Annotated in this window: 50 protein-coding genes and 3 pseudogenes (1 of these 53 running past the window's edge); 30 read left to right on the top strand and 23 right to left on the bottom strand. The window is 72.5% G+C overall.

All coding sequences use genetic code 11. From position 1 onward, the window contains the following. Window positions 1–1,067: the 3' portion of an ROK family protein gene (locus AB0L75_RS33525; RefSeq protein WP_365188706.1), read on the top strand. The gene continues 223 nt to the left of window position 1, outside the view; the window shows 1,067 of its 1,290 coding nt (coding positions 224–1,290); its start codon lies beyond the left edge, outside the window; its stop codon occupies window positions 1,065–1,067. 127 nt (window positions 1,068–1,194) lie between these two features. Here the strand turns inward: AB0L75_RS33525 and AB0L75_RS33520 are convergent, their stop codons facing one another. Continuing rightward, window positions 1,195–1,440, bottom strand: coding sequence for a hypothetical protein (locus tag AB0L75_RS33520; RefSeq protein ID WP_365188703.1), 246 nt, complete (start codon window positions 1,438–1,440; stop codon window positions 1,195–1,197). Between the two features lie 189 nt (window positions 1,441–1,629). Here AB0L75_RS33520 and AB0L75_RS33515 point away from each other — a divergent pair, with 189 nt between their 5' ends. Then, window positions 1,630–2,508, top strand: a complete 879-nt coding sequence (locus AB0L75_RS33515) for an alpha/beta hydrolase (RefSeq protein ID WP_365188700.1) — start codon at window positions 1,630–1,632, stop codon at window positions 2,506–2,508. A gap of 43 nt (window positions 2,509–2,551) precedes the next feature. Here the strand turns inward: AB0L75_RS33515 and AB0L75_RS33510 are convergent, their stop codons facing one another. Next, the gene (locus AB0L75_RS33510) at window positions 2,552–3,592 is read right to left on the bottom strand and encodes a PHP domain-containing protein (protein WP_365188698.1); all 1,041 of its coding nucleotides are present in this window, start codon (window positions 3,590–3,592) and stop codon (window positions 2,552–2,554) included. Between the two features lie 91 nt (window positions 3,593–3,683). On the opposite strand from AB0L75_RS33510, the gene AB0L75_RS33505 reads away from it, so the two are divergent. Continuing rightward, on the top strand, window positions 3,684–3,935 hold the full coding sequence (locus AB0L75_RS33505) for a hypothetical protein (RefSeq protein ID WP_365188695.1): 252 nt from the start codon (window positions 3,684–3,686) through the stop codon (window positions 3,933–3,935). A 20-nt stretch (window positions 3,936–3,955) separates the two neighbouring features. On the opposite strand, the pseudogene AB0L75_RS33500 reads toward AB0L75_RS33505, so the two are convergent. Continuing rightward, window positions 3,956–5,226, bottom strand: a pseudogene (locus AB0L75_RS33500) (RICIN domain-containing protein). A gap of 266 nt (window positions 5,227–5,492) precedes the next feature. Between AB0L75_RS33500 and AB0L75_RS33495 the strand changes: the two are divergent. From AB0L75_RS33495 to AB0L75_RS33465, 7 genes are all read left to right on the top strand, one after another. After that, window positions 5,493–5,687, top strand: a complete 195-nt coding sequence (locus tag AB0L75_RS33495) for a hypothetical protein (RefSeq protein ID WP_365188693.1) — start codon at window positions 5,493–5,495, stop codon at window positions 5,685–5,687. Then, window positions 5,684–6,136: a monovalent cation/H+ antiporter complex subunit F gene (locus tag AB0L75_RS33490; RefSeq protein WP_365188690.1), complete on the top strand. Its 453-nt coding sequence runs from the start codon at window positions 5,684–5,686 to the stop codon at window positions 6,134–6,136. The genes AB0L75_RS33495 and AB0L75_RS33490 overlap by 4 nt, the downstream gene beginning before the upstream one ends. A 33-nt stretch (window positions 6,137–6,169) precedes the next feature. Further along, window positions 6,170–6,430, top strand: coding sequence for a hydrogenase subunit MbhD domain-containing protein (locus AB0L75_RS33485; protein ID WP_365188687.1), 261 nt, complete (start codon window positions 6,170–6,172; stop codon window positions 6,428–6,430). Next, window positions 6,427–7,164, top strand: coding sequence for an MnhB domain-containing protein (locus AB0L75_RS33480; protein ID WP_365188685.1), 738 nt, complete (start codon window positions 6,427–6,429; stop codon window positions 7,162–7,164). The genes AB0L75_RS33485 and AB0L75_RS33480 overlap by 4 nt, the downstream gene beginning before the upstream one ends. A gap of 7 nt (window positions 7,165–7,171) precedes the next feature. Next, complete coding sequence (locus tag AB0L75_RS33475) at window positions 7,172–7,522, top strand: NADH-quinone oxidoreductase subunit K (RefSeq protein WP_365188682.1); 351 nt, start codon at window positions 7,172–7,174, stop codon at window positions 7,520–7,522. Beyond that, window positions 7,522–9,294, top strand: a complete 1,773-nt coding sequence (locus AB0L75_RS33470) for a complex I subunit 5 family protein (protein WP_365188680.1) — start codon at window positions 7,522–7,524, stop codon at window positions 9,292–9,294. Before AB0L75_RS33475 ends, AB0L75_RS33470 begins: the two co-directional genes overlap by 1 nt. Before the next feature lie 149 nt (window positions 9,295–9,443). Continuing rightward, on the top strand, window positions 9,444–10,391 hold the full coding sequence (locus AB0L75_RS33465) for a ribose-phosphate diphosphokinase (protein ID WP_365188677.1): 948 nt from the start codon (window positions 9,444–9,446) through the stop codon (window positions 10,389–10,391). Window positions 10,392–10,409: 18 nt separating this feature from the next. On the opposite strand, the gene AB0L75_RS33460 is transcribed toward AB0L75_RS33465, so the two are convergent. Together AB0L75_RS33460 and AB0L75_RS33455 are read right to left on the bottom strand one after the other, a co-directional pair. Then, window positions 10,410–10,790, bottom strand: coding sequence for an anti-sigma factor antagonist (locus AB0L75_RS33460; protein ID WP_365188675.1), 381 nt, complete (start codon window positions 10,788–10,790; stop codon window positions 10,410–10,412). Between the two features lie 143 nt (window positions 10,791–10,933). Then, window positions 10,934–11,884, bottom strand: a complete 951-nt coding sequence (locus tag AB0L75_RS33455; RefSeq protein WP_365188672.1) for an NADP-dependent oxidoreductase — start codon at window positions 11,882–11,884, stop codon at window positions 10,934–10,936. Window positions 11,885–11,955: 71 nt separating this feature from the next. Here AB0L75_RS33455 and AB0L75_RS33450 point away from each other — a divergent pair, with 71 nt between their 5' ends. After that, window positions 11,956–12,924, top strand: coding sequence for a helix-turn-helix domain-containing protein (locus tag AB0L75_RS33450; RefSeq protein WP_365188669.1), 969 nt, complete (start codon window positions 11,956–11,958; stop codon window positions 12,922–12,924). 10 nt (window positions 12,925–12,934) lie between these two features. On the opposite strand, the gene AB0L75_RS33445 is transcribed toward AB0L75_RS33450, so the two are convergent. Further along, window positions 12,935–14,569 (bottom strand): amidohydrolase, encoded by a 1,635-nt coding sequence (locus AB0L75_RS33445; protein WP_365188666.1) that lies wholly within the window; start codon window positions 14,567–14,569, stop codon window positions 12,935–12,937. 18 nt (window positions 14,570–14,587) lie between these two features. After that, the gene (locus tag AB0L75_RS33440; protein ID WP_365188663.1) at window positions 14,588–16,090 is read right to left on the bottom strand and encodes an APC family permease; all 1,503 of its coding nucleotides are present in this window, start codon (window positions 16,088–16,090) and stop codon (window positions 14,588–14,590) included. Window positions 16,091–16,211: 121 nt separating this feature from the next. On the opposite strand from AB0L75_RS33440, the gene AB0L75_RS33435 reads away from it, so the two are divergent. The 3 genes from AB0L75_RS33435 (at window position 16,212) to AB0L75_RS33425 (ending at window position 18,645) form a co-directional block, all read left to right on the top strand. Beyond that, on the top strand, window positions 16,212–16,931 hold the full coding sequence (locus tag AB0L75_RS33435; RefSeq protein ID WP_365188661.1) for a helix-turn-helix domain-containing protein: 720 nt from the start codon (window positions 16,212–16,214) through the stop codon (window positions 16,929–16,931). Between the two features lie 44 nt (window positions 16,932–16,975). Further along, entirely contained in the window at window positions 16,976–17,440 is a 465-nt protein-coding gene (locus AB0L75_RS33430) for a pyridoxamine 5'-phosphate oxidase family protein (protein ID WP_365188659.1), read from the top strand. A gap of 203 nt (window positions 17,441–17,643) precedes the next feature. Further along, window positions 17,644–18,645: a cation diffusion facilitator family transporter gene (locus tag AB0L75_RS33425; protein WP_365188656.1), complete on the top strand. Its 1,002-nt coding sequence runs from the start codon at window positions 17,644–17,646 to the stop codon at window positions 18,643–18,645. Window positions 18,646–18,724: 79 nt separating this feature from the next. Here AB0L75_RS33425 and AB0L75_RS33420 read toward each other — a convergent pair whose 3' ends face one another. Then, complete coding sequence (locus AB0L75_RS33420) at window positions 18,725–19,174, bottom strand: nitroreductase family deazaflavin-dependent oxidoreductase (protein WP_365188653.1); 450 nt, start codon at window positions 19,172–19,174, stop codon at window positions 18,725–18,727. 276 nt (window positions 19,175–19,450) lie between these two features. Between AB0L75_RS33420 and AB0L75_RS33415 the strand changes: the two genes are divergently transcribed. The 3 genes from AB0L75_RS33415 to AB0L75_RS33405 all read left to right on the top strand — a co-directional run bounded on the left by AB0L75_RS33415 (window position 19,451) and on the right by AB0L75_RS33405 (window position 21,679). Beyond that, window positions 19,451–20,680 (top strand): cytochrome P450, encoded by a 1,230-nt coding sequence (locus AB0L75_RS33415; RefSeq protein WP_365188651.1) that lies wholly within the window; start codon window positions 19,451–19,453, stop codon window positions 20,678–20,680. A gap of 12 nt (window positions 20,681–20,692) precedes the next feature. Further along, window positions 20,693–20,893 (top strand): ferredoxin, encoded by a 201-nt coding sequence (locus tag AB0L75_RS33410; protein WP_365188648.1) that lies wholly within the window; start codon window positions 20,693–20,695, stop codon window positions 20,891–20,893. A gap of 261 nt (window positions 20,894–21,154) precedes the next feature. Next, window positions 21,155–21,679 carry a flavoprotein gene (locus tag AB0L75_RS33405; RefSeq protein ID WP_365188646.1) on the top strand — a complete coding sequence of 175 codons (525 nt, stop codon included), beginning with the start codon at window positions 21,155–21,157 and terminating at the stop codon, window positions 21,677–21,679. Here the strand turns inward: AB0L75_RS33405 and AB0L75_RS33400 are convergent. Together AB0L75_RS33400 and AB0L75_RS33395 are read right to left on the bottom strand one after the other, a co-directional pair. Further along, entirely contained in the window at window positions 21,676–22,527 is an 852-nt protein-coding gene (locus AB0L75_RS33400; RefSeq protein ID WP_365188644.1) for a hypothetical protein, read from the bottom strand. The genes AB0L75_RS33405 and AB0L75_RS33400 overlap by 4 nt on opposite strands. A 163-nt stretch (window positions 22,528–22,690) precedes the next feature. Beyond that, window positions 22,691–23,572, bottom strand: a complete 882-nt coding sequence (locus tag AB0L75_RS33395) for an endo alpha-1,4 polygalactosaminidase (protein ID WP_365188641.1) — start codon at window positions 23,570–23,572, stop codon at window positions 22,691–22,693. 137 nt (window positions 23,573–23,709) lie between these two features. Here AB0L75_RS33395 and AB0L75_RS33390 point away from each other — a divergent pair, with 137 nt between their 5' ends. Beyond that, window positions 23,710–24,678: an aldo/keto reductase gene (locus tag AB0L75_RS33390; protein ID WP_365188639.1), complete on the top strand. Its 969-nt coding sequence runs from the start codon at window positions 23,710–23,712 to the stop codon at window positions 24,676–24,678. Between the two features lie 11 nt (window positions 24,679–24,689). Here the strand turns inward: AB0L75_RS33390 and AB0L75_RS33385 are convergent, their stop codons facing one another. After that, on the bottom strand, window positions 24,690–25,499 hold the full coding sequence (locus tag AB0L75_RS33385; RefSeq protein ID WP_365188636.1) for a phytanoyl-CoA dioxygenase family protein: 810 nt from the start codon (window positions 25,497–25,499) through the stop codon (window positions 24,690–24,692). 83 nt (window positions 25,500–25,582) lie between these two features. Between AB0L75_RS33385 and AB0L75_RS33380 the strand changes: the two genes are divergently transcribed. Next, window positions 25,583–26,506: a helix-turn-helix domain-containing protein gene (locus tag AB0L75_RS33380; RefSeq protein WP_365188635.1), complete on the top strand. Its 924-nt coding sequence runs from the start codon at window positions 25,583–25,585 to the stop codon at window positions 26,504–26,506. Between the two features lie 282 nt (window positions 26,507–26,788). Beyond that, window positions 26,789–28,591, top strand: coding sequence for an RICIN domain-containing protein (locus AB0L75_RS33375; protein WP_365188633.1), 1,803 nt, complete (start codon window positions 26,789–26,791; stop codon window positions 28,589–28,591). A 53-nt stretch (window positions 28,592–28,644) separates the two neighbouring features. Here AB0L75_RS33375 and AB0L75_RS33370 read toward each other — a convergent pair whose 3' ends face one another. The 3 genes from AB0L75_RS33370 to AB0L75_RS33360 all read right to left on the bottom strand — a co-directional run bounded on the left by AB0L75_RS33370 (window position 28,645) and on the right by AB0L75_RS33360 (window position 32,334). Next, a complete protein-coding gene (locus AB0L75_RS33370; protein WP_365188631.1) occupies window positions 28,645–29,886 on the bottom strand; it encodes a hypothetical protein in 1,242 nt (413 codons plus the stop codon). Between the two features lie 209 nt (window positions 29,887–30,095). Further along, window positions 30,096–30,791 (bottom strand): DUF4232 domain-containing protein, encoded by a 696-nt coding sequence (locus tag AB0L75_RS33365; RefSeq protein WP_365188628.1) that lies wholly within the window; start codon window positions 30,789–30,791, stop codon window positions 30,096–30,098. Between the two features lie 151 nt (window positions 30,792–30,942). Then, window positions 30,943–32,334, bottom strand: a complete 1,392-nt coding sequence (locus AB0L75_RS33360) for a serine/threonine-protein kinase (protein ID WP_365188626.1) — start codon at window positions 32,332–32,334, stop codon at window positions 30,943–30,945. 48 nt (window positions 32,335–32,382) lie between these two features. Here AB0L75_RS33360 and AB0L75_RS33355 point away from each other — a divergent pair, with 48 nt between their 5' ends. Beyond that, the gene (locus AB0L75_RS33355) at window positions 32,383–32,931 is read left to right on the top strand and encodes an RNA polymerase sigma factor (RefSeq protein ID WP_365188623.1); all 549 of its coding nucleotides are present in this window, start codon (window positions 32,383–32,385) and stop codon (window positions 32,929–32,931) included. Window positions 32,932–32,934: 3 nt separating this feature from the next. Here AB0L75_RS33355 and AB0L75_RS33350 read toward each other — a convergent pair whose 3' ends face one another. Next, window positions 32,935–35,334 (bottom strand): SpoIIE family protein phosphatase, encoded by a 2,400-nt coding sequence (locus tag AB0L75_RS33350; RefSeq protein ID WP_365188621.1) that lies wholly within the window; start codon window positions 35,332–35,334, stop codon window positions 32,935–32,937. Window positions 35,335–35,599: 265 nt separating this feature from the next. On the opposite strand from AB0L75_RS33350, the gene AB0L75_RS33345 reads away from it, so the two are divergent. Further along, on the top strand, window positions 35,600–38,707 hold the full coding sequence (locus tag AB0L75_RS33345; protein ID WP_365188618.1) for a glycoside hydrolase family 2 TIM barrel-domain containing protein: 3,108 nt from the start codon (window positions 35,600–35,602) through the stop codon (window positions 38,705–38,707). Window positions 38,708–38,757: 50 nt separating this feature from the next. Here AB0L75_RS33345 and AB0L75_RS33340 read toward each other — a convergent pair whose 3' ends face one another. Continuing rightward, window positions 38,758–39,267 (bottom strand): methylated-DNA--[protein]-cysteine S-methyltransferase, encoded by a 510-nt coding sequence (locus AB0L75_RS33340; protein ID WP_365188616.1) that lies wholly within the window; start codon window positions 39,265–39,267, stop codon window positions 38,758–38,760. A gap of 176 nt (window positions 39,268–39,443) precedes the next feature. On the opposite strand from AB0L75_RS33340, the gene AB0L75_RS33335 reads away from it, so the two are divergent. The 3 genes from AB0L75_RS33335 to AB0L75_RS33325 all read left to right on the top strand — a co-directional run bounded on the left by AB0L75_RS33335 (window position 39,444) and on the right by AB0L75_RS33325 (window position 42,098). Next, window positions 39,444–39,683: a hypothetical protein gene (locus AB0L75_RS33335; RefSeq protein WP_365188613.1), complete on the top strand. Its 240-nt coding sequence runs from the start codon at window positions 39,444–39,446 to the stop codon at window positions 39,681–39,683. Between the two features lie 3 nt (window positions 39,684–39,686). Next, on the top strand, window positions 39,687–40,064 hold the full coding sequence (locus tag AB0L75_RS33330; RefSeq protein ID WP_365188611.1) for a toxin Doc: 378 nt from the start codon (window positions 39,687–39,689) through the stop codon (window positions 40,062–40,064). Between the two features lie 318 nt (window positions 40,065–40,382). Beyond that, window positions 40,383–42,098, top strand: coding sequence for an RICIN domain-containing protein (locus tag AB0L75_RS33325; RefSeq protein ID WP_365188608.1), 1,716 nt, complete (start codon window positions 40,383–40,385; stop codon window positions 42,096–42,098). A 37-nt stretch (window positions 42,099–42,135) separates the two neighbouring features. Here the strand turns inward: AB0L75_RS33325 and AB0L75_RS33320 are convergent. Then, a pseudogene (locus tag AB0L75_RS33320) lies at window positions 42,136–42,585 on the bottom strand (alpha/beta hydrolase); the annotation flags it as partial. Between the two features lie 384 nt (window positions 42,586–42,969). Between AB0L75_RS33320 and AB0L75_RS33315 the strand changes: the two are divergent. Then, entirely contained in the window at window positions 42,970–43,404 is a 435-nt protein-coding gene (locus tag AB0L75_RS33315; protein ID WP_365188606.1) for a subtilase-type protease inhibitor, read from the top strand. A 437-nt stretch (window positions 43,405–43,841) separates the two neighbouring features. Here AB0L75_RS33315 and AB0L75_RS33310 read toward each other — a convergent pair. After that, window positions 43,842–45,386: pseudogene (locus AB0L75_RS33310) on the bottom strand (MFS transporter). Between the two features lie 63 nt (window positions 45,387–45,449). On the opposite strand from AB0L75_RS33310, the gene AB0L75_RS33305 reads away from it, so the two are divergent. From AB0L75_RS33305 to AB0L75_RS33295, 3 genes are all read left to right on the top strand, one after another. Continuing rightward, a complete protein-coding gene (locus AB0L75_RS33305; protein ID WP_365188604.1) occupies window positions 45,450–45,794 on the top strand; it encodes a metalloregulator ArsR/SmtB family transcription factor in 345 nt (114 codons plus the stop codon). A gap of 6 nt (window positions 45,795–45,800) precedes the next feature. After that, window positions 45,801–46,328 carry an SRPBCC family protein gene (locus tag AB0L75_RS33300; RefSeq protein WP_365188601.1) on the top strand — a complete coding sequence of 176 codons (528 nt, stop codon included), beginning with the start codon at window positions 45,801–45,803 and terminating at the stop codon, window positions 46,326–46,328. Between the two features lie 209 nt (window positions 46,329–46,537). Further along, a complete protein-coding gene (locus tag AB0L75_RS33295; protein ID WP_365188812.1) occupies window positions 46,538–47,368 on the top strand; it encodes a ribonuclease BN in 831 nt (276 codons plus the stop codon). 16 nt (window positions 47,369–47,384) lie between these two features. Here AB0L75_RS33295 and AB0L75_RS33290 read toward each other — a convergent pair whose 3' ends face one another. From AB0L75_RS33290 to AB0L75_RS33270, 5 genes are all read right to left on the bottom strand, one after another. Then, on the bottom strand, window positions 47,385–50,201 hold the full coding sequence (locus AB0L75_RS33290; RefSeq protein ID WP_365188598.1) for an NHLP bacteriocin export ABC transporter permease/ATPase subunit: 2,817 nt from the start codon (window positions 50,199–50,201) through the stop codon (window positions 47,385–47,387). A 1-nt stretch (window position 50,202) separates the two neighbouring features. Then, complete coding sequence (locus AB0L75_RS33285; RefSeq protein WP_365188595.1) at window positions 50,203–52,422, bottom strand: NHLP family bacteriocin export ABC transporter peptidase/permease/ATPase subunit; 2,220 nt, start codon at window positions 52,420–52,422, stop codon at window positions 50,203–50,205. Further along, window positions 52,419–53,225 (bottom strand): HlyD family efflux transporter periplasmic adaptor subunit, encoded by an 807-nt coding sequence (locus AB0L75_RS33280; protein WP_365188592.1) that lies wholly within the window; start codon window positions 53,223–53,225, stop codon window positions 52,419–52,421. Before AB0L75_RS33280 ends, AB0L75_RS33285 begins: the two co-directional genes overlap by 4 nt. Window positions 53,226–53,324: 99 nt before the next feature. Next, the gene (locus AB0L75_RS33275) at window positions 53,325–53,540 is read right to left on the bottom strand and encodes a type A2 lantipeptide (protein WP_365188590.1); all 216 of its coding nucleotides are present in this window, start codon (window positions 53,538–53,540) and stop codon (window positions 53,325–53,327) included. Between the two features lie 454 nt (window positions 53,541–53,994). Beyond that, a complete protein-coding gene (locus tag AB0L75_RS33270; RefSeq protein ID WP_365188588.1) occupies window positions 53,995–54,408 on the bottom strand; it encodes a PaaI family thioesterase in 414 nt (137 codons plus the stop codon). A gap of 200 nt (window positions 54,409–54,608) precedes the next feature. On the opposite strand from AB0L75_RS33270, the gene AB0L75_RS33265 reads away from it, so the two are divergent. Next, window positions 54,609–55,745, top strand: a 1,137-nt coding sequence (locus AB0L75_RS33265) for a S1 family peptidase (protein ID WP_365188809.1), incomplete at its 3' end; no start/stop codon positions are given.

Below are 55,745 nucleotides of genomic sequence, written 5' to 3'. Positions count from 1 at the left end.
TGCTGCGTGTCGCCCCCGACAGCGGACAGCTGATCGGCGTCGACGTCGGCGAGACCCGGGTCCGCGTCGAGCTGTTCGATCTGGCCCTGACCGAACTGGCCCGCACCGAACGCCGGCTGACCCCGCAGGGCTACGACGTCGAGGTGATCGCCGGTCACATCCGCGACGGCATCGCGGAGGTCCTCGGCGCGGAGCAGGCCGTGCCCGAGCGGCTGCTCGGCGTCGGCGTCGGGGTCCCCGGAATCGTCGAGCACGCCCCGGACCAGGGCGCCGTCGTGCACGGGCAGACCATCGGCTGGGACGCCGTACCGCTGGAGCGGCTGCTGCGCTCGGCCTCCCAACTGGCCGACGAGATCCCGTACTTCATCGACAACGGCGCCAAGACCCTGGGCCAGGCCGAGATGTGGTTCGGCGCGGGCCGTGGCGCCCGCAACGCCGTGGTCGTGCTCTTCGGCTCGGGCGTCGGCGCCTGTGTGGTCACCCCGGAGGTGGAGCACGGCCGGGCCGTCGAATGGGGCCATCTGACGGTACGGGTGCGCGGGCGCCGCTGCCGCTGCGGCGCGCCCGGCTGCCTGGAAGCCTACGCGGGCGCCGAGTCGCTGCTGGCCCGCTGGCGCGAGGCGGGCGGACGGCCGCCCGAGGACACCGACGAGGAGACCGCGCTCACCGCGATGCTCGCCGCCGCCTACCCGCCCGAGGGCGCCGGGGCCGACCCGGTCGCGCTGGCCGTCCTGGAGGAGACCGCCGAGTACCTCGGCGCCGGCCTGTCCGACCTGATCAACCTCTTCCAGCCCGAGCGGATCCTCATCGGCGGCTGGGCCGGGCTCCAGCTCGGCACCCGCTTCCTGCCCGCCGTACGCCGCCACGCGACGACGTACGCGCTGCGCCATCCGGCCGACAGGGTGACCATCGACCTCGGCCGGCTCGGTCCGGACGCGGTCACGGTCGGCGCCGCGATCCTGCCGCTGGCCGACTTTTTCGCCAGCGGCGGCCGCCGCCCGGAACCGGTCACCGAGGACCGTCTGCCGGCATGGCGAGCGGCGTTGCGTCAGCGCGCGACACGGTGAGCGGCCTGCTGCCGCTGCCCTGGGTCGAACAGCGCGCTGCCGGTGTCCGGAACAGTTGCGCAGCCGAAGGTTGCCCGGGCCGCGCGGCCGCACCGGGCGCCGTCACCGAGGCGCGGCTGTCCCTCGCTCACGCCGAAGGCTCATCCGGTGCCGGGTGTTCGGGGTGGACCGTTCCCGGGTGCGGTCTGCCGCGCGGGCCCGTGCCGGCCTCGTCCGTGTCGGGCACGTCGTCGGCCGGGGCCGTGTCGTTCCCGCGCGGCCGTGCCTGCGCGGCCTCCCACGGATCCTCGCCGGCGCCCGCCTGCTGATCGGGCATGTCCCTCGGGACCGGGCCCGCCTCCCGGCCCGGCTCGCCCTTCCGCTGTGCGGCCATGTCTTCGCTCCTCGGCTCGGTGTCCACCGCGTGCCTCGGCGGACGGCCGGGTACCCGGGCCCGGCTCCGCGCACACCCGGCCATGACATGGCAGGTAATCGACCCCTGCGCGGGATCCGGGGAGCATCGAGGACGTCAGCGCGACGAACCCGCGTCGCACCTGGTCCGGACAGCCCGAGGAGGCACCCCATGCCGTACTGCGAGAGCCCCGTCGACGGCACCCGTCTGCACTACGTCGACCACGGCCCCGCGACCGGGCCCGTCGCCGTCTTCGTCTCCAGCGCCTACATGGGCCACGAGATGTGGGAGTACCAGATGCTGCCCCTCACGGAGGCCGGTTTCCGCTGCGTCGCCCTGGACCGGCGCGGCCACGGCCGCTCCGACGACGCCTGGTCCGGTTACGACCTCGACACCCTCGCGGACGACGTGAACGGCCTGCTCGACCACCTCGACCTGCGTGAGGTCACTCTGATCGGCCATTCGGTCGGCACCGGCGAGGTGATCCGCTGTGTGACCCGGCACGGCCGCGCCCGGGTGGCCCGTGTCGCCCTCGTCGCGGGAGTCAGCCCCGGGGTCGTCCGCTCGCCGGGCACCCCGGACGGCCTGGACCCGGAGGCCGTCCGGGCCGACGACGAGGTGTTCCGGCGGGACCGGGCCGCGTACTTCACCGCGCTGGCCGACGACTTCTTCGCCGCTCACCTGCCCGGCAACCAGATGTCCCCGCCCTACGTCCGCTACATGATCGACCGTTGCCTGAGCGCCACCTCGCGGGCCGCGAACGGCGTCCGGGCCGTGGTGGCCGCGCTCGATCTGACCGCCGAGCTGCCCGCCCTGGATCTCCCGGTGCTGGTCGTGCACGGCACCCACGACACCTCCGCGCCGCTGGCCCTCACCGGTGAGCGCGTGGCCCGGCTGGTGCCGGACGGCACCCTGAAGGTGTACGAGAACGGCGGCCACGGCCTGTTCGCCACGCACGCCGCACGGCTCACGGCCGACCTGCGGGAGTTCGTCGAGGCCGGTGCCGTCCGGACCGCCGAGCTGGCCGGCGCCGGCGCCGGACGTCCGTGAACAGGAGAGAGCCCCGGCCGTGACGGGGGAATCACGGGGCAGGTCAGCAACCCGTCACCCGATCCGGGACCCGGCCCTCGCGGGTCCAGGCCAGCAGCTCGTCGGCGGACCACGTGGTCACCACCCGCTCGGCGGGCACCCCGCACTCCTCGGCCCGGGCGCAGCCGAGGATCTGCCAGTCCAGCTGGCCGGGCGCGTGCGCGTCGGTGTCCACGGCGAACAGCACCCCCGCCGCCACGGCCCTGCGCAGCAGCCGGCGCGGCGGGTCCAGCCGCTCGGGACGGCTGTTGATCTCCACGGCCGTACCGGACTCGGCGCAGGCGGCGAACACGGCGTCCGCGTCGAACTCGGACTCCGGCCGCCCCCGGCCCGTCACCAGGCGCCCGGTGCAGTGGCCCAGGATGTCGGCGTGCGGATCGCGTACGGCGGCCACCATCCGGCGGGTCATCGAGCGGGCGTCCATCCGCAGCTTGGAGTGCACGGACACCACGACCACGTCCAGCCGCCCGAGCAGTTCCGGCTCCTGGTCCAGCGCGCCGTCCTCGAGGATGTCGCACTCGATGCCGGTGAGCAGCCGGAACGGCGCCCACCGGGCATTCAGCTCCGCCACCACCTCCAGCTGCTCGCGGAGCCGCTGTGCCGACAGGCCGCGGGCCACGGTCAGCCGCGGGGAGTGGTCGGTGAGGGCGGTCCACTCGTGCCCGAGCGCGGCCGCCGTCCGCCCCATCTCCTCGATCGGACTGCCCCCGTCGGACCAGTCCGAATGGGTGTGGCAGTCCCCGCGGACCAGCGCCTGCAACCCGGCTCCGGCGCCGTCCGGGGGCGCTGTCCCGCTCTCCTCCTCCAGCCTGCGCAGATAGCCGGGCACCTCCCCGGCCAGCGCCTCCCGCACCACCTGCGCGGTCTTCGGCCCAATCCCCCTGAGCGACTCCAGCGTCCCGGCCGCCGCCCGCTCGGCCACCTCCCCGGCGGGCAGCGCGGACAGGGTCCGGGAGGCGGTCCGGAAGGCCTTCACCCGGTAGGCGGGCGCGAGCGACCGCTCCAGCAGAAAGGCGATCCGGTCCAGGGCGGCCACGGGTTCCATGCAACCAGGTTCACACCAGGCGACCTGAAGGGGCGCGGGGAGCCGCCCTCTCAGGAATCGTCGGCGCGCGATGAGATTTAGGCTCTATTGCATGACCGAACAATCAGCCCCCTACATATCCCATCCGCGGATCCTCGTGCACGGGGTCTGCCCGGGCCGGCCGGGCCAGCCGCCCTTCCGGATCATGGAGATCGACGGACGGGTGATCGGTGAGGCCAGGCACGTCACCGACGTACTGGAGGCGGCTGCCTCGTACGGCATCACCATCCATGACATGGACGATCCGGACGTGGTCCGCTGGGTCGGCGGGGACAAGTACACATGGACGCTGCACAGCCGCTGAGCCACTGAGCCCGGCGCGGCTCAGCCGGCCGTCCACTTCTGGTTGGCGCCGCCCGTGCACGTCCAGATCTGCAGGCGGGTGCCGTTGGCCGAGGCGTTCCCGGTCACGTCGAGGCACTTGTCCGCCTGTGGGTTGACGATGTCGTGCGCCCCGGTCACGGTCCACTTCTGGTTCGGGCCGCCGGTGCAGTCCCACAGCTGGACGGTCGAGCCGTCCGCCGTGCCGCCGCCCGTGACGTCCAGGCACTTGCCGAGGGCCCGGATCGTGCCGTCCGGGCCCACCGTCCAGTTCTGCGCGGCCGTGCCGTTGCAGTCGTAGAGCTGCACCAAAGTGCCGTTCGCGGAGTTCGCGGCGGCCACGTCCACGCACTTGCCGGCCAGGCCGCGTATCGGCACCCCGGTCGCGGTGTCGCTGGTCGTCACCGACACGGAGTCCACCACCAGCTGCTGCGGGAACCGGGTACTGCCGTCGGGGTCGCCGGGCCAGTAGCCGCCGACGGCCAGGTTCAGGATCAGGAAGAACGGCTTGTTGTCGAACACCCAGGTCTTCCCGCCGAGGTCGGCGGGTGTCCGCCGCTCGTAGACGTTGCCGTCCACGGACCAGGTGATCGAGCCGGGCGACCAGTCGACGGCGAAGGTGTGGAAGGCGTCCGCGAAGGCCTGCCCTCCCCCACTCTCGGCTTCGCTCGAGCGGGGGGACCCCCATGCAGGGTGTAGGCCGCGCCGATGCCGCCGGAGCCGGAGTAGCCGGGCCCGTGGATGGTGCCGTGCACGGTCGAGGGTTCGAAGCCGACGTTCTCCATCACGTCGATCTCGCCCGAGTCCGGCCAGTTCACGGGCGTGCCGAGCATCCAGAACGCCAGCCACATGCCCTGCCCGCGCGGGATCTTCATCCGTGCCTCGACATGCCCGTACCGCGCGTTGAACTTCCCGGCCGTGTTCAGCCGGGCCGAGGTGTACTGGCAGGTGCCGTACCAGCACCGGTAGCCGGCCGGGTTCTCCTTGCGGGCGGTGATCACCAGGTGGCCCTGGCCGTCCAGGGCCGCGTTGTCCGTCCCCGAGGTGTAGTACTCCCGCTCGTGGTTGTTGACGTTGTCGCCGGTCTCCGTCGTCCACTTCGAGGAGTCGACGGCGGAGCCCGCGGGCCCGTCGAAGGTGTCGGAGAAGGTGCTGACGGTCGCCGCCGTCGGCGCGGCGTGCTGGGCCCGGGCCGGACCGACGGCGGCGGAGCCGACCAGCGCGGCGGACAGGGCGGCGAGGAGGCATCTGCGGAGCAGGCGTGGGGAGACCATTGCTCTCCGTTCGGCGTGGGGGGTGCGATGCCTCTTGATTTAAGGAGTGAGAAAAGAGGGCGTCAATACCCTGGTATGGACCTGTTGCTGACGGTGAGTCAGATGACGGCCTGGGCAGCGGTGTTTCCGTTCACGCTCCCGGGGCACTCCGGCGGAGGACCCGCGTGCCGTCGTCCTGCCTCGGGCCCGGCGGTGCTTGGATGCCCGAGCGGCGCAGCGGACACACCGCCGCGCATGGGTGCGGGAGCGGACCGAGGAGGTGGTCGATGACCCGGCGTACGCCCCCGCGCACCGCCCTCCTCGCCCTCGGCGAACTGCTCGCCTGGTGGGGAGCGTTGGCGCTGCTGTGGCTCGTGTTCATCACCTCGGTCGACACCCTGGAACGGATCGTCGGCGGAAGCTGCGCGGTCGTCGGGGCGCTGCTGGCGCGGGCCGGCCGGCGGGCGGTGACCTGGCGGTGAACGGCTGGATCCTCGCGGCGACCGCCGAGCTGGGCGGGGGAGGGGCGGCCGCCCTGTGGGGCGTCACCACCGGCCCGCCGGCCCGCCGGGTCGTCGCCCAGAACATGACCACCTCGGCGCTGTGCCCGGCGCTGCTGCTGCTCGCCCAGGGCTACGGCCGCCCGGCCTACGTCGACCTCGCCCTACTGCTCGCCCTGCTCGGCCCGGTCGGCACGCTCGTCTTCGCCCGGCTGCTCTACGACGACCTGGCAGGCGGGCGGCCGAGCGGCTGGGGGCTGACCTGGACCGCCGCCGCACTGAGCGCGGCCGTCGTCATCGCCGTGTGCGTTGCCACCGGTCCGGGCCGCGCGATGGTGAAACTCCTGGTCGTCGGCGCGCTCCTGATCGCCGGCAACGTGATCGCCACGCGGGCGCTGTCCGGCGGCTTCCGGGGGGTGCGGGGTGGCTGAGGTGCCGTCGACGCGCCGGGGCGGAGGTGCGGCATGGACGATGCCGTGATCGTCACCGCGCTGCTGCTGGTGGCCGCGTGTGCCACCGCGGCCGTGGCCCAGCGCGACCCCGCCCGGCAGGCGCTGGTGCTGTCCGTGCTCGGGACCGCCCTGGCCGTGCTGTTCACCGTGCTGCAGGCCCCGGACGTCGGCCTGTCCCAGCTGGCCGTCGGCGCCGCGCTGACCCCGCTGCTGATCATGCTGTCGGTGCGCAAGGTCAGACGCCGCGGCCGCTCGAAGGACGGTGCGCGGTGAACCGGCTGCGGCTCGCCCTGCTGGCCGCGGGCGGCGCCGGCCTCGCCGCCCTGCTCGTCGCCGCCTGCCTCGACCTGCCCCGCTTCGGCGGACGCAGCCACCCCTACGGCACGCGGGCCGTGCACGCCTCCCTGGCCCGGCACACCGCCAACACCATCGCCTCCGTCAACTTCGACCAGCGCGCCTACGACACCCTCGGCGAGACGAGCATCCTGTTCGCCGCCGTCCTCGGCTGCGTGGTGCTGCTGCGCCAGGCCCGCGACGAGCACCGCGCCCAGCCGCAACCGGCCGAGGTGGCCCGGCCGGTACGCCGCTACGCGCTCATCGTGCTGCCCGTCGCCCTCGTCACCGGCCTCTACGTCATCGCCCACGGCCAGCTCAGCCCCGGCGGCGGCTTCCAGGGCGGGGTCGTCACCGCGACCGCACTGCACCTGCTCTACCTCGGCGCCGACTACCGCGCGCTGGAACGCGTCCGCCCGCTCGCCGTCTACGAGACCTCCGACGCCCTCGCCGTCGCCGCCTACGTCCTGCTGGGCCTCGCCGGAGTACTGGCCGGCACCGCGTTCCTGGCCAACACCCTACTGCCGTACGGCACCTTCAACACCCTGTCCTCCGGTGGCACCGTCCCCCTGCTGAACGCGGCCGTCGGCATCGAGGTGGCCGGCGCGGTCGTCGTCCTGCTCGCCCACTTCCTCGACCAGGCCGTCGAGATCGAGGAGGAGCCCGGAAGGTGAGAACACCGTGATCCACGTCGTTCCCTACCTGGTCGCCGTCTATGTCTTCCTGACCGGCTGCTACGGCCTCGCCACCAGCCGCAACCTCATCCACGCCGTCGGCTGCCTCGCGGTCTGCCAGTCCTCCACCTACGTACTGCTGCTGGCCGTCGGCTACCGGGACGGCGCCACCGCTCCCGTCTTCTCCGACCTGACCCCCGGCTCCCGGCCGGTGGTCGACCCGGTCGTCCAGGCGCTCACCCTCACCGACATCGTCGTCGGCGCCACCGTCACCGCGCTGCTGCTCGCGCTCGTCCTGCAGATCGCCAAACGGCACGGCACCGTCGACCCCGACGAACTGCGGGAGCTGCGCGGCTGATGCGCCATCTGCTCCCGCTGCTCGTCGCGATCCCGCTGCTCGGGGCCGCCGTACTGGTGGCCATCGGACGCCATCTGCCCCGGATCGCCGCGGAGATCACCGCCTATGTGGTCTCCGGCGCCACGGCCGCCCTCGCTCTCGTCCTGCTGCTGAACTCCTCGCCGCCGATGGTCGAGTGGGTGGGTGGCTGGCTGCCGGTCGGCGGCGAGAGCGTCGGCATCGTGGTGGTCGGCGACGGCCCCGCGCTCGGCATGGCCGCGCTGGTCTCCCTGCTGACGCTGGCCGCCCTCGCCTACTCCTGGCGCTACTTCGACGAACCCCCGCGCGGCCACAGCGGGGCGTTCCCCGCGCTGATGCTGGTCTTCCAGGGCGCGATGTGCGGCTTCGCCCTCGCCGGCGACCTGTTCAACGCGTTCGTGTTCTTCGAGCTGATGAGCGTCACCGCGTACGCCCTCACCGGCTACCGCATCGACGAGGCGAAGGCCGTCCAGGGCGCGCTGACCTTCGGGGTCGTCAACTCCCTCGGCGCGTACGCCCTGCTGATGGGCATCGGCCTGCTGTACGCCCGCACCGGCGAGCTGGCCATGACGAAGATCGGGCGCGGCCTCGATCTGACGGCGGGGCACGGCGGACCGGACGCGCTGGTCCTCGCCTCCTTCGTCCTCGTGCTGACCGGGCTGCTGGTGAAGGCGGCCGCCGTGCCCTTCCACTTCTGGCTGCCCGACGCGCACGCCGTGGCCCCCACCCCGGTCTGCATGCTGATGTCCGCAGTGATGGTCGAACTCGGCGCCTACGGCGCCTGGCGTGTGTACGGCACCGTCTTCGCCGGGCCCGGCGGCATCCCCGCCGCCGACCTGACCCGGGCCCTGGTGACCCTCGGCACCCTCACGGCCGCGACCGGCGCCGTCATGTGCTGGTACCAGCGGCACATCAAACGGCTCCTGGCCTACTCGACCGTCGCCCACACCGGCCTGTTCCTCGTCGGCCTCGGTGTCCTCACCCCGGAGGGCGACGACGGGGTCGCCCTGTACCTCCTCGGGCACGCCGGGGTGAAGGCCGCGCTGTTCGCCTGCACCGGCGTGCTGCTCGACCGGTACGGCAGCGTCGACGAGCACGCCCTGCACGGCCGGGCCCGCGAACTACGTACGACCGCGGTGCTGTTCGCCGTGGCGGCGCTCGGCCTGGCGGGCCTGCCCCCGTTCGGCACCGCCCTCGGCAAGGCGGTCACCGAGGAGGCGGTCGGCGGCCCGCTCACCCTGGTGTACGTGGCCGCCTCCGCGATCACCGCCGGAGCCGTCCTGCGGGTCACCGCGCGCGTGTTCCTCGGGCTAGGGGCGCGCCCCCGGGACGCCGACTCCGACCTGGAGACCAGCGGATCCGAGGAGGAACCCGAGACGACCCGCCTGCTGAGCCGGATCCCGGACACCATGACGACCGTCCCCGCCGTGCTGCTCGCCGCCGCCCTCGCCGTCGGCGCGGCCCCGGGCTTCGGCGCCGTCGTCGCCCGCTCCGTGAACGAGGCCGGATCGGGCGGCGCCCACGCGTCCGTCCACTGGACGCTCCAGGGCGTCCTGCTGGGCCTCGCCTCCGCGGCGCTGGCCGTGGCGCTCGCCGGCCTCGCCGTGACCCGCCCGCGGTGGACCGCCGCCCCCGACTGGGCCCGGCCCCTGCGGCGGCTGCAGTCCGGCCACGTCGGCGACTATGTGGCTTGGCTGCTGGTGGGCGCCACGGTGCTGGGGGCGCTGGCCCTGCCCTCGGTACTCGGCGGCTGACCGGGAGCCCGTACGGCCGGCGCTGCTGTCGGACGACACCGGCCGAGTGGCGGGTTCTTCTCCCGGGCGGGACATCGCTGCCCTGGTGAAGGGGGGAGTCGCCAGTAGCATGACGGCCCAGCCCGTGACGATTCTGCGAGGAGCGGATCGTGCGAGACATCGCCGTCTTCAGCGGCAACGCCCATCCCGACCTGGCCCGCGAGGTCTGCGCCCACCTCGGGGTCCCGCTCAGCCCGACCCGGATCAGCCGCTTCGCCAACGACTGTCTGGGGGTGCAGCTGCAGGCCAACTGCCGGGAACGGGACGTCTTCCTGATCCAGCCGCTGGTCCGGCCGGTGCAGGAGCATCTGGTGGAACTGATGCTGATGTGCGACGCCGCCCGGGGCGCCTCCGCCGCCCGGATCACCGTCGTCATGCCGCACTACTCCTACGCCCGCTCCGACAAGAAGGACGCGCCGCGCATCTCCATCGGCGGCCGGCTGGTCGCCGACCTGCTCGTGGCGGCGGGCGCGAGCCGGGTGCTCGCCATGACGCTGCACTCACCCCAGGTGCACGGCTTCTTCTCGGTACCGGTCGACCATCTGAACGCGCTGCACGAACTCGCCGCGCACTTTCGCCGGTACGACCTGACGCGCACCACGGTCGTCTCGCCGGACCTCGGCAACGCCAAGGAGGCCGCCGCCTTCGCCCGGCTCATCGGCGCGCAGGTGGCGGCCGGTGCCAAACAGCGGTTCGCGGACGACCGGGTGAGCATCAGTTCCGTCATCGGCGATGTCAGCGGCCGGGACGTCATCGTGCTGGACGACGAGATCGCCAAGGGCAGCACCGTGCTCGAACTCCTCGGCCGACTGCGCGAGTTGGGTGTCCGGTCGGTCCGGGTGGCGTGCACGCACGGGCTGTTCGCCGCCGGTGCGCTGAAGCGGCTGAGCGAGCAGCCGGACGTGCTGGAGATCGTCTGCACCAACACCGTGCCGGTCCCCGTGGACGGCGAGCCCACCGACAAGCTGCGGGTGCTCTCCATCGCCCCGGCGCTCGCCGAGGCGGTACGGCGCATTCACAACGGTGAATCCGTGAGCACCCTGTTCGAGCAGTCGTAGAGCCCGGACGCGGCCCGCTCAGACCGAGCCGGACGCGGCCCCGGAGCGGGCCAGGGCCGCGTCCAGCGTGGGGTGCGGGGGCAGCAGCCGGGACAGACCGGTGACCCGGAAGACGCGCAGGGTCAGCGGATGCGTGCACACCAGGTGCAGCTGCCCGCCGCCGTCCAGCACCCGGGAGCGGGCCCGGTACAGCAGCCGCAGCCCCGAGCAGTCGAAGAACTCCACCGACCGCAGGTCGAAGACGACCCGCGCACCGGGGCGGCCGGTGACCCGGTCCAGCGACGGGCCGATCTCCGTCGCCGAGACCAGATCGATCTCGCCGCGCAGCTCCAGCACCGTGTGCGCCCGGTGCTCGTACACACGGAGGTGACGGGTGAGCGGTGCAGGCTCGTCTCGCACGACGGCATCACCTCCCACCCGCGCCCGGACGTCGGTCTCCCGATCGTCAAGTTACCCTCGATGGAAGGAATTTGAGCATGTTCGGTTGACATATGTCTTCGAGTTTGGCGCTTGTCGCCCGGTAACCGTGCTCCGCCGACCGGTCAGTCGACCAGAAGGACCAGCTTCCCCGTCGTCCGTCCCGTGTCGCCCGCTTCGTGTGCCTTCGCCGCGTCCGCCAGCGGGAACGTCCCGGCGATCGTCGCCTTCAGCCTCCCCGACTCCGCCAGCTCGGCGATGGCCTCCATACCGGTCCGGTCGGCGTCCACCAGCATGCGCACGGCCCGTACGCCGAGCCGCTCGGCCTCGTCGTGGAACTCCCGCGAGCCCACGGGCAGGATCGACACCACGACACCGCCCGGCCGCAGCACCTTCAGCGACGCGACGGAGGTGTCCCCGCCGAGCGTGTCCAGGACCACATCGACGTCCCGCACCGCCTCCGTGACATCGGTCGTCCGGTAGTCGATCGGCTCGTCCACGCCGATCTCCCGCAGGAAGTCGTGCTTGCCCGCGCTCGCCGTGCCGATCACATACGCGCCGCGCGCCTTGGCGATCTGCACGGCCACATGCCCGACCCCGCCGGCCGCCGCATGGATCAGCACCCGCTGCCCGGACCGCAGGTCCGCGTGCTCGGTCAGGGCCTGCCAGGCGGTCAGGGACACCAGCGGCAGCGCACCGGCCTGGGTGTGGCCGACCGAGGCGGGCTTGTGCGTCAGGGCACGGACCGGTGCGATCACGTATTCGGCGTGCGAGCCGTGGCCGTAGGGATAGGGCAGCATGCCGAAGACCTCGTCGCCGGGCCGGAAGGCCACCACGCCGACGCCGGTCTCGGCGACCTCGCCGGAGACGTCCCAGCCGAGGACGAACGGCGGCTCGCCCAGGAAGCCGCCGGTGGCCCGGTGCTTCCAGTCGGTGGGGTTGACCCCGGCGGCCCGGACCCGGACCAGCACCTGGTTCGGGCCCGGCTTCGGCCGCTCCACCCGTACTTCCCTCAGGACCTCGGGACCGCCGAGGACGTCCTGGCTGATGGCTCGCATCGTGTTCACATCGCTCATGGTCACCCAGCCTGCCCGGGGTCGCCCGTCCGGGAAATGGCATGATGGCCAAGCTTCGATAGGATCGTGCCATGCTCGATGTCCAGCTGCGCACCCGGCGCCCCGAGCGGGTGGCCGTCCTCGCCCTGGACGGCGTCTACCCCTTCGAGCTGGGCATCCCCAGCCGTATCCTCGGCGCCGCCGACGGCCACTACGAGGTGCTGACCTGCACGGTCGACGGCCGCCCGGTGCGCACCAGCGCCGACTTCACGATCGGGGTCGCGCACGGCCCGGAGATCCTCGACACCGCGGACACGGTGGTGGTGACCTCGATGCCGGCCGGGGACATCCCCGCCGAGCTGCCGGACGAGGTCGCCGCCGCCCTCGCCCGTATCCGCCCGGACGCCCGGATCGTCTCGATCTGCACAGCCGCGTTCGTGCTCGCCGAGGCCGGCCTGCTCGACGGCCGCCGCGCGACCACGCACTGGCAGGTGGCCGAGCGCTTCCGCCGCCGCTTCCCCCGGGTGGACCTCGACCCGGACGTCCTCTTCGTCGCCGACGGCCGTATGCTCACCTCGGCCGGGGCCGCCTCCGGCATCGACATCTGCCTGCACATCGTGCGCGCCGACCACGGCAGCGAACTCGCCAACTCCGTGGCCCGCCGCTGTGTCGTCCCGCCGTTCCGGGACGGCGGCCAGGCCCAGTACATCGAGCAGCCGGTCCCCGTCAGCGGCGCGGCGAGCACGGCCGCGACCCGATCCTGGGCCCTGGAGCGGCTGGACGAGCCGCTCACCCTCACCGACCTCGCCGGCCACGCCCGGATGAGCCTGCGCACCTTCGCCCGCCGGTTCAGCGACGAGGTCGGCCTCAGCCCCGGCCGCTGGCTGATCCAGCAGCGCGTCGCCCGCGCCCGGCATCTGCTGGAGGCCAGCGACCTGCCGGTGGACCGGATCGCCGCCGAGGTCGGCTTCGCCACCGGCGCCTCACTGCGCCAGCACCTGCACACGGCGATCGGGGTGTCCCCGCAGGCCTACCGCCGGACGTTCCAGCAGACCCGCTGACGCGGCGCGCTCACTCGGCCGCGTACACCCGCTCGCCCTCCACGTAGGTGAGCGCCACGGCCGTCTCCGCGATGGCCTGCGGCGGCCCGGCGAACGGATCGCGGTCCAGCACCACCAGATCGGCGAGCGCCCCGACGGCCACCCGGCCCGTGTCGTCCAGATGGTTCACGTACGCCGACCCGGCCGTGTACGCGTGCAGCGCGTCCGCGAGGCCGAGCCGCTCCCCGGGCAGGAACACCGGCCCGGCGGCGCCCGGTTCGACCCGGTTGACCGCGACATGGATGCCCTGGAGCGGATCGGGGCTGCTCACCGGCCAGTCGCTGCCCGCCGCGAGCCGCGCCCCCGAGCGCAGCAGCGCGCCGAACGGGTACTGCCAGGCGGCCCGTTCGGCCCCGAGGAACGGGATCGTCAGCTCGTCCATCTGCGGCTCGTGCGCGGCCCACAGCGGCTGGATGTTCGCGGTGGCGCCGAGCCGGGCGAAGCGCGGTACGTCGTCCGGGTGCACGACCTGGAGGTGCGCGAGGTGCGGCCGGGTGTCGCTCGGCCCGTTCGCGGCGCGGGCCGCCTCGACCGCGTCCAGCGCGTCGCGTACGGCCCGGTCGCCCAGCGCGTGGAAGTGGCACTGGAAACCCAGAGCGTCCAACTTGGTGACGAACTCGGGCAGTTGAGACGGATCGATGAAGCTCTTGCCGCGGTTCGCGGTCGCGCACCCGCACCGGTCCAGATAGGGGTCGAGCAGCGCGGCCGTGCCGTTCTCGGCGACCCCGTCCAGCATCAGCTTCACCGTGCCCGCCTGAAACCGGCCGTGGCTGAACGCCGCCCGCTTCTCCACGAGTTCGGCGATCTGCTCGGCCCCGCGCTCCCGGTCCCACCACAGTGCGCCCACCACCCGCGCGGTCAGCGAACCGTCCCGCGCCGCCGTGAGATACGCCTCGGCCGGGTCGTCCATGCCGAGGAAGTCGCCGACCAGTGCGTCCTGCCAGGCGGTGATGCCGAGAGCGTGCAGATGCCGCTGGGCGTGCAGCAGCGCGGCCAGCCGGTCGGCCGGGGTGGCGGGCGGGGTGAGCCGGCCGACCAGCTGCATCGCACCCTCCTGGAGCGTGCCGCTCGGCTCTCCGGAGGCGTCCCGCTCGATCCGCCCGTCGGCCGGGTCGGGCGTGTCCCGGTCGACGCCGGCCAGCTGCAGTGCCCGGCTGTTGACCCAGGCGCCGTGGTGGTCCCGGTTCGGCAGATACACCGGCCGGTCCGGGACGACCGCGTCCAGCAGCTCCTTGGCCGGCGTCCCGCCCTCGAACGCCTCCATCGACCAGCCGCCGCCCAGAATCCACTCCCGCTCCGGATGGGCCTCGGCGTACGCCCGTACGGCGGCCACGCTCTCCTCGGCCGTCGTCGTACCGGACAGATCGCACTGGGCCAGCTCCAGCCCCGCCGGTACCGGATGGACATGCGCGTCCTGGAAGCCGGGCAGCAGCAGCCGTCCGGCGAGATCGACCACCTCCGTGCGCGGCCCGGCCAGGTCGCGCAGCTCGTCCCCGCCGACCGCGGTGACACGGCCCCCGGTGACGGCGACGGCGGTCGCCACGCGGCCCTCGGGACCCTCGGGGGTGAGGACGGGGCCGCCGGTGAACAGCAGATCAGCGTGCATGATGCCTTTCCTGGTAGGTCAGTTGGAGGTGGCGAGCAGCTCGGGCGCGTCGGCGTCGGTGCCCGCTCCGGTGCGGAAGTACGGCGATCTGCGCACCCACTTGGCCCAGGCGGCGACCGCGAACCCGGACGCGATCATCGCGACCGGCATGAGCAGCAGGAACCAGCCGTTGTCCGCGCTCAGTTCCAGATGGTCGGCGGAGTCGTAGAACGACCAGCAGAGGTAGCCGCCGAGGCCCAGCAGGGCCAGTGCGCTGAGCGTCGGCAGCACCACCGCACGCACGGCCTGCCCCCAGTCCTCGCGCAGCAGGGACCGGAAGCGTACGGCGGCCGCCAGCGCGGTGAGCGCGTAGGACAGCGCGACGACGACACCGACCGCGTTCACGATCGCGTCGATCATGTCGGCGAGCCGCGGGATCACCAGCGCACCCGCCGCCACCGCGATGGCCAGCGCCCCGATCAGCAGCGTCCCGGCCGCCGGAGTCCCGTACCGGGCGCTGACCTTGGACCACACCGGTCCGAGGGTACGGTCCCGGCTCATCGCGAACATCCCGCGGGCCGTCGGGATGACCCCGGCCTGCAGTGAGGCCACCGCCGAGAACATCAGGGCGACCAGCGGCAGCGCGGCCAGCGGCTGGTCGGCCAGCCGGTCCCCGTAGTACGCGAGCCCCTGCGCCCCGTGACCGGCCAACTCCCGCTGGGACAGCACCCGTTGGAAGGCGAGCGAGCCGAGCAGGAACAGCCCGAGCATCGTCACCAGGGTGATGGTTCCGGCCCGGGAGGCGTCCCGCGGGTCCTTCACCTCCTCGTTGACGGTGAACGCCGCCTCGAAACCCCAGTAGCAGAACACCGACAGCAGCATGCCCTGCGCCAGCGCGGTCGCCGACGGGATCGCGAACGGGTCGAACCAGGACAGGCTGAAGGAGTGCGGTCCGGTGACGATGCCGTAGCCGCAGAACCCGAGCAGGACGAGGTACTCGAAGACCAGCAGCCCGCTCTGCAGCCGGGCCGCCGTGCGGACCCCGGTCACGGCGGTCAGCGTGACGGCGACCAGGACGACGATCCCCACCGCCGTCGTCTGCGCGGTCGAGTCCGGATCGAGCCCGAGCGAGCCGATCCGGTGCAGGCCCGCCTCCCCGGCCAGCTGCAGCAGCGCCGACCCGGTGACGGCCGTCGTGTAGGCGAGGAAGGCCACGCTCGCCACGAAGTTCACCCAGCCGACCATGAAACCGAGCCAGGGGCTGAGCGAACGGCCCACCCACACATAGCCGTTGCCGGCGTTCGGCTCCACCCGGTTCAGCCGCGAGTAGGCCCCGGCGATACCGAGGACGGGCAGGAACGCCAGCAGCATGATGGCCGGCAGATGCGGGCCGACCACCCCCGCGGTCACCCCGAGTCCGATGCCGATGCTGGTCGTGGCGGCCGTGCTGGAGGCGGCGACGGCGACGCCGTCCACCACGCTGAGGGACTTGCGCAGCTCGGGCCGCGCGGGGGGATCCACTCCGAAGGGTCTGTCGCTCATGCCGGCTCTCCGCTCACCGCGGGGGCCCGGACGGCCCCGGTGACGGGACATGAAACTGCCGGGACACTTAACAGGTCAACGGTGTTGTCATAAGGTGCCCGGCACGAGCCAGGGAGGCCCCATGACCGACCGTGTCGTCCCGCCCGCCGCCCGGCAGCGCCGCCGCCCCACCAGACAGGGCGTCGTACTGTCCGAGGAACTGATCGTCGCCACCGCCCTCCGGCTGATCGAGGAGCACGGCGCCGACGCCCTCTCCGTACGCCGCCTCGGCCGGGCCCTCGGCGCCGACCCCAGCTCCCTGTACCGGTACTTCCGGCACACCGACGACCTGATGCTGGCCATCGCCGACGAGCTGATCGGCCGTACCCTCAAGACCTGGCGGCTGACCGGCGACTGGGTGGCCGACCTGCGCGAACTGGGGCTGCGCATGCACACCGGCGCCCTCGCGCACCCTCGGGCGGCGATGCTCAGCGCCCACCGCGTCACCGGGCGCGCCCATGAGATCCAGGCCGTGGAGAGCATCCTCGGCGTGCTCCGCCGGGCCGGGTTCCCGGACCCGGAGGCGGTGCGGATCTACCACGCGTTCGTCGACCAGGCCCTCGCCTTCGGCGCCCTGGACTCCGCGTGCACCGCCCTGCCGCTGACCGCGCGCGAGGCCGAGGCCCAGGTGTGGCGCAGCACCTACGGCCGGCTGCCCGCCGACACCCACCCGCACATCGCGGCCACCGCACCCCATCTCGTCGCCACCATGCGCTCCAGTTCCTACCCGGCCGCCCTCGACCTGCTCCTGGCCGCCGCCCGGACACGCCTTGATCGCATTCGTGCGGGGAGCGTGGACTGACGGCCACACTGGACGGGATCCGTACCGCGAGGAGGCCGTACACCATGACCCCACCGCCCGCCCGCACCACCGCGGAGCGCACGAAGGACACCCTGCACCGGCTGGAGCACGACGTCGACGTCTGGGTCGCCACCGCCGGCCCCGACGGCGGGGCGCCCTATCTCGTGCCGCTGTCCTTCGTGTGGGACGGCGCCACCCTGCTGATCGCCACGCCGGCCGAGAGCCCCACCGGCCGCAACCTCGTGGCCACGGGCCGGGCCCGCCTCGGCCTCGGCCCGACGCGGGACGTCGTCCTGATCGAGGGCACCGTCCAGGTGGTGACCCCGGAGGACCTCCCCGAGGAGGACGCCGAGGTCTTCGCCGGCAAGACCGGCTTCGACCCCCGCCAACTCGCCACCCGCTACCTGTACTTCAAAATCCTCCCCCGACGCGTCCAGGCCTGGCGCGAGGAGAACGAGCTGAGCGGCCGGGAGCTGATGCGCGACGGGGAGTGGCTCCTGGGCGGCTGACCGCTTCCGGCAGGGTGTCGCCGACCGGATATCGCCGTCCGGCCGGCCGTTCGGCGAGCATTTCCAGCCGCCCCAAGACACCCGGTCGTAGGCCTCGCCCAGGACCGGAGGCCGAGCACCGGGTCCCGGCCGCCGGGCGACGCGTTCCCCGTTCTCCGCCGCCCGCATGGTGTGATCCGCTCCCTCGGGGGCAGTCGGCGAAGGTGAGCGGAACATCGCCGGAACGCCAGAGCCGCGCCGCGTCGGGCACCGGCGCCGAGGCCGACCGGCACACGAAGGTGACCGTCCTCGTGGCGCTCGCCGCCAACCTGGTGATCGCCGTCGCCAAGGCCGTCGGCGGTGTCCTCTCGGGCTCACCCGCGCTGCTGTCGGAGGCCGCGCACTCCGTCGCCGACAGCCTCAACGAGGTGTTCCTGCTGGCCGCGCTGCGCCGCAGCCGCCGTCCCGCCGACCGACGGCACCCCTTCGGCTACGGCAAGGAACGCTTCTTCTGGTCCCTGCTGGCCGCCGTCGGCATCTTCGTCATGGGCGGCTGCTTCTCCTTCTTCCAGGGCTTCCAGGCGCTGCGCGAGGGCACCGAGGAGAACTTCGGCGGCTATGTGGCGGGTCTGATCGTGCTCGGCGTGGCCCTCGTCGCCGAGGGCGGCTCGCTGCTGCGGGCGCTGCACCAGGCGCGCCGGCAGGGCGGCGGCCTCGGGGGGCTGCGTGACCCGGCCCTGCGCACGGTGATCGCCGAGGACGGCACGGCGGTGCTCGGTGTGACGCTCGCCCTCGCCGGGATGGCCCTGCACATGGTGACCGGGCAGGTCGCATGGGAGGCGTCCGCCTCACTGGCCATCGGCGTCCTGCTGGTGTACGTCGCCTACCGGCTGGGCCGTGACGCCCGTGACCAGCTCATCGGCGAGGCCGCCGACCCGGAGCTGAGCGGCAGGATCCGCTCGCTGCTCGAGACGCAGCCGGAGATCGACAGCGTGGAGGCGCTGTTCACCATGCGCATGGGCCTCGACTCCACGCTGGTGGCCGCTCGCATCGACCTGGTGCCCGGCCTGGACAGCGAACGCGTGGAGAAGGCTGCCGTACGCATCAAGCGGTCACTTGCCGACACGTTTCCCGAGGCCGACCAGATCTTCCTGGACGTGACCGACCGGCCGGCGGGGGAGGCACGGAAGAGCCCCGCCGCGACGGGGGAACGCGGCGGGGCCTGACGCACGAGTGCCCGCCCCGGGGCGGGTTCACACCTGTCCGGCGCGGATTTTTCTGAAACCGGCCGGATACCGGCGCGAATCAGCTCTCGCCGAGGGGCTCCAGCACGAAGACGGGAATCTCCCGGGAGGTCTTCTTCTGGTAGTCGGCATACGGCGGGTACGCCGCGACGGCCCGCTCCCACCACCGGTCCTTCTCGTCGCCGGTGACCTCACGGGCCCTCATGTCCCGCTTGTCCGGCCCGTCCTGCAGCTCGACATGCGGATCGGAGGTGACGTTGAAGTACCACACCGGGTGCTTGGGCGCGCCGCCCTGCGAGGCGACCACCGCGTACGTCCCGTCGTGCTCCACCCGCATCAGCGGCGTCTTGCGGATCTTTCCGCTCTTCGCGCCCCGCGTGGTCAGCACGATCACCGGCAGCCCGGTGTCCAGGAGTGTCGTGCCCTTCGTCCCGCCGGAACTCTCGTACAGCTCGACCTGCTCGCGCACCCACTGCGTCGGGCTGGGCTCGTACTCACCCTCAAGAGGCATGGGATCCGTACCCTTCGTCGGTCCAACAGCTGTCTGTCACCGGCATTCAACACCGGAGGTCTCACGGATCATCCGTACCGCGGATCGCCCGCTGTCCATCCTGCCGACGCCGCCGCACGTCCACCGTGCGCCGGCCGGAATCCGCCCCTCCGACCCCGCTTCCTCGGCCAGATCACCCCGATCGCCGAAGTGGCCGAACTTGGGGTCGACCTATAGATGCCTGAGGCATCAAATGAAGATCGGCATGACGCACCTCTTCGTCTGCGAGGTCTTCCCATGACGGAACTGACGGACATCCCCGGCCCGGCGGACCAGGCCGACCCCGTCGCCTTCCCGCAGGACCGCACCTGTCCCTACCACCCGCCCACCGGATACCAGCCGTTGCGCGACGGGCGCCCCCTGTCCCGCGTCACCCTGTTCGACGGCCGTGAGGCCTGGGCCGTCACCGCACACGCCACCGCCCGCGCCCTGCTCGCCGACCCCCGTCTGTCCAGCAACCGCAGCCACCCCGGCTTCCCCGTGCCCTCGGAGCGTTTCGCGGGCGTCCGCGACCGCCGGGTGGCGCTGATCGCGGTGGACGATCCCGAACACAACCGGCAGCGGCGGCTGATGATCCCGTCGTTCACCGTCAAGCGCGCGGCCGAGCTGCGGCCGTGGATCCAGCAGACCGTGGACGGGCTGCTGGACGTGATGATCGCCCAGGGGCCGCCCGCCGAGCTGGTCTCCGCCTTCGCGCTGCCCGTGCCGTCGATGGTGATCTGCCGCCTGCTCGGAATCCCGTACGCCGACCACGAACTCTTCGAGGAACAGTCCCGTCGGCTGCTGCGCGGCCCCACGGCGGCCGACACCAGCGATGCCCGCGACCGCCTGGAGGACTACCTCGGAGGGCTGATCGACGACAAGGCCAGGCAGGCCGAACCGGGCGCCGGCATCCTCGACGAGATCGTCCACCACCAGCTGCGCGACGGCGTGCTGGACCGCGCCGAACTCGTGTCGCTGGCCCTCATCCTGCTGGTCGCGGGCCATGAGACGACCGCCAACATGATCTCCCTCGGCACCTACGCCCTGCTCCAGCACCCCGGCCGGCTGGCCGAGCTGCGCGCCGACCCGGCGCTGCTGCCCGCCGCCGTCGAGGAGTTGATGCGGATGCTGTCCATCGCGGAGGGGCTGCAGCGGGTGGCGCTGGAGGACATCGAGATCGACGGCACCACGATACGGGCCGGCGAGGGCGTGCTGTTCTCGACCTCGGTGATCAACCGCGATCCGGCCCAGTACGCGGACCCCGACACCCTGGACTTCCATCGCTCCGCCCGCCACCACGTGGCGTTCGGCTTCGGGATCCACCAGTGTCTCGGGCAGAACCTGGCCCGCGCCGAGCTGGAGATCGCCCTGGGCACCCTGCTCGCCCGGCTGCCGGGGCTACGGCTGGCCGTGCCGGCCGACGAAGTCCGCTTCAAACGCGGCGACACGATCCAGGGGATGCTGGAACTCCCCGTGACCTGGTAAGAGGCTCTGCTCATGCACATCGACATCGACAAGGACGTCTGTATCGGCGCGGGCCAGTGCGCGCTGGCCGCGCCGGGCGTCTTCACCCAGGACGACGACGGCTTCAGCACCCTGCTGCCCGGACGCGAGGACGGCGGCGGCGACCCGATGGTCCGGGAGGCCGCCCGCGCCTGCCCGGTGCGCGCGATCACACTGTCGGAGCCGGCCGGCTGAGCGCGCGGGGCGGGCCGGACGACATGCCGGACCCCGGCCCCCGTCCCGGATGCACACGTCCCCCACGGGAGTGTGCCCCGCCGAACACCACACCTAGCTCCGGCCGGGCGCTCCCGGTGGCACCCAGCTCGCCATGGACGTGGATCCAGGCGCAGCCGCGGGAGCCGGCTTCGGAGGACGCTCGTTCTTCGGTGCTGTCCGAACCCTGGAGGCCCCGAGGCCGAGCGAGGGGCGTCCTTCCCGCTTCAGTAGGGTTCCCGGATGACCGAACAGGCCGAGCAGCCCTTCCTCTACGTCGTCGTGTGCGCGGCCGGGATCGCGGCGGGCGTCAGCAGGCTGATCACCGCCGCCCGGGAAGGGGGCTGGCAGGTCGGCGTCATCGCCACACCGGTCGCCATGGGCGGCTTCTTCGACGCCGCGGCCGTGGCGGCACAGACGGGCCGTCCCGTCCGGTCGGCCTGGCGCACGCCGGCCGATCCCCGCCCCTTCCCGCCACCGGACGCCGTCGTGGTGGCGCCCGCCACCTTCAACACCGTCAACAAGTGGGCGGCCGGCATCTGCGACACCCTCGCGCTCGGCACCCTGTGCGAGGCCGTGGGCCTCGGCGTGCCGATCGCCGTCCTGCCCTGTGTCGCCGACGCGCTGGCCGCCCATCCCGCCTACCGGGACAGCCTGGAACGGCTGCGCGGGATGGGCGTGCGCTTCGGCGATCCGTACACCGGCGAGGTCCGAGCCGACGGCGGCCGACCGGACTTCGCCTGGGAGCGGGCACTCGACCTGCTCTAGCGACAGGTCAGCGTCGGCCCCGCCAGCATGTTCCCGGTGAACATGTCCTGGCCCTTCGGCACCCAGTAGCCGAGCTTGGACACCACCGTGGAGCACTTGTCCCCGACGGTGTAGCGGATCTTGAGCTTCTCCGGGTGGCCGGGCTGCAGCTCGGTCACCGTGCAGTCGATGGAGTGCGCCAGCCGGGTCTTCGCCGGGTACCGGCCCACCAGCGGGTTGACGCAGCGCTTGTCGGCCGTGCTGATCCGCAGCCCGCTGCCCTCCTCGCCGATCATCCCCAGCCGGGCGTCGCCGTCGCCCTCGTCGCTGTCCCGGCGGATCGTGTACGTCACGGTGGTCGTGGCATTGCGGCGCAGCTCGGTCCGGTCGACCGTGACGGCGTGCGTGACCTTCGCCTTGGGCGCGGTCAGCGACACGGTGGCCTGCACCGTGCCCTTCAGGTCGACACCCGCAGGCGTCGACCGCACGCGAACCGTGGCGTGCAGGTCGTAGGCGCCCGGACCTGGGTACAGGCCGGAGCCGGGCAGCGTTCCGGTGCCCAGGGACTTGCCCGACCGGCTGGCCGTCCAGGTGCCCTCGGTGCGACAGGCGTAGCGGACCCGGGTGCGGCCGATCTTGCACGTGGCCGGGGCCGTGATGCTGAATCTGGGGGAGCCGGTGTCCGCGCACAGGCTGACATCGGCCCGCTCACCGTGCGCACCGTGCAGCGTGCCGGCGAGCGCGCACAGCGTGGCCGGGGTCTCCGGCGCCGGTGCGGCGGCGGAGTGTCCCCAGGCGGGGGTGACGAGGGCCAGCGGCAGCAGCGCTGCTCCGGCCAGGATTCTCAGAGTCGTGGGACGAGTCGGCACCGCGTTTCCTCCGGGCGGCCGAGACCGGCCGGATGCCGGTCGTCTCCGCCGAGGATGAGCAGACAGTATGACGATCGGTCGGCTCCCACGCCGGACGGTCACCTGAGGGCAGCAACACAACGCCCCGAAGGAAGTGCCCCGCATCAGCCCTCCTGGCGGAGCGTCACCGCACTTCGCGTACATACCCCTTGCTGCCCGGAGTGGACACGTCCCGGTCCCGGCGGACGATGCTCAGCCGGCCGCCCCAGTGCGCGAGCGCCGAGCGCAGCCCGGCGTCCGTGTACTCGATGTCCACGACCCGGTCGTCGAACGCCTTCGCGTACACCCCGCACTCGTCGTACTGCCCGCACTCCTCCGCCACCGCGAAGTCCAGCCCGGCCCGCTCGCGCACGCCGGTCAGTTCGGCGGTGTTCTTCTGCCCGACGGCCAGGTGCCGGGCGTGCGCGTGCCGGGACAGCAGGGTCATGAACGAGGTCGCGTCGGCCGCGGTGAGCAGGTGGTGGGAGCGGGTATAGCTGTCGTAGTTGTCCGGCTCGACGGCGTCGAAGCCCTTCTTCGCGCAGCCGTCGATCCACTGGTTCACGCGCTGCGCCACCCGCTCCCGCTTGGCCGGGGTGCCGATGTCGAGCAGCGGCTCGTTCCAGTCCTCGTCGATGACGACCTTGCCGTGCGCGTCGCGCAGCAGCAGGTCGGCCGGCCAGGAGGCGCGCTCCTCGGGCTGGGCCTGGAAGGCGTTGACGTAGCAGATGTTGTACAGGCCGGGCGCGGGGGAGTCGGAGCGGTCGCGGCTGAGGATCCGCACGCCCTTCGGCGGGGGATAGGCGCCGCCGATCTGGTAGTCGAACCCGGCGCCGCGCGGCGGCAGCCGTACCGCGGCGGGCGGCTGCGAGCCGCGACTCCCCTTGCCGCCGGAATCGCCGGAGGTGCCGGAACCGCCGCCGGAACCGCAGCCGGCCAGCCCCGGAAGGGTGACGACCAGGGCCACCGCCAGGGCGCCTGCGGTCCTTCGGAGGCCCGCGGCGCGTCGAACACCCTTGGGGGGCAAGTCTGCTCCATCCTGCCCACGCCGGGCGGCGCGGCACGTGTGGATCAAATCGCCCGCGCGCTTCGGCCGTCAAGCCGGTGCGGGACGACGCCGTAGTCTCGTTGGTGACCATCGTCCCGAAGGCAGGAGCAGCAACGATGCAGTACGTGAAGCTCGGTTCGACGGGCCTGGACGTGTCGCGGATCTGTCTGGGCTGCATGACCTACGGGCTGCCGGACCGCGGCGTCCACGAGTGGACCCTCGACGCTCAGGAGTCCCGTCCGCTGATCCGGCAGGCGCTGGAGGCGGGCGTCAACTTCTTCGACACCGCCAACATCTACTCCGACGGGACCAGCGAGGAGATCGTCGGCAAGGCCCTGCGCGACTTCGCCGACCGCGACGAGATCGTGCTGGCGACCAAGGTCAACGGCCGGATGCGGCCGGGCCCCAACGCGGCTGGGCTGTCCCGCAAGGCCCTCATGACCGAGATCGACCACAGCCTGCGCCGCCTCGGCACCGACTACGTCGACCTCTACCAGATCCACCGCTACGACCACGCGACCCCCGTCGAGGAGACGATGGAGGCGCTGCACGACCTGGTCAAGGCGGGCAAGGTCCGCTACCTCGGAGCGAGTTCGATGTACGCGTGGGAGTTCTCCAAGCTGCAGTACACGGCGGAGCGGCACGGCTGGACGAAGTTCGTGTCCATGCAGAACCACTACAACCTGCTCTACCGCGAGGAGGAGCGGGAGATGCTGCCGCTCTGCGCGGACCAGGGCGTCGGCGTGCTGCCGTGGAGCCCGCTCGCCCGGGGCCGGCTCACCCGCGACTGGGGCACGGTCACCGAACGGAGCGCCAACGACAACTTCGGCAGCCGCCTGTACCTGGAGAGCGACCGCTCGATCGTCGAGGCCGTCACCCGCATCGCGGGCGACCGGGGCGTGCCCCGCGCCCAGGTGGCCCTCGCCTGGCTGCTGCACCAGGACACGGTGGCGGCCCCGATCGTCGGCGCCGCCAAGCCGCACCACATCGACGACGCGGCGGCCGCGGTCGAGCTGGAGCTGACGGAGAAGGAGATCGAGGAACTGGAGCAGCCCTACACGCCAAGGGCGATCAGCGGCCACTGAGTCCCGGCGGCTCAATGAGGCCGGTGCGGCACGAACTCGGTGCCGCACGGACCCGCCCCCTCGCTCTCCGGCAGCGCCACCCGCTCTCCGGACATCGTGAGCGTCCGGTAGTACCCCCCGATCCGCTCGGCAGAACGGCCCACATAGTGCCCGATGAACGAGCGCCGGAAGCGGTCGGCGGTGCGGTTGGGGCCGGAGCCGTGCACCAGACTGCCGTTGAAGAACAGCACGTCGCCCGGCGCCAGATCCACCGGCACCGGCACCAGACCGGGCGGCGGCGCGACGTACTCGCGGGCGAACGACAGCCGTTCGTCCGCGAGTTCGGGGCAGAACAGGTCCATCCGGTGGGTGCCCGGGACGACCTCCAGCCCGCCGTTGTCCCGGTCGATCGGCTCGCAGGCCAGCCATGCCGCCACACAGGTGCCCGGCTCGACCCGCAGATAGAAGTTGTCCTGATGCAGGGCCTGCCCGCGCGCACCCGGCGGCTTGAAGTAGAACATGCTCTGCGCGGCCAGCACCTCCTCGCCGAACAGCACCTCCAGCACCGCCCGCAGCCGGGCGTCCAGCAGGAACCGCCGTGCGGCGGAGCTGATCTCGTGCGGTTGCATCACCCGGGGATACCGGCGCAGCGGGTCGGGGTCGGCCGGACGGGGCTCGAAGTGCCCGGGCACCGGACCGGCCGCGAGCAGTGCGGCGAACGCGGCGCACAGCCGCTCGGTCTCGGCCCGCTCGAACAGCCCCCGTACGACGGTGAATCCGTCCTCCTCGAAGCGCCGCCGGAGTGCCTCGGGCAGGATGGCTCGGGTGTTCGTGGCCGTCATGTGTCCGCTCCTGCGCTTGTCGGATCGGGTGGTCACTCACCCGCCATCACCCGCCACGCTAGGCCGACGCGCCCGACGGGAGGATGCCTGTGCGTGCTGACGACCTGCCCGTGACGGCTGCCGCCGCCGACCCGTCCCCACCGCTCGGAGTGGTGGTGACCGGCCGCTACGACCAGCCGCCGGGCTACGGCGTTAACCGGCCGCAGGGATCGGACAGTTGGCTGTTCACCTACACCCTGGGCGGGTGCGGCCTGCTCCGTCAGGGTGCCGCGCGGGCCCGGGCCGGCGCCGGGGACCTGGTGGTGCTCGCCCCCGGCACCGCTCACCGCTACACCGTCGCGCCCGGCGCCGAGCGCTGGCGGTTCTGGTGGACGCACTGCCAGGCCCGCCCGTCCTGGACGCCCTGGCTCGCCCCGTACGCCGTGTCCGACGGCCTGTACGCCGTGACGTCCGTGCCCGGCACGCTGCACGGCCGGATCGACGCGGCGTTCGGCCGGATGCTCGCCGACGCCCGCGCACCGGCCGAGGACACCCCGTGTGCGCCGGACCCGGTGGCCGTGGCGCACGGCAGCCTGGCGCGGGAACTGGCCCTGTGCGCCCTGGAGGAGATCGTCCTCCTCGCCGCCGGCGGACCCCGGGCACAGCCGCCCGCGCCGGACCGGACCCAGGCGCCCGCGCCGGATGCCGACGCCCGGGTGCGCCGGGCCGAGGAGCTGATCGCCGCCGACCCCGGTGCCCCGCACACCGTCCGCTCGCTCGCCGGGAGCGTCGCGCTGTCCCCGTCCCGGTTCGCCCATCTGTTCACCCTGCGCACCGGCCGTTCCCCGATGCGGGCCCTGCGCGAGGCCCGGCTGGGGCACGCGGCCCGGCTGCTGGAGGCCACCGACCTGACCGTGGAGCGGGTGGCCCGGGCCTCCGGATTCACCAGCCCCTTCCACTTCAGCCGGGTCTTCCGGGAACGCTACGGCGTGCCGCCCGGCGCCTACCGGACGGGAGAACGGCGGTAATGGGAAGAAAAGGAATCAGCTGAATCCGAGTCAATGAGGAACCGGCCGCAGGCGATTGTCGATAATCGAGAGATCTCTTGTTCGTACGTGCGCGGCTGTGCGAAAGTGTGCGCTGTCGGCGCGCAGGCACATCACATTTTCCGCTGTATGCGCCAGGCCGCTCCCCGTACACCCCCCACGCTTCAAAAGAGCCGCCTCAGGTGGACGTTCGAGCAGCCCCACCGCCCTCCCATACTGCTTGGTATGGACTAATTCCGCTATCACGTCTGGAGGAATGCAGTCGTGAATGAGGCAGGCCCCTCGGACGAGCAGCTGAGTGCCGAACTGAAGAAGTGGACGGGAGGGACACCGGCGCTCCATCCCGTCGGTGAACTCCTCGACCGGCACTGGGAAGCGGCCTTCGCCTACGCCCGGTTGTGCACGGACGGAACACGCGCCGCCGGCATGCTCACCACCGCCGCCTTCACCCGGCTCTTCGGGGAATCGCTCCGGCAGTCCGGCCCGACCGCCGCCTGGCGGCCCCAGGTGCTGGTCGCCGTCCGCCGCATCGCCGCCGAGTGGGACACCGACGGCCGCCGGGAACTCCTCCACCCGCAGCTGCGCTCCGGCGCCACCGGTGAGCGCGCCGCCGCCCGGCTGCTGCCGCCGCCCGGCAGGCGACAGCTCTCCCGCGCGTTCCAGCGGGTACCCCAGACCAGCAGGGCCGTGCTGTGGCACACCGAGGTCGAGGCCGAACCGCTCGCCGTACCCGCGGCCCTGCTCGGCCTGGACGAGGAGGACGCGCGCGTCGAACTGCGCCGGGCCCGGGAACGGCTGCGCGAGGAGTGCCTCCAGGCGCACCGCGAACTCGCCCCGGAGGCCGAGTGCCGGCGCTATCTGCGCATGCTCGACGTCACGTTCCGGCGCGGCGGCGTCGACATCGACCCCGATCTACGCGGCCATCTGAGCGGTTGCGGACACTGCAGCCGCACCGCGGACCAGCTCGCCGCGTTCAACACCGGACTCGGGCTCGCCCTCGCCGAGGCGGTCCTCGGCTGGGGCGCCCGCGCCTACCTGGAGTCCCGGGCAAGCCGCGGCGAGGACCCGGCCGAGCCGGCTCCGCACCCCACGACCGTCGCACCACCCCCGTCCGGCGAGGCCTTCCCGACCGCGGTGACGCCGCGCGGCGGTGACGCCCCTCAGCCTCCGCGCGGCCGCTCGCCCCGGCGGGCCGCCCGCGCCCGCCGCATCCGGCGCCGCCAGCTCGCCCTCGCCGTCGTGACCGTGAGCGGTCTGGTCGTCGTACCCCTGGCGCTGTGGTCGCTCCTCGGCTCCGGCGGCGGCACGGCCCCGGCCGGTGGCGGCGCGTCCTCGCCGGCGCCGGGCAGGGGCACCGCGAGTCCCGGCGCGTCCTGGGCCGGGGCGAACGCGGCCGGTCAGGGTGCCGTGCACGGCCGGCTGCGCAATCTCGCCTCCGGACTGTGCATCGGCGTCGTCGGGGAGAAGGCCGTCGAGGACGCCGAGACCGAACTCGCCCCCTGCTCGGCGGCACCGAGCCAGCAGTGGACGTACGAGACCGACGGACTGCTGCGCAACTCCGCCGCGCCCGGCCTGTGCCTGGACTCCCACATCGGCTACTCGGTCCGCCTCGCCCCCTGCTCGGCCACCGGCCGGGCCGCGCGGAACATCCGCTACGACTTCACCCTCCAGGGCACCCTGATACCCCGCTGGAACCAGGAGCTGGCCCTCACCCCGGCCGCCACCGACGGCTCCGGCGCCCTGGTCCTCAAGAACCGCGCCCCCGGCACCGCCCAGCGCTGGACCGTGGACACCGCCAAACCCGACCTGCAGATGCAGAACGTCAACTGGGACAGCCACAGCACCCCGACGCCGGACGCCGGCCCCGACCGGACGCCACCCGGGGCGACGCCCACCCCCAAGGCGTCCAGGACCACCCCTGAGCAGACCCCGGACCCGACCCCCACGCACACCGCACCGGCCCCGGCGCCCACGCCGTCCGCCACGGTCGATCCCTGCTCCGCGTACCCGTACTACTGCGGCTGGGGCGGCGGGGGTTACGGAGACGGCGGGCGCCACCGCCGCTGACTCAGGGACCACTCCTCGCGCGCACAGCGCCTGCCGAGCCGCTCCGCCGCCGCTCAGGACGTCGTGCTGCCGGCCGCGCCCAGGAACTCCGCCCAGCCGCTCGCCGGGGCCTGGCCGGGCACCAGGGTGCGCAGCTTGCGCAGCACCGCCGGGTCCTGCGCCTCCAGCCAGGCCACGAGCTGCTTGAACGACACGAAGCGCACGTCGTCGCCGTGCGCGGCCATCTTCCCGATGGCCTCCTCGACGGCGTCCATGTAGATGCCGCCGTTCCAGCGCTCGAAGTGGTTGCCGATGAAGAAGGGCGCGCGGTTGGTGTCGTAGGCGCGCTGGAAGCCGGCGACATACGCGTCGCGCGCCTGGGTGCGCCAGGCGTCGTACTGGGTGCGGTCGCCGTTCGGATTGCCACCGGACTGGTTGAACATCATGTTGTAGTCCATCGACAGCACCTGGAATTTGTGTCCGGGGAACGGTATGGACTGCAGCGGGAAGTCCCAGATCTTGCCGCCCTGCACCTTGGCCGGCCAGATCTGCAGTCCGCCGGGGGAGCTGGCGTCGTACTTCCAGCCGAGGGCCGCCGCCGTGGGCAGCAGGTTGGACTGGCCCTCCAGACACGGGGTGCGGCCGCCGATCAGCTCCTTGTCGTAGTCGAAGGGGAGCGGCTCCAGGTCCGTGAAGCCCGTGTTGGTCTTCCACTGCGTCACGAAGCTCTTGGCCTGGTCGATCTCGCTGCGCCACTCGGCCGGGGACCAGTTGCGCACCCCGGTCGCGCCGCAGAAGTGCCCGTTGAAGTGGGTGCCTATCTCGTGGCCCTCCAGCCAGGCCGCCCGCACCTGCTGCAGGGTGGCGTGGATGTGCCGGTCGGCGAGGTAGCCGATGGCGGAGGCCCCGACCGGGTGCTGCGGCGGGTGGTACAGGTGCTTCTTGGACTCGGGCAGCGCGTAGATGCCGCTGAGGAAGAAGGTCATCTTGGCGCCGTGGTCGGCGGCCACCTTGCGGAACCGGGAGAACAGCTGGTTGCTCACCTCGCCCGCGCCGTCCCAGGAGAACACCACGAACTGCGGGGGCTTCTGGCCCGGCTTCAGCCGCTCGGGCTTCGGCTGGTGCGGCTGGGCGCCGGTGTCGGCCGTGGAGCCGTCGCCTATGGGCTTCGCCGGCCGGGCCTGGGCGGTGCCCTTGTCGTCCGAGTCCGGGCCGCCGACCGAGAGACCGGTGCCGGAGGAGCACGCGGCCAGCGTGCCCAGGGCGCCCGCCGCCGCGCCCGCCGTCAGCACCTGCCTGCGTGAGATCCCGCTCATCTTGTCCCCGATTTCCTTGTCACGGCCCCGGTGGAGCCTGCTCGCCGGTGTGGGTCGACGGGTTCGATGGCGGGAGCCGAAGGAAAGATCGGGGCCGGGTGTGGCTGTTGCCGTCCTGTGACAGTTGTGGCGCGGCCATGACGAACCCCGCTGCCCGGGGAGCGGAACAGCGGGGTTCTCGGGGGTGTTTCGGGGGTCTTGCGACCAGGTCAGGGAGCGGTGCCGGGGCGAAGCACCGACAGGAAGACGGACGAGGAGTTCCCGGAGACGGGTACCGCGCCGCCTGACCACGTGGCCTTCAGCGCGTCCCGCTCGTCCGGAGGTGTCACCAGCAGCGCGGCCGGGGTGGCCGTCCTGGCGCCGCTGATACCGGGGTTGGAGAAGGTCAGCCCGGCCCAGGCGCTCTGCCCCGGCCCAAGGGTGATCGTCGTCAGGGAGCCCGACTCGCGCTGAGGGTCCGGGCCGAGCTGGGCGCCGGAGCCGGTCACGAACGCGGCGCCCGGATAGCCGCGCAGGGTGCAGGTGCGGCCGGACGCGTTGGTGAGGACGACCGGGAAGTTCTCCTGGCCGGCCCCCGGGTCGTTGCGGCCCACCGAGGCGCGCAGCTCGGAGGTGTGGCAGCGGCTGCTCGCCGGGGCCGTGGCGGTGGCGCCGCCCCCGGCGGAGGGGGCCGCCTTCGAGGCGGCGGGGGAGGAGGCAGCGCCGGCCGGAGCCGAGGCCGGGGCGGAGGTGGCGGACGCCGGGCTCTTCGTGCCGCCGGTCGCCGGCGCGGCCGTACCGGAGGCCGTGATCGGCGGGTTGCTGTGGACGTCGTGGCCGTTGCCACACGCGGTCAGGAGGCCCAGCACGGCGGCCGTGCCCACGAGCAGGGCCCCGTGCCGCGCGGACCGGGGGGTGTACACCATGTCGCTCAACACTCCTGGTTGTCACGGCACGCGGCGGCCCGCATGCCTACGGCACCGAGTGCGCCGTCATCACACTCCGATGCGCACAGCCCCGGAAAAGTTCGGCACACGCAGGGATTTCTTCCCCGCTGTGAGGGCGGGCAGGCGCCCGTCAGGTCACGCTCAGCGAACGGAGTATGTCCTCGGTCGCGTCCTTGTCGCCCCGCTCGCGCACCTGTACGTACACCTGCGGCCGCGCGGCGCCGCCCGCCGGGGCCAGCGCGGACTCCGTGACCGAGCCGCCGTCCGGACAGCCGCTCCAGGCCCGCACCAGACCGTGCCAGTCTGCGTCGGTGAAACTGCGGCTGCCGGAGAAGCGGCAGCCGGAGTGGGCGAGGGCCTTGACCCTCGCGGTGACATCGCCGTGCTCGCTCACACCGACGAACACGCCGTCCACCGCCGCGCCCAGATCTGGCCACCGGCTCAGGTCGTCGGCGACCACCAGGCCCGGTTCGTGCCCCTTGGTGAGCCCCAGCGCGCCCGGATCCCAGCCGGAGTCGCGCAGCTCGTGGCCGAAGGCCGCCGGTACCTCGACGGCCACCCGCCCGGTCGCGTCCGTCACCCGCACGTGCTCAGGGGAGCCGCCGCGGTGCAGCACCGCGGTCATCCCGGCCGCGGCCGCCGCCGCGGTGAGCAGCGCGGCCAGGGACAGCGTCACCGTGTTCAGCCGGCCGCGCACCCCGTCCAGCCGCCGTCCGGGCCGCAGCACCAGCGAGCCCGCCGTCAGCCGGTCCAGCTCGTTCGCGAACGCCTGCGCGCCGGGCCAGCGCCGCGCCCGGTCCGGCTCCAGCGCGCGCAGCAGCGCCCGTTCCACGTCCTCGTCGAGGTCCGGCCGCAGCCGCCCGGGCGGTACCACCCGGCCCGGCGGGCCCGGCACGCGCCCGGTGACCAGCTCGTAGCCGACCGCGCCCAGGCTGTACACGTCGGCCCGCTCGTCGATGCCCTCGCCGGGCTCGGCCTGTTCCGGCGGCTGATAGCCCGCCGAGCCCGCGGCCAGCGTGAGCACCGAGGCCTGCGCGAGGCTCTTGGCGAGCCCCAGGTCGGCCAGCAGCACCCGCCGGGTGCCGTCCGGGGCGGTGTGCAGCAGCACATTGGTCGGCTTGATGTCGCGGTGCACGATGCCCGCCTCGTGCAGCGCGGCGGCGGCCCGGGCGGCCTCGGCGGTCAGGGCCAGCGCGTGGCCCACCGGCAGCGGGCCGCCCGCCAGCAGATCGGCGAGGGTGCCGCCGTCGGCGTACTCCATCACGAAGTACGGCCTGCCGTCCGGCAGTTCACCGATGTCGTAGACCTGCACCACCCGGTTGGAGCCGGCCCGGCGCAGCAGCCGGGCCTCGGACAGGAAGCGGTCCCTGATGTCGAGCCGGTGCGCCCAGTTCTCGGCGAGGACCTTCACCGCGACCGGTGCCTGCAGCTCGTCGTCGTGGGCGAGCCACACCGTGGCGAAGGCGCCGGTGCCCAGCGGACGTTCGAGGCGGTAGCGGCCGATCCGCTCCAGGGAGTGCATACGACTATCATGCCTGGCCTGAGATCGACTCGAAGGGGGACCCGTTCCGTGCAGGACCAGGCGCCGATGGAAGACCTCGCCCGGCGGGCCGCCGCAGGCGACAGCGCTGCTCTGGACCGGCTGCTGCATGAGATCCGGCCGGAGGTGGTGCGCCGCTGCGGGCGCTTCCTGCCGTGCCGGGAGGACGCCGAGGAGGCGGCACAGGACGTGCTGCTCCAGGTGGCCCGGCACGTCTCCCGCTTCGAGGGCCGCAGCCGCTTCGGTACCTGGCTGTACACGGTGGTGGCGAACTGCTGCCGGCAGAAGTACCGCGAGCTGAAGCGGCGGGCCGCCGAGCAGCCGGCCGCCATCGAGCCCTCGTACGCCGTCGACCCGCGCACCACCAGTGTCATCGCCGGGTCCCGGGTGGATCTGCTGGAGGCGCTGGACCGGCTGGAGCGGACGCATCCGCACCTGGTCGCCCCGCTGGTCTACCGGGACATCTGCCAGCTGGACTACGCCGAGGTCGCCGAGCGCGTCGGCATCCCGCTCGGCACCCTCAAATCCCGGCTGCACGAGGCCCGCAAACAGGTACGGCCCTGGCTGGCGGGGTCCTGAGCCCTACCGGTCCTCCTCGTACAGCGGCAGTTCCGCCCAGATCGTCTTTCCCTCCGGGGTGTGCCGGCTGCCCCAGCGCTGGGTGAGCTGGGCGACCAGCAGCAGGCCCCGGCCGCCCTCGTCGTAGGTCTTGGCCCGGCGCAGGTGCGGGGCGGTGGGACTGGTGTCGGACACCTCGCAGATCAGCGTGGTCGGGTCATGGATCAACCGCAGCCGGATGGGGTGCGCGCCGTACCGGATGGCGTTGGTGACCAGCTCGCTGACCACCAGCTCCGTGGTGAACGCGGCCTCGCTCAGCTCCCAGGCGTCCAGCTGCTCCACGGCCTGCTTGCGGATCGGCGCGACCAGCGCCGGGTCGGACGGGATGTCCCAGGTCGCCACCTGGGCGGCGGGCAGGCCCCGGGTGCGGGCCAGCAGCAGCGCCACGTCGTCGGCGGCGCCGCCCGGCGGCAGCAGGGCGTGCAGGACGCCGTCGCAGGTCTCGTCGAGGGAGTCCGCGTACCCCCCGAGCGCCTCGTACAGCATCGCCCGGCTCGCCTCCGGGTCCCGCTCCCGGGACCACACCAGACCGTCCGTGTACAGCGCGAGGACGGTCCCCTCGGGCAGTTCCACCTCGGTGGACTCGAAGGGCAGCCCGCCCAGGCCCAGCGGGGGTCCGGCGGGCACGTCCAGTGCCTGCGGCGTCCCGCCCGGCCGCAGCACCACGGGCGGCGGATGCCCGGCGCGGGCCACGGTGCAGCGCCTCGGCACCGGGTCGTAGACGGCGTACATGCAGGTCGCGCCGACCTCGCCGGGGCTGCCCGCCTCACCGGGGCTGGTGACGACGCCGGACTCCTCGGACAGCCGGACCACCAGGTCGTCCAGGTGGGTGAGCAGCTCGTCCGGGGCCAGGTCGATGTCGGCGAGGGTGCGTACGGCGGTACGCAGCCGCCCCATGGTGGCCGAGGCCTCCACGCCGTGCCCGACGACGTCCCCGACGACCATCGCGACCCGCATCCCGGACAGCGGGATCACATCGAACCAGTCGCCGCCCACCCCGGCCCGCGCGGCCGGCAGATAGCGGGAGCAGGCCTCCAGGGCGGCCGTGTGCGGCAGGGTGCGGGGCAGCAGACTGCGCTGGAGGGCGAGCGCGGTCTCCCGCTCGCGGGAGTAGCGGCGGGCGTTGTCGATGCAGACGGCGGCCCGGGTGGTGATCTCCTCGGCGAGCAGCCGGTCGTCCGCGGCGAACAGCTCCGGACGCCGGTGGCGGGTGAAGACCGCGACGCCGAGGGTGAGCCCGCGGGCCCGGATGGGCACCGCCATCGAGGAGTGCATGCCGAATCTGCGCACCCGCTCGCTCCGCTCGGTGTGCCAGGTCAGCCACGACTCCATGTCGCCCGCGGCCACCGAGGCGGTGATCGTGTGGCCGGCGGTCAGCGAGTCCGCCTGCGGTGAGCCGGCCGGGTACTCCTCGGTCTGCCCGGGCCGCAGCACCGCCTCCGGCACCTCGTCGAGGACCGACCGGTGGGCGGCCCGGCGCAGGGTGACGGGCGCGGTGAGGCGGGCCGGGGGCTCGCCGCCGTACTCCTGCGGGTCCAGCAGGTCGATGGTGACGAAGTCGGCGAGCGCGGGCACGCACACGTCCGCCAGCTCCTGGGCCGTACGGGTGACGTCGAGGGTGCTGCCGACGCGCACGCTCGCCTCGTTCACCAGCTGGAGCCGCTGCCGGGCCCGGTGGTTGTCGGTGATGTCGTGCGCGGCCAGGCACACGCCGCGCACCCGGCTCCGGGCGTCGCGGACCGGGGCCATCCGGGCGAGCCAGGCGCGGGCGCCGGCCTCGCCGCCGGTGTGCACGTACATCTGCAGGTCCAGCGGCCGCCCCGTGGTCAGCACCCGGAGCATGCCCTGCTCCAGCTCCTCGCTCTGCGACCTGCCGCCGATCTCCGCGAGCCGCAGCCCGCGCAGGCGCTCCCCCGGCAGTCCGATGACCTCGGCCATCGCGTCGTTCATCCGGCGCAGCCGCAGCTCGTCGTCGTAGACGGCGACCGCGCACGGCGACTGGAGCAGGCCCGCCGCGGCGAGCGGGTCGTCCTCGGCGGGCGGCGCGGCGCCGGTGAGCGGGGTGACCACGAGCCAGTCCCCGCCGTGTCCGTCGTGCGGCGGCCGGCGGTGGGCGAGCAGCCAGACCGGGACCGTACGGCCGTCCCGGTGACGCAAACCGACCGTTCCCTCCCAGCGGCTGCCGGTGGGCGGGGCCGGGGTGTCCTCCCCGGCCAGCAGCCGGGCGGCGGGACGGCCCAGGACGGTTTCGGCCGGGTGGCCGAGCAGGCGGCGCGCTCCCTCGTTCCACTCGACCAGCGTTCCGTCGTCGTCGATGACAGCCCGGGCCGTCGCCGCGTCGTCGAACGGATAGACCCGGCTCATCGTCGCCGCTCCCCAGCGCACACTCACAGTGAACAGGTGGCACCTCTCGTGTTCCAGCGTAGTGCTTCGGGGACTCCCGTGAACGGCAAGCTTCGCCCACCCGGCCGGTCGGCCGAACGGGGTCAAGGGGAAAATCCGGTCGATCCGCCACCGACGGCGGACGGACGGTTCCGAACCCTTGACGATCGTGTGTGGCAAGCCGTCAGAATCTGTTTGTTCACGATCAGTTGTGAGTATTTCTGGGCCCTGATGAGGGAGAGCCGCCATGACGGTCACTCGCCGATCGGTTCTGGTCGCCGCCACCGCAACACCCGCGGCCGGAGCACTGCTGAGCATCCCGGCGGCCCCGGCCGCCGACGCCGCCGAGGCGCCCGCCGGCAGCGGCGGACGCCGGACCGTACCCCTGCGGGACGGCTGGCGCTTCGCCCTGGCCGACCCGGGCGGCATCACCGACCCCACCGGCGCCTACGCACGGGCGGCCGATCCCGGCTACGACGACTCGGCCTGGCGTGAGGTCGCCGTCCCGCACGACTGGAGCATCGAGCAGACCCCGACCACCGACCACGGCACCACCAGCGGTACCGGCTTCTTCCCCGGCGGCCTCGGCTGGTACCGGCTCGCCTTCACCCTTCCGGCCGACTGCGCCGGCAAGCGGATCTCGGTCGAGTTCGACGGCGTCTACATGGACTCGTACGTGTACTGCAACGGCACGCAGGCAGGCCACCACCCCTACGGCTACACCGGCTTCGCCCTCGACCTCACCACTCTCGTGCACACCGACGGCAGTACCCCCAACGTCCTCGCGGTCAGGGTGCAGAACCAACTGCCGAGCAGCCGCTGGTACTCCGGCAGCGGCATCTACCGCGAGGCCCGGCTGGTGATCACCGAACCGGTGCACGTGGCCCGCTGGGGCACCTGTGTCACCACGCCCGAGGTCTCCGCAGGCGGTGCCCTGGTCCGGGTCGCGACGACGGTGCTGAACGAGTCCGGCACCGGCACGGACGTACGGATCCTGTCCCGGATCACCGGTCCCGACGGCCGCACGGTCGCCGGTACGGCCACCGCCGTCGCCGTCTCCGAGCAGGCCACCGAGATCCATGAACTGACCGTCGGCAGGCCCCTGTTGTGGGACTTCGCCACCCCGGAGCACCGCTACACCCTGCACACCGAACTGCGCGTCGCGGGCCGTACCACCGACACCACCCGCACGCCCTTCGGTATCCGCACCTACCGCTTCGACCCCGACGAGGGCTTCTCCCTCAACGGCACCCCCACCAAGGTCAAGGGCGTCGACCTGCACCACGACCAGGGCGCGCTCGGCGCCGCGATCAGCATCGACGCGGTCCGCAGACAGATGCGGATCATGAAGTCGATGGGGGTCAACGCCCTGCGCACCTCCCACAACCCGCCCTCGCCGCAGATGATCCAGGTCTGCGAGGAACTGGGCATCGTGATGATGGTCGAGGCCTTCGACTGCTGGCGCACCGGCAAGACGACGTACGACTACGGCCGGTTCTTCGACGAGTGGTGCGAGAAGGACGCCACCGAGATGGTGCTGGCCGCCCGGAACTCACCGGCCGTCGTCCTGTGGTCCATCGGCAACGAGATCCCCGACTCCACCTCCGCGGCCGGGCTCGCCATGGCCGACCGGATCATCGGCGCCGTCAAGGCCGCCGACGCCACCCGCCCGGTGGTCATCGGCTCGAACAAGTACCACGGTGTGCCCGACGCCGGCTCCCCGGCCGACCGCATGCTCGCCAAGCTCGACGGCCTCGGCCTGAACTACAACACGGCCAGGTCGGTCGACGCCCTGCACGCCGCCTACCCGCACCTGTTCCTCTTCGAGTCCGAGTCCTCCTCCGAGACGTCGACCCGTGGCGCCTACCAGGAGCCGGAACACCTCAACACGGGCGAGAACCACACCCCGGGCCGACGGGAGGTGTCCTCCTACGACAACAACCTCGCCTCCTGGACCATGAGCGGCGAGTACGGCCACAAGAAGGACCGGGACCGGAAGTGGTTCGCGGGCCAGTTCCTGTGGTCCGGCATCGACTACATCGGCGAGCCCACCCCGTACGACGTCTTCCCGGTCAAGGCGTCCTTCTTCGGCGCGGTCGACACGGCCGGTTTCCCCAAGGACATGTACCACCTGTTCAAGAGCCAGTGGACGAGCGAGCCGATGGTCCATCTGCTGCCGATGAGCTGGAACCACGACGACCTCGACGAGGGGGCAACGGTCGAGGTCTGGGCGTACGCGAACGTGCCGACGGTCGAGCTGTTCCTCAACGGGACGTCCCTCGGCGTACGGGAGTTCGACGTCAAGAGGACCACCGACGGCCGCTCCTACCTGGAGACCACCGAGGCCACCGGCGACGACAAGACCTTCACCGACGGCCCCTACCCGGGCAGTTACACGAGCCCCAACGGCAGCGCGGGCAAGCTGCACCTGACCTGGAAAGTGCCGTTCCGGCCGGGCGAGTTGAAGGCCGTGGCCCGGCGGGACGGGAAGACGGTCGCCACCGATGTGCTGCGCACGGCCGGCGCCGCCCACGCCGTACGCCTCACCGCCGACCGCACCTCGCTCGCCGCCGACGGCCGTTCCCTGGTCTTCGTCACCGCCGAGATCGTCGACGCCCACGGCGTGGTGGTGCCCGGTGCCGAGCGCCTGATCACCTTCGACGTCACCGGCGGCTCCCTGGCCGGCGTCGACAACGGCCGCGAGGAGAGCGCCGAGCGCTACCAGGCCGCCACCCGCACCGCGTTCCACGGCAAGGCCCTCGCCGTCGTCCGGTCCGGTACGCGGCCGGGCCCGCTGAAGGTCACCGCGCGCGTGGACGGCCTGCGCACGGGAACCGTGGGCGTGCTCACCACCCCGGCGCCCGAGGCCGCCCGCACCCCGGCGGCCGAGTTCAAGGCCGACCACCCGAAACCGGTCAACTACCCGCACGCGGACGCCAGTTACTCCGGACGCCCGGACACCCCGCCCGCCGCGATGCTGGACGGCGATCCGTCCACCGGCTGGTCCAACGCCTTCGCCAAGTCGGCCACCGCGCTGCTGCCCGCGTTCGACGGGGCGCGCGCGAAGGACTGGGTGTCGGTCGACTTCGGGCGCGACCGGACCTTCGACCGGGTCGAGGCGTCCTTCACGGTGGACGGCGCCCACGCGCTGCCCGCGCGGGTCGAGGTGGCGGTCTGGGACGGCCGTACCCATGTGCCGGTGACCGGCGCCAAGGTGGACTGGGCCACCGCGTCCGGCAGCCCGACGGTGATCACCTTCGACGCGGTACGGGGTTCCCGCCTGCGGCTGACGCTCACGAGCGCCTACCCGGGCGAGGCGAAGGGGGCGGTGCGGATCAGCCGGCTGGAGGCGTAGCGCCGCCCACCCCGGTGACCACTCACCTGGCGTCGTCGCGACGGCGTCCGTCACACCAGCGACGGCTGCAGCGCGCCCTCGTGCGTGAGCAGCCACAGCTTGCGCTCGATTCCGCCCGCGTACCCGCGCATCGAGCCGTCCGCGCCGATCACCCGGTGGCAGGGGCGCACGAGCAGCAGGGGGTTGTCGCCGAGGGCCCGGCCGACCGCACGCAGGTCGGCGCGTGGCACGCCCAGCCGGCCGGCCAGCTCGCCGTAGGTGGTCGTCGTGCCGTAGGGGATGTCCTCCAGGGCCTGCCAGACCGCCCGCTGGAACGGGGTGCCGGTGACAGCCGGCGGCAGCTCGAACCGGGTCAGGCGGCCGGCGAAGTAGGCGTCCAGCTGCCGGTGCGCCTCGGCGAACGGTGCGTCGTCGCGGTCCTCGGCGCGCACGGCGGGCGCCCCGCGCCGGCCGGGCATGCTCAGTGAGGTGAGCGTGAGCCCGGACGGTGTGACCGACCCGGTCAGCAGCAGGTCGCCCAGCGGGCTCGGGTGGACGGTGTGGACGGTGCGTGTGCTCATCGGGGTGCTCCTTGTGTCCCGCTGTCCTCGCCTTCCGTGCTGCCGAGTCTGCTGCGTCGGGCGCTCGGTGACCGGCGGGAATCGGACATGGCCTTCGAGCCGCGCAGGTACCGGTGAAAGGGGGACTTGACCTGCCGATATTTACGCGTAAGTACCCGCGCGGTACCGTGAGGGGCATGCCAGCTCTCAATGTGGAGTTCAGCGAACGGGAACTCGAGGACCTCCGGCAGATCGCCAAGGAGCGCGGTACGTCGATGAAGGCCCTCGTGCGCGAGGCCGCCGCCGCCGACATAGCCCGACACCGGGCCCTGCAGGAAGGGGCCGAGGCCTTCCGGCAGTTCTTCGCCGCGCACGCCGAGGAGTTCGCGGAGGCCTTCCCCGACGACGAACCCGCCGCCAAGGACGAGGCCGCCTGACGCATGCCCTCCGTCATCCACATCGACGTCCCCTGGCTGCTCCAGCGCCACGAGGAGGTCCTGCCCGACCAGCCCGCGGTCGACGACTTCTCATCGCTGGTCGCCGCCGTCGCCCGGCACCGCGTGGATCCGCCCCGGCTCGGCGTGGACTCCGACCCCGCCTGGCGGGCCGCCGCCCTGCTGCACACCCTCGCCGTGCTCAAGCCGCTGCCCGCGGCCAACGCCCGTTTCGCCTGCGCCACCGCCGTGTCCTACATGTTCGTCAGCGGCGTCGGCATCGACCCGCCCTACGGCGCCCTCGTCGACCTCGCTCGCGATCTGATCTCCGGCAAGACCGATGTGTACGGCGCGGCCGACCGGCTGCGCTCCTGGCAGATCTGACACAAGCGTGCGCGCACCCGCGGGCGTGTGCGCGCACGCTCCACACAGGGCGCAGGGAATTCCGAAAGGCATCGCACGGGAGCAGGGCGGTCGAACCATTCTGACTATCTTTCAAAACCGTCGATGTTGTGCGGGTGCTCTGTTGCTCGTGTGGAAGTTGTGCGAGGGTTGACACGCCCGTGCGGGGGGTAAAGTCCTGGGTTCTTCCGGCGGTTGCGGAACTTCACCGGCCGAACGCCGGCCAATTCCCCTCCCCGCGCGCAGCAGAGGAACGCATCGACGCAGCACATAGCAGCACGTACCAAAGGAATCCGCTCAGTGCCCACCCCCCACCCCCCTCGTCCTCCCTATCCACCGCCCGGCGGTGAGGCCGGGGAGTCCGACGAATCACTCGCCGGCCCGCTGCGGGCTGGATCCGACGCGGAGGCCTCCCGGTCCGCCGCCCTGCTGATGGCCCGCCACTGGCAGCCGGCGCACGACTACGCGGTCGTCTGCCTGGCCCTTTCCGGGCCGCTCGCGCACATGGTCACCGCCACCTCCTTCCACCAGGTCCTCGGCCGGCTCGCACTCGGCGAACCCGCCGAGGCGCTGCGGCCCCGGCTGCTCGTGGCAGTCCGGGACACAGTCGTCAACTGGTCCGGCACCGACCGCATCACCGCCGTACTGCCCGGACTCGGGAAACCCGCAGGGGGCCGCGGTATGCGCGCCGCGAAGACCCTGATACCGGAAAACCGAGCCCTCTCCGACCGCTCATTTCACGCCCTTACCCGGCTGGAACAGGCGCTGCTCTGGCACATCGAGGTGGAGGCCGAACCGATAACCGTTCCCGCCGGACTCCTCGGCGTCGACGCCGACAGTGCGACCGCCGCGCTGGAACAGGCGCGCGAGAAATTCCGCGAGGGCCTGGTGCGCGCCCATCGGGAACTCGCGCCCGGCAAGGAATGCCGCTACTACAACCGGCTGCTCGACGTTCCGATCCGCCGCGGCGGCGCCCTGCTGCCCGATGTCCAGGAGCATCTGTCCGCGTGCGCCTACTGCCGGCACGCCGCCGAGCAACTGGGCCACGCGGACGCCGCGTTGGGCGTGCTGCTCGCCGAGGCGGTACTCGGCTGGGGCGCCCGCCGCTACCTCGACTCCCGCCCCGGCCGCCGCACCGGCCCCGCCCGCGGCGGCTCCCGGCGTTCCGGCGGACGCCGGCGCGGCGGTGGCAAGCCCGGCCTGTTCGCCCGCGCCGCCCTGCCCGGCGCGCGGCGGCGCGGCGACGGGCGGTCAGGGGAGAGGATCCCGGTGTCCCGCGGCCGGCGGCGCGGCGGCGGTGAGCCCGGACCGCTCGCCCGGATCCCCGGCATCTCCTGGTCCTCCAGGACGCTGCTCACCGGAGTCGGCGTGGCCTCGGCCGGACTGCTCGCGACCGTCCTCGCCATCAGCCTGTGGCCCCAGGGCGGCGACGGCACCGACCCGGTCGCCTCCGCCGGAGCCGTCCCCGGCACCGCCGCCGGCCAGTCCCCGCCCGTCTCCGCCACGGCTCCCGGCGCCACGGGACTGCCCACCGCCGGCCGCCCGACCCGGCTGCGCAACGCCGCCGCCCACCTGTGCCTGGACATCAAGGGCACGCCGAAGGCCGGGGCGGGCACGGTGCTCGCCGTCTGCTCCGCGGCGCTCACCCAGCAGTGGACGTACGACGCCGACGGGCTGGTGCGCAGTGCGGCCGGCTCGGGGCTGTGCCTGGACTCGCACGCCGACGCAGGCGTGGTGATCCTCGGCGCCTGCGCCGACGCCGGCACCGGGCGGGGCGACGACGTGCGCTACGACCTCACGGTGCGGGGCGAGTTGCTGCCCCGCTGGGACCGAACCCTCGCCCTCGCCGCCACCGCCGAGAACGCGGGCGCCGACGTCGTCGTCAAGGTCCGGGACGGCTCTTTCGGGCAGCGCTGGGCGACCGACGCGTCCTCGGCGAGCCCCGGTTCCCTCTCGGTCTCCGGCACGGACAGTCCCTCCGCCGGCTCCGCGCAGCCGCCGGCGAAGAACACCTGAGGCAGGGCCCGTGCCGGGCCGTCCCCAGGCCGTGGTCTCAGTCGCGGGCGGCCGCGTCGGCGAGGATCCGGCTCAGCTCGCGGGGCCTGGAGAACATCGGCCAGTGACCGGTGTTCAGCTCCACCAGGTCCCAGCGTCCGCCGTCCAGGGCCTCGGCCACCGCGGGCAGCGGGGGGCGGCTGCACTTGATGTACGTCGCCGGCAGCTCGCCCAACGGCCGCTTGAGTACGGCCGGTTCGCAGAGAGTGGTGCCGGGATGCGCGGTGCCGTCGGTGATGATCCGGCCGATCTGCTCGTCCGTGAGGTCCTGGCCCACGTAGGCAGCCGGGGGCAGGGGCGGCCACACGCCGCCGTGCTCGGCGAGGGCCTGCCGGATGTGGTCGCTGGGGAAGCCGTCCAGGAACGAGACACCGTCCGCGGGCAGGTCGGAGTCGACGAACACCACGCGGCGCAGCCGGTCCCCGATCCGCTCGGCCGCCTGTCCAATCTAGATCACAACCGCGCCAACCGTCCCACCGGTCACGGGGGTTGAGGCGGGCGCGGTTCATCCGCGGCCATGGTGATCACTTCATGAACACAAGGAGTCATGAAGGGACCTGAGGGGGTCGGAGTCGGAATGTTTCAGGACGATTAACGAAGCGCTGATTTTCGGCCATCTGGCCCGGCTCGGAGGGCGGAACCCGCGTAGTTACTGGGTCACGGTGTGTGGATTCCGTGACATCACGCCACTGCTTCAACACGAAAGGTTACTGAAATCCATGTGCTCGATGTGAGTTTCGACGGCGGACTCGGCAGAGTGGCGCTCGCCGCTCCGGTGCCCGACCGGGCCCGGGCCGGCACCTCGTCCAATTCGAGCGGAAGGATGCACACAATGCGGAACACCGCGCGCTGGGCAGCGGCCCTCGGCCTTACGGCCGCTGCCGTCTGCGGACCCCTGATCGGGGCCGCCGTCGCTGCACCGGGCGCCGCCCCGTCGTCGCTCTACGCCCCCTCGGCGCTGGTCCTGACCACAGGCCACGGGAACGACGCGGCCACGGCCACCCCGGAGCGCGCCGTCACCCTGAGCTGCGCGCCCACGGCCTCCGGCACCCACCCGGCAGCGGCCCAGGCCTGCGCTGAACTGCGCGGCGCCGGCGGCGACTTCGCCGATCTGAAGCCGGCCCCGGACGTGTGGTGCACCAAGCTGTACGACCCGGTCGTCGTCACCGTGCAGGGCGTCTGGCAGGGCAAGCGCGTCTCGTACGCGGCCACCTTCGGCAACAGCTGCATGAGGGACGCCATGGGCGGCGGCGTCTTCAACTTCTAGAGACCGCCTACTAGGGACCGGGATCGCATGGACTCCGCATACGCCGGAAAAGGTCCGCAACCGGGGAGTGCGGCCCCTGGAGCGGGGTACCTGCGATCTCGCACCGGAACCGACGGGCGGAGTGGGGCCGCCCGCCGGCTTCCGGGCACACAGCCGCTCCCCGGGAAGGCCCCCCACGGACCTGCCCCGGGGAGCGGCGAAAAACACATGGTTTCATCCGGTGTCCACGGCCTTGGGCCGGTGACTCGTGTCGCCCAGGCAGGACCGGCGACCGGGCGAACGGGCACGGAGAGCGACACGCGAACGGTTTCGACGGCGCTCCGGCCCCGTCCCCCGGGCAGTCCGAGCGGCAGCCGTCGGTGAGCCCTCCAAGACGGGCCGAGGGGCCGCCGTCTCCCTGCTGACGGCGGCCCCTCGGGCTCGTCGGTGCGCGGCGGTCACATGTGGACGACCGGTGTTCCGGCGTCCTGCTGCGGCACCCCGCGCCGGTAGAGCAGAAGCGCGATCAGCGCCCCCGCGGCGAAGAAGCCCGCGGACCACCAGAAGGCGGTCGTGTAGCTCTCGATGGTCGCCTGCGCCCGCATCAGCTTGCTGGCGGCGTCCCGGCCGGACAGATAGTCGGTGGCGGCGCTCGCCGCGAGGGTGTTCAGCAGGGCCGTACCGATCGAACCGCCCACCTGCTGCATGGCGTTGACGGTCGCCGAGGCCACACCCGCGTCCTCGGCCGCGACCCGCCGGTGGCCAGCTGCATGGCCGGCGGCATGACCATTCCTAGGCCGACGCCGATCACGATCAGCGGGGGCAGCACCGCGCTCAGGTAGTGCGAGCCGAGTCCGATGCCGGTCAGCCGGGCCATGCCGGCGGTGGCGATCGCGAAGGCCAGCGGGATGACCGCCTTCGGGCCGATCCGGGGCAGCGGGATCGTGGTGCCGACCTGCGCGGTCATCATCAGCGCGCCGACCATCGGCAGGAACGCCACACCGGTCCCACACCGGTCTTCGTGGGGCTGAAGCCGAGGTCGAGCTGCAGGCAGTAGGTCAGGAAGAGGAACACGCCGAACATGCCCGCGCCGGTGATCAGCACCGCGAGAAACGAGGCCGCGCGGTTGCGGTCGAGCAGGATGCGCATCGGCAGCAGCGGGTGCGCGGCCCGGGTCTGCCACCAGGCGAAGGCCGCCAGCAGCACCCCGCCCGCGATCAGGAAGCCCCAGGTCAGCGGCGAGCCCCAGTCGTGGGTCTCGGCGTCGGAGAAGCCGTGGACCAGCGAGAACAGACCGGCGGCGACCAGGACCGTGCCGGGCACGTCCAGCTTGGCGTTCGCCGCGTCGCGGTGGTTGCCGAGCAGGATCCAGCCGCCCGCGAAGGCGACGACCGCGATGGCCACGTTCACGTACAGGGTCCAGCGCCAGTCCAGCGCGTCGGTCAGCACGCCGCCGAGCAGCAGGCCCACGGCGCCGCCCGCACCGGCGATCGCGCCGTACACGCTGAAGGCGCGGGCCTGTTCCCGGGCGTCGGTGAACGTGGTGTTGAGCAGCGACAGCGCGGCGGGCGCGAGGAGCGCGCCGAAGGCACCCTGCAGGGCGCGCGCGACGACCAGCATCGTGAAGCCGTTCGCGGCGCCGCCGAGTGCGGATGCCGCGGCGAAGCCGACGACGCCGACGAGGAAGGCGGGCTCGCGGCCGAAGAGGTCGGCTATGCGTCCGCCGAGCAGCAGCAGGGAGGCGAAGGCGAGGGCGTAGGCCGTCACGATCCTCCCCCACTGCCTTAAGGGCGTGGGGGACCCCCAGCCGGTCCCGTCGGAGAAGCCGAGGTCCGTCTGGGCGGACGGCAGGGCGATGTTCACGATCGTGGCGTCGAGGACGACCATCAGCTGGGCGATGGCGATGACCGCGAGGATCCACCATCGCTTCGGCGAGGCCGCGTCGCCGTGCTCGATCGCGACGCCCCCGCTCGGGAGCCTTCGGCCAGGGTCTTCTGGGGCATGGGAGCCAAGTTTCCCTCGTGTATTCCTTGACCGGCATATAACTGATGAGGCATATTGAGGGTATGTCCGACGCAGCGCTCTGGTCCGCCCTCGCCGACCCCCACCGGAGGGCGATCGTCGCCCTCCTGCTGGAGCGGCCGCGGCCCGTCGGAGAGATCGTCGAGGCCTGCGGACTGAGCCAGCCGAGCACGTCCAAGCATCTGAAGGTGCTCCGGGAAGCGGGCCTGGTCCGCGTCCGCCAGGACGCACAGCGCCGCGTCTACGCCCTCGACCCGGCACCGATCGCCGCGCTCGACGCCTGGCTGGAGCCCTACCGCAGGCTGTGGAACCGCAGCCTGGACGCCCTCGGCCGGCGCCTCGACGAGACGTCGGACGACACCCCGCACCCCCCACCACCGAAGGACTGAAGCACCATGCCCGTCGACCTCACCGGCACCTATCTGACCCTGGACGACGGCCGCCCCGCCGTCCGGTTCAGCCGCACCTACGACCACCCGGTGGACCGCGTCTGGCGGTTCGCCACCGATCCCGACGAACTCCAGCAGTGGTTCCCCGCCCGCGCCGAGATGGAGCTGCGGCCCGGCGGCACCATCCGCTTCACCGGCGACCCGCACATGCCCGAGTCCACCGGCCGGGTCCTCGCCGTGGACCCGCCCCGGCACCTGTCCTTCGAGTGGGCCGGCGACGAACTCCGCTTCGACCTGGAGGCCGTCGGCGCGCAACGCACCCGGTTCACGCTCACCGACGTCCTCGGCGAGGCGAACACCGCCGCCCGCAACGGCGCCGGCTGGGAGGTGTGCCTCGCCGCCCTCGACGCCAAGGCCCGCGGCGAGCGCGCCGAGGGCCCGCACACCGGGGCCGGCGCGCCCTGGAAGCAGTTCTACGACGCCTACATCGGAGCCGGCGTACCCTCCGGCGCCTCCGTACCGGGCCTGGACTGAGGCGCGTCCTCGGGCATCGGCTGGGTCATGACCGGCCCCCATGCTCGCGCTGATGATCAGCGGCAGGCGCCGGCCTCCCGCTCCCTCACGGTGTCGCCGTGTCGCCGGGCCGCGGACACCCGGCACGCCGCCGTGCGAGTTGCCCGGAGGCTGCCGGGGTGGATGAATCGGCTCAGGAGAGCGTGTGGGCGGTGAGCACGGGAGGAGTCGTGAGGTGGTGGCGGCGCGGCCTGCACCGCGCTTGGGAGTGGCTGAGGGCCGGGGCCCTGCTCGAACACGGCCGCGAGCTGGAACTGATGCACCGGGCCATGGGTTTCGCCACCCTCGCGCTGGTGACGCTGGCGCCGCTGCTGATCGTGGTCGCCGCCGCCGATCCGCTGGTGCGGGGCGGTTTCGCCTCCTGGCTCACCGACGGCATGGGCCTGTCCGGCCCGTCCGCGCACGTTCTCACCGACGTCATCAGCCCCCCGCGCAACGTCATCGGCACCACCAGTGTCTGGGGCGCTGTCCTGCTGGCCGTCTTCGGCGTGGCCTTCGCCGGCAGTGTGCAGAACGCCTACGAACGCATCTGGGGCCTGGTCTCCGGCCCCTGGCACCGGGTCTGGCGGCAGGCGACCTGGCTGGTGATGCTCACCGCCTATCTCTACCAGGAGGTGGCGACCAAGGCCGCGCTGCACGGGGCCCAGCGGATCGCGCTGTCCACGGTGAGCGGCATCGTCTTCTTCTGGTGGGGGCAGCACTTCCTGCTGGGCGGCCAGGTCCGCTGGCGTGCCCTGCTGCCGGGCGCGCTCGCCACCATCCTCGGCCTGGCCGGCCTGCGGGCCTTCTCCTACCTCGTCTTCACCCCGCTCATCGTCACCAACGCGCTCAGTTACGGCGCGGTCGGCACCGTGCTCGTGGTGGAGTCGTGGCTCATCGGCGTCGGGTTCGTCATCTACGGCGGCGCCCTGTTCGGCCGCTGGTTCACCGAACACCACTGGATGCCGACCCACCACGACCGAGGAGGCGAGACACAGCAGCAGCGCCGCGGGAAGTACTGAGCGCTCCCGGCGGACGCTACGTCAGCTGGCGGCGCACCAGTTCGTGCAGGCGGCCGCCGGTGTCGGCGAGCAGCTGGGCCGGTGCGCCCTGCTGGACGACCTTGCCGTCCTCCATGACGATCACCCGGTCGGCGTCCAGGACCGTCGACAAGCGGTGCGCGATGACGACGCGGGTGGCGTTCAGCTTGCGGGTGCTGTCGATGACGATGCGCTGGGTGTCGTTGTCCAGGGCGCTGGTGGCCTCGTCGAAGAACAGGATCCGCGGACGCCGGATCAGGGCCTGGGCGATCATCAGGCGCTGCCGCTGGCCGCCGGAGATCGCACCGTTGCCGGCCACGATCGTGTGCAGGCCCATCGGCATCCGCTTGATGTCCTCGGCGAGCCCCGCCATCTCGGCCGCCGCCATCGCCTCCTCGGGCGTGTACGGCTCGGTGCCGCAGATGACGTCCAGGATGGAGCCGGTGAACGGCTGGGCGTGCTGGAGCACGACCCCGCACTGGCGGCGCACGGCCGACTGGTCGAGCGCCGCGAGGTCCTGGCCGTCGTACAGGACACTGCCGGAGACCGGCTTGTCGAAGCCGATGAGCAGCCTGAGCAGCGTGGACTTGCCACAGCCGCTAGGACCGACGACCGCCACGAACTCACCGGGCCGTACGGCGAAGGACACGTCGTCCAGGACGAGCGGGCCGTCGTCGGCGTACCGGAACGAGAGCCGGCGCGCCTCCAGCGCACCCGACAGCGGGCCCGGCCGGGTGCTCGCCTCCCGCACCTCCGGCGTCGCCTCGAAGACCGGCTTGATCTCCTCGAACAGCGGCAGCGCGGCCACCGCCGACACGAAGGAGCCGGTCAGCTGGGTGACCGAGGTCAGCACCATCGTCACCGAGGTGTTGAAGGTGAGGAAGTCCGCCGCCGACATCGCGCCCCTCGCCGGGCCCGCGAGCAGCATGAACATCAGCAGCGTGCACACCGGCAGATAGATGCCGCCGAGCACCGTGGTCAGGTTCTTGATCCGGCCGACCTTCTGCTGCAGCTCCCGGCTGCGCGCGAACTCGCGTGCCCAGGCCGCGTAGGCGTAGTTCTCGGCCGCCGCCACCCGCAGCTTGGGCAGGCCGCGCAGGGTCTGGAAGGCCTGGTTGTTCAGCTTGTTGCCGAGCACCACCAGCTTCCGCTGCCAGCGCATCTGCCACAGCCCGAGCCCCAGGAACACCGCCGCGATCACGACGAGCATGCCGATCGCCGCCATGGCCAAGGACGGGCTGTACCAGAACAGCAGGCCCAGGTTCATCGCGCCGACCGTGACGGACTGCGCGACCACCGGGCCGACGCCCGCCAGCAGCCGGCGGATCGCGCTGATGCCCATGGCGGCACTGGCGAGTTCACCGGTGGAGCGCTGGGTGAAGAACCGGGTGGGCAGCCTGAGCAGCCGGTCCCAGACAGCCGGCTGCAGCGCCGCCTCGATCCGGCCCTCCAGACGCAGGATGGACAGGTTCTCCAGCAGGGTGAATGCCGCCGCGACCACCCCGCTCACCATCACGGCCAGGCACACCTGGACGATCAGGCCCTCCTGCGCCCTCGGCACGTACTCGCCGAGCACCTTGCCCGTCGCGATCGGCACCAGCGCGCCGATGACCACCGTCACCAGGCCCGCGAGCAGCAGATCGAAGAGGTCGCTGCGGGTGCCCTGGAGGCTGAACCGCAGCAGGCCGAGCGGCGAGAGCACCTTGTCGGGCAGCGGACGGTAGAACATCACCGCACGCGGCTCGAACTCCTCCGCGTTCGCCTTCTCGATCGGCGTCTCGCGTCCGGTCCCCGGATGGACGGCTATATACCCGCCGCGCCGCCACAGCAGCGCGACCGGCGCCCCGGACAGCGCCCGGTGCCCGACCAGCGGGCCCACGTTCTCCCGCCACCAGCGCCCCTGCAGCCGTACGGCGCGGGTGCGCACCCGGGAGGCGAGCGCCACCCGCTCGACGGGGTCGAGGCGTTCGCTCTCGGTGCCGCTCTGCGCGGGTTCCGCCAAGGTGATCCCGGCCGCCTCGGCGACCAGCTTGCAGGCCGCATACCCGGCGTCGGCGTCGGCGGCCGTCGTCCGGCGGGCCGAGCGCTTGCCGATGGACGCCAGCAGCGTCCGGTCGGCCTGGGCGCGGATCTCCTCGCCGGCCTTGATCCCGGCGGCCGTGCGGGTCTCGTGGGTGCGCTCCAGCTGCTCGATCCACCGGTCCAGCGCGGTCAGCAGCCGGTACTGCTGATCGACCATGGACTGCCACAGCGCCGGGTCCATCAGCAGATCGGCGGCTTCCTCCGCGCCGTACAGCGAGCCGTACTGCACGCTGCCCGGCGGCACCTGCATCCAGAACACGTCGTCGTCGCTGGGCGCCAGGGAGCGGTCCTCGGCCATCGGGGCCTGGAAGAGGACCGACAGGCCACGGCCGACGCCGAGCGCGACGGCGTACTCCAGCGGGCTGCTGGCGGGCGGCACGTACTGGGGGTTGCCGTACTCGTCGTACGACCAGGTCTGGGTGTTCGCCGGCTGGTACAGCTCGCGCAGGCTGATGCGGTGCACCACGCAGTCCCGGACCGGGCGGGCCACCAGGGTGTGCTGGGGGCCCGCGACCGGGCCGAGCAGCAGCGCGCCCGCCTCCAGCCGGCCCAGGTGGTGCCAGTGGCCCTGCTGGGCGGCGTCCACCGCGAACAGGTCCAGGGCGCCGGCCGCCACCAGCCACAGCACCTGCGGGCCTTCGAGGTCCAGGCGGTTGAAGCCGGCGCAGTCGATGCGCGTGCCCATGGACCCCAGTGCACCGAGTACGAGGTCACCTTCGCTGACGGTCGTCATCTCACCGCTCCCTGACCAGTGCGGCGTACGCGCCGCCGTGCGCCACCAGCTGCTCGTGCCGTCCGCGCTCGACGACGGTGCCGTGCTGGAGCACGACGATCTCGTCGCTGTCGCGGACGGTGCTCAGCCGGTGCGCGATCACCACACAGGCGCAACCGCGCCGGCGCAGGTTGTCCATCACGACCAGTTCGGTCTCCGCGTCCAGTGCGCTGGTCACCTCGTCCAGCACGAGGATGCTCGGCCTGCGGACCAGGGCCCGCGCGATTTCGAGCCGCTGCCGCTGGCCGCCGGAGAAGTTGTGGCCGTCCTGCTCGACCTTGCTGTGGATGCCGCCGGGCCGGCGCATCACCACGTCGTACAGGGCCGCGTCCTTCAGCGCCTCCACCACGGCCTCGTCCGGGATCGAGGGGTCCCACAGGGCCACGTTGTCGCGGACCGAGCCCTCGAAGAGGAACACGTCCTGGTCGACGAAGGAGACGGAGGCGGCGAGCGCGCCGCGCGGAATGTCCTCCAGGCGCCGGCCGTCGATCCGGATCACCCCGTCCCACGGCGCGTACAGGCCCGAGATCAGCCGGGACACCGTGGACTTGCCGCTGCCGGAGCCGCCGACCAGGGCCACCTGCTGACCGGGGCCCACGGTCAGGTCGAAGCCGCTCAGCAGCGGCTGGTCCAGCGGGCTGTAGCCGAAGGTGACGTTCTCCAGCTCGACGTGCCCGTGCAGCCGGCGGGTGGAGTCGCCACCGCCGGGGCGGGCGTAGAGCGGGTCGGCCTGAAAGTTCTCCACGTCCTTCAGTCGGGCCACGTCGGCCGCGAAGTCCTGGATGCGGCCGGCCACGCCGTTGAGCCGGGTGAGGGGGGCGGTGAAGCGGGTGACCAGCGCCTGGAAGGCGACCAGCAGACCGACCGAGATATGGCCCTCGACGGCGCGCATGCCGCCGATCCACAGGATCAGCGCGCTGTTGAACGTGGCGAGCGTCGGCGCGACCACCCCGAGCCAGGCGCTCGGCACGCCGAGCCGCTGCTGCTCCTCCAGGGTCGTGGCGTGCTGTCCGGCCCACTTGCGGAAGTAGCCGTCCTCGCCGCCGGTCGCCTTCATCGTCTCGATCAGCTGAAGGCCGGTGTACGAGGTGTTGGTCAGCCGTGCCGTGTCCGCGCGCAGCTTCGCCGTACGGGTCGCGCGCAGCCGTACGACCAGCCGCATGGCGACCACGTTCAGCAGGGCCACGCCGATGCCGACGAACGTCAGCTGCGGGTCGTAGGTGTAGAGCAGCACGGCGTACAGCACGACGACGATCGCGTCCACGCCCGCCGCGGCGAGGTCGCGGGCCAGGGTCTCGGCGACCTGGTCGTTGGACTGCAGGCGCTGCACCAGGTCGGCGGGGGAGCGCTGGGCGAAGAAGGTGACCGGCAGCCGCAGCAGATGGCGCAGGAAGCGGGCGCTGGAGAGGGTGGAGGAGATGATCCGGCCGTGCAGCAGGTTCGCCTGCTGGAGCCAGGTCAGCACCAGCGTGAGCAGCACACAGGTGGCCATCGAGGCGAACAGCACGCCCAGCAGGGAGGTCTGGCCGCCGATGAGGAACTTGTCGATGTAGGTGCGGCTGAGCGCGGGCACCGCGGCGCCGACCGCGACCAGCAGCAGGCTGGCCAGGACGGCGGCGGGCAGGGTGCCGGCGGTGCCGCGCAGCCGGGCGGGCATCGCGCCGAGCACGCCCGGCTTGCGGCCGCCCTTGGTGAAGCCCTCGCCCGGCTCCAGCACCAGCACCACGCCGGTGAAGCTGCCGTCGAACTCCTCCATCGGCACGAACCGGCGGCCCTTGGCGGGGTCGTTGATGTAGACACCGCGCCGGCCGAAGCGGCGGCCCATGCCGTCGTAGACGACGTAGTGGTTGAACTCCCAGAACAGGATGGCCGGTGCCCGCACCTCGGCGAGGGCGGCCAGGTCCATCTGCATGCCCTTGGCGGTCAGGCCGTAACTCCGGGCCGCCTTGAGGAGGTTGGAGGCGCGCGAGCCGTCGCGGGAGACACCGCAGGCGATGCGCAGCTCCTCCAGCGGGATGTGCCGGCCGTAGTGCCCGAGGACCATGGCGAGGGAGGCGGCGCCGCACTCGACGGCCTCCATCTGGAGCACCGTGGGGGTACGGACCGTGCCGCCACGGGGCTTGGGGACCGGCCGCTTGGCCGGGGCGGCGCGTCGGCGGCCGCGTTCCTGTGTGGCGGTCACGGGAGCAGCCAATCGACGGGATGCTGGTCGGCCAGCCTGATCGAACCGGAGGCGAGGGTCATGGAGTCGAGCCGGAACGGCGGCCCGTCCGTGGTGGACCAGCGGTAACCGCTCTTCGTGCTCGCCGACGTGTCGAGTGCGACCAGTACGGCCACCGGGCGGCCCTTGCTGGTGAACTGCTGGCCGAGCTGGCTGTCACCGAGGAACGCGGAGATCGACTGGGCGGACTGCGCGCTGCGGTCCACCGACTTCACATGGCCCCGCAGCACGCCGTACGTCTGCGTCGGCACCGAGGAGACGGTGAGGTCGACGGAGGCGTGCGCCGGGATCGCGGCGGCGTTCTCGGCGGGCACGTACACGGTGGCGTACAGCGGGTCGAAGGCGCGTGCGACCTTCTCCACGGCGGCGACGTTGGTGCCGGTCTGGATGATCTGCCCGATGGTGGCGGCGAGCGTGGTGACCCGGCCCGCGGCGACCGTACGGACCACCGAATCGCCCTGAGCGGTACGGACCCTGAGGACCGGCGCGTCGGCGGGGAGCTGTTCGCCCTGCTTCACGAGGACGGCTGTGACCTGGCCGGACACCGGGCTCTGCAACAGGTAGCTGCCTTGCCCGTGGGTGAGGACGGCCTGTGCGCTCACGGTGGAGGCGACCGAACCGGTCACCGCCCAGACGGAGGCCGCCGCCATGACGACGACGGTGACGCCGAGGGCGAGCCAGCCCTGCGGACGGGCCAGACGTACCGGGAGGTCCAGCTCCTCCGGTGACTGGAGCTTGGCGAGGGCCTGTTGGCGGAACTGCACGGAACTTCCCTCACCTGTGAGAGACGCTGGTGTTTCTGGGCATCCGAGAGTCCCGGAGCCGAGGAACGACTCCGGGACTTCCGATGCGACGAGGCGCGATCAGAGACCGGCGACCAGGCTGGTGACCGGGGCGACGTTCAGGCCGGTGACACCCTCGACGGTGCCGACAGCGGTGTTGACCAGGCCGGAAACCGGGGCGATGCCGTTGACGGCGCCGGTCACGGTGTTCAGGGCGTTCACGGACAGACCGCCGGAAACGTTGTCCAGCTCAGCGTCCGAGATCTCAACGGTGTCAACCTGGGGGGTGGAGTTCATGGTGGAACTTCCCTTCCTAATGGATATTTCACAAGGGGGGAGCGGCCCCCTCTGGGGACAGACGGACGGCCGCGACCGCAGGCGCCCGGCCCCCGTCCCCGGGGGCCCGCAGCGACCCCTGCGGTGCGATGGATCAAAGCACGCAGCGGGGGCGGGCTTCCAATCAACCAGGGCTCTCACCAGGGCACTTGGCTGGCGAAGGAGTTCATCCGTGCAGGCGTGCGCACGCCACGTCGGCGACTCCTTCACATGCGTCACGGCATCGGCGCGGTCGGACCCTTGCCCACCGGGCGGCGAATCCGGCACTCCACGCCAAAGGAGTGCCGGGGGGCGCGCGGATGTGCAGATCCCCGGCCTCCGGTGACTTGGTTGAGTATTCAATGTGTAGATTCCCTGAAGGAGGGATTCCGCATCGGGCCCGAAGCGGACCGTTACTGATCGGTTGCGGACCGTGTCAGCCCAGAATCGCGTACACCGTGCTCGCCCGGGCCGCGAGCGCCCCCGAGTCGGCGTCGCTCAGCGTGATGTCCGCGAACGCCATCCGGCGGCCCAGTTTCGTCAGGACCGCTTCGATCCGGACATCCGCACCGGTCACCGCCCGCTGGAACGACGTCGACTGCTGAACCGTCGTCATCGGCACGAAACCGCCCCGCGCGGCGGACACCGCGATCACCGTCGCCGTGTCGGCAGCGGCCATCAACGCCTGCCCCGACAGCCCCCCGCCCTCCCGGGCCAGCCGCTGTGACCAGGGAAGACGCAGCACGGCCCGGTCCGTGTCCACCGCCTCGACACACAGCCCGAGATCGAGCACCCAGGGGGCGAAGCGGGCGGAGAGGATCTTGTCGGCTTCCGCGGGGGTCATCGTCATATGGGGGATTGTTCCCGGCCGCTCCGCGCGACACGCGGAGCGTGGCCGATTCGCCCGCCCGGCACGGCCGTTGGGAAACGGAATTGAACACACCACGCGGCGGGTGCGTACGTACAGCCATCCAGGCGCCCCCGATACGAACTGCCCGACAGCGGCAGACCCCCGTCCCCAGGAGGTCGAGAAGTTTGAGTCACAAGCGAATGCCCAAGCGCAAGGCGGCGATAGCGGCGGGCGGTGTCGCGGCGCTCGGAGCGGCGGCCCTCCTGCTGCCGCACGCCAACGCGTCACAGGACAAGGACCAGGCGTCGGGTGCCACCGGCACCGCGAAGACACTGAAGGCCACTCAGGCGTCCGGACTCGCCGCCCAGCTCCAGAAGACCCTCGGCGCCGCCTTCGCCGGGTCGTACTACGACAGCGGCAAGCAGAAGCTCGTCGTCAACGTGGCAGGCGGCGACAGCGGCACGATCGCCCAGGCGCAGCAGGCGGGCGCGGAAGTCCGCCAGGTGAAGAACAGCACCAGCGACCTCAGGGCCGCCGCCGGGACGCTGAAGACCAAGGCCACGATCCCCGGCACCTCCTGGGCCGTGGACCCGCGCACCGACAAGGTCCTCGTCACCGCCGACTCCACCGTCACCGGCGCCAAGTGGAACAGACTGCAGTCGACCGTGCGGAGCCTCGGCTCCGGCATGGCGACCCTGAAGAAGTCGTCCGGCGCCTTCAAGACCTTCGTCTCCGGCGGCGACGCCATCTTCTCCCAGACCCAGCAGGGCGGCGTGCGCTGCTCCCTCGGCTTCAACGTCACCGCCTCCGACGGCAGCCCCGCCTTTCTGACGGCCGGCCACTGCGGAGTCGCCGCCAAGGACTGGTCCGACTCGCAGAACGGGCAGCCCGTCGCCACCGTGGACCAGGCCAAGTTCCCCGGCAACGACTTCTCGCTGGTCAAGTACAACGACAAGACCACCCAGGCGCCCAGCGAGGTCAACGCCGGCAACGGCCAGACCGTGCAGATCACCCAGGCCGCCGACGCCACCGTCGGCGAGACCGTGTTCCGCATGGGCTCGACCACCGGGCTGCACAACGGCCAGGTCACCGGCCTCGATGCCACCGTGAACTTCGCGAGCGAGACGAACCCCGGCGGCACCGACACCGTCAACGGCCTCATCCAGACCAACGTCTGCGCCGAGGCCGGCGACAGCGGCGGCTCCCTGTTCACCCAGGACGGCAGCGCCGTCGGCCTCACCTCCGGCGGCAGCGGCGACTGCACCAGCGGCGGCGAGACCTTCTTCCAGCCGGTCACCGCCGCCCTGCAGGCCACCGGCGCGACCCTCGGCGCCGGC

The organism is Streptomyces sp. NPDC052101 (assembly GCF_040680235.1).
Lineage (GTDB): Bacteria > Actinomycetota > Actinomycetes > Streptomycetales > Streptomycetaceae > Streptomyces.
Note: the sequence above shows the minus strand (reverse complement) of the source record. Positions and strands in the feature narration are given on the sequence as shown.

Bases quoted from the DNA above. Each gene is read 5' to 3' on its own strand.
- AB0L75_RS33520 (WP_365188703.1), bottom strand. From the start codon at position 1,440: ATGGCCGCACAGCGGAAGGGCGAGCCGGGCCGGGAGGCGGGCCCGGTC.
- AB0L75_RS33515 (WP_365188700.1), top strand. From the start codon at position 1,630: ATGCCGTACTGCGAGAGCCCCGTCGACGGCACCCGTCTGCACTACGTC.
- AB0L75_RS33510 (WP_365188698.1), bottom strand. From the start codon at position 3,592: ATGGAACCCGTGGCCGCCCTGGACCGGATCGCCTTTCTGCTGGAGCGG.
- AB0L75_RS33505 (WP_365188695.1), top strand. From the start codon at position 3,684: ATGACCGAACAATCAGCCCCCTACATATCCCATCCGCGGATCCTCGTG.
- AB0L75_RS33495 (WP_365188693.1), top strand. From the start codon at position 5,493: ATGACCCGGCGTACGCCCCCGCGCACCGCCCTCCTCGCCCTCGGCGAA.
- AB0L75_RS33485 (WP_365188687.1), top strand. From the start codon at position 6,170: ATGGACGATGCCGTGATCGTCACCGCGCTGCTGCTGGTGGCCGCGTGT.
- AB0L75_RS33470 (WP_365188680.1), top strand. From the start codon at position 7,522: ATGCGCCATCTGCTCCCGCTGCTCGTCGCGATCCCGCTGCTCGGGGCC.
- AB0L75_RS33455 (WP_365188672.1), bottom strand. From the start codon at position 11,884: ATGAGCGATGTGAACACGATGCGAGCCATCAGCCAGGACGTCCTCGGC.
- AB0L75_RS33450 (WP_365188669.1), top strand. From the start codon at position 11,956: ATGCTCGATGTCCAGCTGCGCACCCGGCGCCCCGAGCGGGTGGCCGTC.
- AB0L75_RS33445 (WP_365188666.1), bottom strand. From the start codon at position 14,569: ATGCACGCTGATCTGCTGTTCACCGGCGGCCCCGTCCTCACCCCCGAG.
- AB0L75_RS33440 (WP_365188663.1), bottom strand. From the start codon at position 16,090: ATGAGCGACAGACCCTTCGGAGTGGATCCCCCCGCGCGGCCCGAGCTG.
- AB0L75_RS33435 (WP_365188661.1), top strand. From the start codon at position 16,212: ATGACCGACCGTGTCGTCCCGCCCGCCGCCCGGCAGCGCCGCCGCCCC.
- AB0L75_RS33430 (WP_365188659.1), top strand. From the start codon at position 16,976: ATGACCCCACCGCCCGCCCGCACCACCGCGGAGCGCACGAAGGACACC.
- AB0L75_RS33420 (WP_365188653.1), bottom strand. From the start codon at position 19,174: ATGCCTCTTGAGGGTGAGTACGAGCCCAGCCCGACGCAGTGGGTGCGC.
- AB0L75_RS33415 (WP_365188651.1), top strand. From the start codon at position 19,451: ATGACGGAACTGACGGACATCCCCGGCCCGGCGGACCAGGCCGACCCC.
- AB0L75_RS33410 (WP_365188648.1), top strand. From the start codon at position 20,693: ATGCACATCGACATCGACAAGGACGTCTGTATCGGCGCGGGCCAGTGC.
- AB0L75_RS33405 (WP_365188646.1), top strand. From the start codon at position 21,155: ATGACCGAACAGGCCGAGCAGCCCTTCCTCTACGTCGTCGTGTGCGCG.
- AB0L75_RS33390 (WP_365188639.1), top strand. From the start codon at position 23,710: ATGCAGTACGTGAAGCTCGGTTCGACGGGCCTGGACGTGTCGCGGATC.
- AB0L75_RS33385 (WP_365188636.1), bottom strand. From the start codon at position 25,499: ATGACGGCCACGAACACCCGAGCCATCCTGCCCGAGGCACTCCGGCGG.
- AB0L75_RS33380 (WP_365188635.1), top strand. From the start codon at position 25,583: ATGCCTGTGCGTGCTGACGACCTGCCCGTGACGGCTGCCGCCGCCGAC.
- AB0L75_RS33370 (WP_365188631.1), bottom strand. From the start codon at position 29,886: ATGAGCGGGATCTCACGCAGGCAGGTGCTGACGGCGGGCGCGGCGGCG.
- AB0L75_RS33365 (WP_365188628.1), bottom strand. From the start codon at position 30,791: ATGGTGTACACCCCCCGGTCCGCGCGGCACGGGGCCCTGCTCGTGGGC.
- AB0L75_RS33360 (WP_365188626.1), bottom strand. From the start codon at position 32,334: ATGCACTCCCTGGAGCGGATCGGCCGCTACCGCCTCGAACGTCCGCTG.
- AB0L75_RS33350 (WP_365188621.1), bottom strand. From the start codon at position 35,334: ATGAGCCGGGTCTATCCGTTCGACGACGCGGCGACGGCCCGGGCTGTC.
- AB0L75_RS33345 (WP_365188618.1), top strand. From the start codon at position 35,600: ATGACGGTCACTCGCCGATCGGTTCTGGTCGCCGCCACCGCAACACCC.
- AB0L75_RS33340 (WP_365188616.1), bottom strand. From the start codon at position 39,267: ATGAGCACACGCACCGTCCACACCGTCCACCCGAGCCCGCTGGGCGAC.
- AB0L75_RS33335 (WP_365188613.1), top strand. From the start codon at position 39,444: ATGCCAGCTCTCAATGTGGAGTTCAGCGAACGGGAACTCGAGGACCTC.
- AB0L75_RS33330 (WP_365188611.1), top strand. From the start codon at position 39,687: ATGCCCTCCGTCATCCACATCGACGTCCCCTGGCTGCTCCAGCGCCAC.
- AB0L75_RS33315 (WP_365188606.1), top strand. From the start codon at position 42,970: ATGCGGAACACCGCGCGCTGGGCAGCGGCCCTCGGCCTTACGGCCGCT.
- AB0L75_RS33305 (WP_365188604.1), top strand. From the start codon at position 45,450: ATGTCCGACGCAGCGCTCTGGTCCGCCCTCGCCGACCCCCACCGGAGG.
- AB0L75_RS33300 (WP_365188601.1), top strand. From the start codon at position 45,801: ATGCCCGTCGACCTCACCGGCACCTATCTGACCCTGGACGACGGCCGC.
- AB0L75_RS33290 (WP_365188598.1), bottom strand. From the start codon at position 50,201: ATGACGACCGTCAGCGAAGGTGACCTCGTACTCGGTGCACTGGGGTCC.
- AB0L75_RS33275 (WP_365188590.1), bottom strand. From the start codon at position 53,540: ATGAACTCCACCCCCCAGGTTGACACCGTTGAGATCTCGGACGCTGAG.
- AB0L75_RS33270 (WP_365188588.1), bottom strand. From the start codon at position 54,408: ATGACGATGACCCCCGCGGAAGCCGACAAGATCCTCTCCGCCCGCTTC.